We start from the raw sequence: 55,154 nt of genomic DNA, 5'->3' as shown, positions 1-55,154 counted from the left end.
GTAGCGTTCATGGTTGCCGCGTATGCAAAGTTGACGATTTCACAAGATGGGTCTTCGCCATTGTCACTGTTAGCTTCCGCCGGGTGAACTGCGCTAATAACGACCAACGTCGCTCCCGCCAATCCCATCAAAAGTTCAGAGATGCACTTCATGAATCGCCCCTATCTTGACGGCCTCATCATGTACTCAGATGGCTCTGATGCAAAGCTAGAAGGAAGTGCAACGAAGCGGTGTGCCACTCGCACGTTGTCGGGTAGACTTTCGATTTGATGGCAGGCAACTCTGCGCCAGAAGCCGTCGTTAGATTTCAGCCAAGCGGTTTGGGATGAGTTCCGCCTTCATCCAATGGGTCTCTGTCTGGCGACGCCAGGTGGAACACCACCGCCCCACGGTCGGTCATCACGAGCCAGCGCCCAGAAGTATCCTGTTTTGGTTTTGCGGGAGCCGGGATCAAGAACTGGCGCACGGGTCTCGTCCATGAAGAGCTTGGTCGAGCGCTTCAGGTCGGCAATCAGCGCATCGAAGACGGGGCGCAGTTCGAATGCTGCACCACCGACCCAGTCGGCGAGTGTTGAGCGGTCGAGATCGATACCTTGGCGGCTCATGATTTGGGCCTGCCGGTAAAGCGGCAGATGATCGGCGTATTTGGACACCAGCACACGGTTCGATGGAAAGATCATGCCGGAACCGCACAGGCACGGGCGACAGCGGCGATCCGGGCGCATCCGCGACGGCAAGGAAATCGAGCAGATCAAGAAAGACTTTCCGGAAGAAGACAGTTTTATATTCGATATTGTTCAATTTTCGAAAACGCGCCGAGAACGGCTCGCGAAATGGCAAGACAAATCACAGCATTGATTAGCTGGAGCCATGTGTCTCGCCCGTCCTTCTAACTCGGCTTGCGCGCAAACGGGCATCGCGCGATCTCTCGACTCCCTCTTCTCTCCTCAGGGAGAAGAGGATATGCCGCACCCTCCCCGGTTCCCGCTCGTCGCCGCGAATCGGACAGCCGTGGGACAAACCGCCCCGTCTACAGCGCCACACCAGTACCGCGGTCGAAGACGTGCACCTGATCACTCGTAATACTTGCCTCGAAGACGGCGCCGTAGCGGGCGGGGTATTCGCCATCGACGATGGCGGTCACCTGCTGTCCGGCAAGGTCGAAGACGACATGGGTCTGGGCGCCTGTCGGTTCCACCAGCATCGTCCGGCCGGCAAGCGGCGTGCCGGCGGCGACGCCTGGAATGAGATGTTCGGGGCGCAGGCCGATGGTGACGGCCTGGCCGGCCTTGACCTTGCGGTCGGGAGCGATGCGGATCGCCGTGCCGTCGCCGAGGCGAGCGGCGGGCTCACCGTTTTCGCCGTCGACCGTGCCTTCGAGCATGTTCATCGCCGGCGATCCGATGAAGGCGGCGACGAAGAGATTGGCGGGCTTCCTGTAGAGTTCGAGCGGCGTGCCCTCTTGCTCCACCCTGCCCTGATTGAGCACGACGATACGATCGGCAAGCGTCATCGCTTCGATCTGGTCGTGGGTGACATAGATCGAGGTCGTCCTGACCTTCTGGTGCAGCGTCTTGATTTCCGAGCGCATCTGCACGCGCAGCTTGGCATCGAGGTTGGAGAGCGGCTCGTCGAACAGGAAGACGGCGGGATTGCGCACGACGGCGCGGCCCATGGCGACGCGCTGGCGCTGGCCGCCGGAAAGCTGGGCCGGCTTACGGTCGAGGAGCTCGGCGAGATCCAGCATGCGGGCGGCCTCGGCCACCCGGGCCTCGATCTGGGGTTTGGCAACGCCGGCGAGCTTCAGATTGAAGCCCATGTTTTCAGCGACAGTCATGTGCGGATAGAGCGCGTAGGATTGGAAGACCATGGCGATGTTGCGTTCGCGCGGCGTCATGGCGTTGACGACCTTGCCGCCGATGGCGATCTCGCCATCGGTAATCTCTTCGAGGCCGGCGATCATCCGCAGCAGCGTTGATTTTCCGCAACCGGACGGGCCGACGAGCGCGACAAATTCCCCATCCTCAATATGAAGCGAAATGCCGTGGATGACGTCGACGGCGCCATAGGTCTTGCTGATATCGGTGAGTTCAACGGATGCCATGATTGCACTCCAACGGTTCGGGCTCAGGACTTCACGGCGCCGGCGGTCAGACCGGCGATGATGTGTCTCTGGGCGACGAAAAAGACGATGATGGTGGGAAGGATGGTCAGCGTGATGAAGGCCAGCACCAGCTGCCACTCCGTGCCGTACTCACCGCGATAGACCATGATGCCGAGCGGCCAGGGATATTTCGATTCCGAGTTCAACATGATCAGCGGCAGGATGTAGCTGTTCCAGCTGCCGACGAAGGAAATGATGCTGACAGTGGCGACGATCGGGCGGGAAAGCGGCAACGAGATATGCCAGAAGAAGCGGAGATAACCGCAGCCGTCGACGAAGGCCGCCTGAAACAATTCTTCCGGAAGGTTGCGGAAATAGTTTCGAAACAGCAGGATGCTCATGCCAAGGCCGAAAGCCACCTGGGGCAGCACCACACCCCAATAGGTATCGAGCAGGCCGAGATCGCGGATGCGGATGAAGAGCGGCAGGATCGCGGTCGCCGCCGGAAACATCAGGCCGAGCAGGAAATAATTGAGCAGGAACGACGATCCGAAAAACCGGACATGGGCAAAGGCGAAAGCCGCCATCGACGAGACGATCAGCGTCAGGAGGACGGTGAGCGAGGCGATCACCAGCGAATTGCCGATCTGCAACCAGTAGCGTTCACCGAAGAGAATATCGGTATAGTTCGCCCATTGCCACTCCGTCGGCAGGCCGAAGGGATTGGTGCGCAGGTCACCCAGCGTCTTGAAGCCGCCGAGCGCCGTCGTCAGCAGCGGCACGAGCACGATCGCGGCAATCAGGCTCAGCGACACGTAGAGATAGACGCGTGTGGACGTGCTCATGCGGATGGAAGAGCTCATATCAGTCATGGCGCATGAATATCCTTTTGTAACCGAAGGCGAGCGTCACGCAGATGATGAAGAGCACGACGCCGACGGCGCTGCCGAGGCCGACCTGCATGCGCATGACGCCGTAGGTGTAGAGGAAGGTGACCATCGTCTGGGTGGAGTTGGACGGCCCGCCGCCGGTCAGCGGCATGATCATGTCGAAGAGCTGCAGTGAGCCGACGACGGCAAAGAAGATGGAAAGACGCAAGGTCGAGCCGAGCAGCGGCAGCGTGACGTAACGGAACTTCTGCCAGCCGGTGGCGCCGTCGATTTCGGCTGCCTCCAGCACGCTCTTGTCGACGGATTGCAGGCCGGCGATGAACAGCATCATGTGGAAGCCGAAATATTTCCAGACGATGACGCCAAGCACGGCATAGATCGCCACATCCTTGTCGGCAAGCACGTAAGGATTGGCAAAGCCGAAGAAGTTGGAAACGGCGGCAAACAGGCCATAGTCGCCATCATAGACGAAGCGCCAGATAAGGCCTGCGGCAACGTCCGCCAACACATAGGGCAGGAAGAAGATCAGGCGGTAGCCGACGACACCCGGAATGCGGTGCGCCAGCATGGTCGCCAGCCAGATGGCGAGCGGCACCTGTATGCAGATCGAGATGACGATGATCAGGCCGTTATTGACCAGCGCCTGGGTGAAAGCCGCGTTGCGGAACAGAACCTGGAAATTGCGCAGCGCGATGAACTCGGTCGGCGTGCCGTAGCCGTTCCATTTGTAGAGGCTGTACCAGGCCGCCTCGCCCATCGGCATGATGACGAAGAGCGTGAAAAGCAGCAGCGCCGGCGGCAGGAAGATCAACAGCACCGCCAGCCGGTCATGGGCGACCGAGCTCTTGCTGTTTGCGGCTCTTTTTGCCGGCCTCGCGGCCGTGGTTATCGATGGGACTGAAATATTGGCCATGGGTCCTGCTTTCGCATCTCGTCGGCAGCAATGCTGGCGCTCCGCTCTGGAGCGCCAGGAGTGTCTGCAGGCGCTGGTTATTGTTCCAGTTCGAAAGCGTCCTGGATCATCTGGGCGCCGTCCTTGGAATTCATCTGACCGGAGACGATTTCCACCGACACGTCGTTGACGACACGGCCGACGGCCGCACCGAGATCCTGGTCGAAATAGTTCTGATGCCAGGTCGAACCGGCCAGCTGTTTTGCCGACTCGGCAAGCAGCGGGTTGGTGACGCCGTCACCGGCGCCGACGGCAACGGGCAGAAGCATGCCTGATTTGGCCATCGCCCGCTCATTGTCCGCATTCGTCAGGAAGGCGAGGAAATCGAGCGCTTCCTTCGATGCCTTCTTGGTAACGGCCCAGCCGTTCAGACCGCCAAGCGTATCGGTCGGCTTGCCGGCGCCGCCATCGACCGCCGGGAAGGCGAAACGGCCGATATTTTCGGGTGCGAGCCCCTTGCCGTCGCCGGCGTTCTTGCGCTGGTTGGCCTCGGTATTTTCAAAGCCGAGGATGATCGCGGCCTTGCCGTCGCCGAAAACGCCGAGCGCCTGCGGCCAGGTCGAGCCGAGATAGCCGGGCTGGAACGGTTCGAGCTTTCCGAGTTCGGCAAGATCGTCGCCGGCCTTGATGATTGCGGGATCGAGGAAACCTTCGCCCTGGCCGGTCTTTGCCGCTTCGAAGACCTTCTGTCCGCCTTCGCGCATGACGAGATAGCTCCAGTAGAAATGGATCGGCCATTTCTCACCGCCGCCGCCAGCGATCGGCACGATGCCGGCCGCCTTGATCTTCTTCACGGTGCCGAGAAAATCAGCCCAGTTCTTGATGTCTTCGGCCTTCACGCCGGCCTTGGCAAACAGCTCCTTGTTGTAGAAAAAGCTGACCAGGCCGACCTTATAGGGAATAGCCCAGGTCTTGCCCTCGAATGTCAGGCCGCTGACCGAAGCCGGGCTATAGGCGCCGCGCAATTTGCCGCCATCGGCATCCAGCGCCGGCGTCACATCCTGGAGCGCGCCGGTTTCGGACTGCTGCTTCAAGACGCCGCCGCCCCAGCTGAAAAAGAAATCCGGCACGTCGTCGGATTGCAGCAATGTCGGAAGCTTGGCCTTGAAGGCCTCGTTTTCGAGGAACTGCATCTGGATATCGACGTCGGGATGCTGGGCTTCGTATTTCTTGACGATGTCTTCCCAGGCCGCGACATATTTCGGGTCGAGCTCGAGATGCAGCCACTTGACCACCGTCGCCGCCGAGGCAGCACCTGCTCCAGCCAGCAACATGCCGGCAGCTGCGGCCATGGATGCGATACGCCTGCCGCCAAAAGCGGCGCTCTTGAACCTAAAAGTCATGATTTTTCCTCCCAGGGGTCCTGTCCTCACAATTTTTCCCCTATGCGGATTAATTCAACGGAGCTTTGGCATATTGTCAACCCAATGCCTCTATTTTTATCAAATGCGCTTGACAGGACCACTGAATTCCCTGCTATTTATTTCGTAACCCGTTAAAAATATTTGGGTTCCGCCCCAACGAAACGCTCGCCTGGCTAGCTCCCATGAAGACTGCAGATCCCGAATTAATGCGCGCGATCAATCGCTTGAACGTGCTCGATACCGTCAGGCGCCATGGCCCCATCTCGCGGATAGAGATCAGCGAGCGTACCGAACTCTCGACCACGACCGTTTCGGCCATCACCGCCTCATTGCTCGACGACGGGCTGATCCTGCCGCGTCACGAAGGCGATATCCGCAACGAGGCGGTGCGCGGACGGCCACGGGTGATGCTGGAGCTCAATCCGGATGCGGCCCGCGTGGTCGGCGCCAAGATCGCCGCCAACAGGATGGTCTTCGTCGTCACCAATTTCCGCGGCGACGTGCTGTCGAAGCTCGCCTTGCCGATCCGCATCGACCGGCAGCCGATCGGCGTCATCGCCGATCTGGTCGAGGATGGGGTCCGGCGCTGCGTCGTCGATGCCGGGCTTTCGCTGGAGGATGTCGACAGCGTCTGCCTCGGCTTTCCCGGCGTCATCGAGCACCGCACCGGCTACATCAGAAGCAGCCCGATCTTTCGCGACACCAATGTCGATTTCGCCGCCGAGATGTCGACGCGGCTGGCAACACCGACCATTGTCGAAAGCGACGCCCACGCCATTACGCTTGGCCATCACTGGTTCGGAAAGGCGCGCGATCTCGAGGATATGGTGCTGATTTCGCTGGAGCAGACGCTGGGGCTCGGCGTCCTGCACGGCAACAGCCTGTTTCGCGGCGCCGGCGGCCTCAGCCACAATCTCGGCGATCTCGTGCTCGGCATGGGACCGAACGGCGTCGTCCGGCTTTTCAGCCAGGCCGGCGAAAGCGCGATCCTCGGCGAACAGCAGGCCGACGGGCGTTTTGCCGAAGCGATCCGTCTCGGGCGCGGCATGAACCATGCCCAGGCGCTGATCAAGGCCGATGACGACCGGCTGATCAGTGCCGCCATCCGCGCCGGCGAAGCGGTGGGTTTGACCATTGCCAACATCGTCACGCTATTTGCGCCGCCGCGGGTCATTCTTGTGGGGTCGAGCCTGGCGCTCGGCGAACCCTTTCTCAACAGCCTGCGCGATGCTTATGCGCTCGCCATTCCGCCGTCACTGCGCGGCGTGAGCGAACTCGTCTTCGACGATTCGACCGACGATTTCTGGGCGCAGGGTGCCGCTGCCGTCGCGCTCTACGAGCTTTACGAATCGCCCTGGAGCACGACAGGGCCGGCGCTCTGACGGGCGGCACAATCAAAATCAATGGCACGATCAATGGAGGAATTCATGGACAAGGTCGGTATCGGCATCATCGGATGCGGCAATATTTCGGGCGCCTATCTCACGGCGATGGCATCCTTTCCCATCCTCGATATCCGCGGCGTCGCCGATCTCAACCGGGAGCTGGCGGAAGCAAAGGCTGCTGAATTCAACATTCCGGCCAAGACGGTCGAGGAGCTTTTTGCCGACCCCAAGGTTGAAATCATCGTCAATCTCACGATCCCGAAGGCCCATGTTGCCGTGGCGCTGCAGGCCCTCGATGCCGGCAAGCATACCTATTCGGAAAAGCCGCTCGGGATTAATTTCGCGGAAGGGAAAAAATTGGCGGAAGCCGCCAAGGCGAGGAATCTTCGCATCGGCGCTGCCCCCGACACCTTCCTCGGCGGCGGCCACCAGACGGCGCGTGCCTTGATCGACCAGGGCGTCATCGGTCAGCCGGTCGGCGGCACGGCAACCTTCATGTGCCCGGGCCATGAGCGCTGGCATCCGAACCCGGCCTTCTATTACGAAGTCGGCGGCGGGCCGATGCTCGATATGGGTCCTTACTACATCACCGATCTCGTCAATCTTCTCGGGCCGGTTTCTCAAGTTGCGGGTTTTGCAACGACGCCGCGCGCGGAACGGCTGATCACCAGCGAACCGCGAAACGGCGAACGCATTCCCGTGCATGTACCGACCCATGTCACCGGCGTGATGGCCTTTGCCAACGGCGCCGTCGTCCAGATCGCCATGAGCTTCGACGTTGCCGGCCACAAACATGTGCCGCTCGAAGTCTACGGGACCGAGGGCACGCTGATCGTTCCGGATCCGAACAAGTTCGGCGGCCCGGTGGAATATCTGAAGAAGGGCGGTCCGTTCGAGGACCAGCCGGTCACCGCGCCTTATGCCGACGGCAATTATCGCTCGCTCGGCGTTGCCGACATGGCGCATGCGATCCGCTCCAACCGGCCGCACCGCGCCAACGGCGATCTGGCACTGCATGTGCTCGAAGTCATGGAGGCATTCCACACTGCTGCTGCGACCGGCCGGACGGTCGCGATCACCACGGCAACGGAGCGTCCTGCCCCGCTGTCCGATTCCATCGTCGACGGACGGTTGGCGAAATAAGTTTCAGGAGGAAAGACTATGCGTGAAGCACTGATCGTCTGGGGCGGCTGGAGCGGGCATGAGCCGCAGGAGTGCGCCGAAATCATCAAGACCATGCTCGAGGAAGACGGCTTCAAGGTCTATCTCGAACACGGCACCGAGGCGCTTGCCGACCCTTCCGTCCATGATCTCAGCCTCGTCGTGCCGATCATGACGATGTCGAAGATCGAGAAGGAAGAGGTCAAGAACCTCGCCACGGCGATCGAGAGCGGCGTCGGTATCGCCGGCTATCATGGCGGCGCGGGCGATGCCTTCCGCGACTCCGTCGATTACCAGTTCATCATCGGCGGCCAGTGGGTGGCTCACCCCGGCAACATTATCGACTATACCGTCAACATCACCCGGCCTGACGATCCGCTCATGGAAGGGATCGCCGATTTCCCCTATACCTCAGAGCAATATTACATGCATGTCGACCCCTCGAACGAGGTTCTGGCGACGACCAAGTTCACCGGCGAACATGCCTACTGGATCGACGGCGTCGTCATGCCCGTCGTCTGGAAGCGGAAATACGGCAAGGGCCGGGTCTTCTATTCCTCGCTCGGCCATCAGGCCAAGGAATTCGACGTTCCCCAGATGAAAACCATCTTCCGCCGCGGCGCCAACTGGGCGGCGCGGTAAGGCTAGGCTGTCTGGTCGTACGGATGCTGCCCCTCACCCTAACCCTCTCCCCGTAAAAACGGGGAGAGGGGACGTGCCCCGCAAGGGGTTCGTGGGGAACGAATAGGTCGCTGCATATCCCCTTCGCCCCGCCTGCGGGGAGAAGGTGCCGGCAGGCGGATGAGGGGCAGCCCGCAGATCTCACCCAATGATCAACGCCGTCCCATAAAGCCCCAGCGCGAAAACCGTGTGGGCGAGAAGGTTGAAGCACCGGACCTTGTTCGGGGTCGGGTGTTTGGAGGCGGCCCAGCCGATGCCGAGACCCGGCTGCAGCAGGAACCACCCTGCCCCGACGGTGACGATGCCGAAGATCCAGGCGGGAAGAAATGTCGGTGCCGCCAGCCAGGCCGAGCCCATGATGATGGCGAAGATCACCCCATAGAGGATGCCGACGGCGTAGTGGCTGATCCAGCCGAGCGCCAGTTCATGGGCGTAGGGCTCGGCGTCGGCAATGCTCTCGTGAAAGACCTTGCCGCGGCGAAGGTGCCAGAACCAGCGTCCCACAGGTGCCCAGTTGGGGGCAGACTGGCCGAACTGGGTGAGCAGGATCGCCCAGAGGTCCATGAGGATGGTTGCGCCGGCGCCTATCACCAGGCCGCGCCACAGAATATCGAACATTGGGAATCACCGGAAAACGTTGCGATTGCAGGACGCTACAAAACCATTGCAGACGCGCCGGCGCAATGGCTGCGGTGAATTCACCTGCCACATTCCGGAGTGATTCAGGGGCTAATCTGCTTGCGGTCCGCCCTCGCCCTCAGTTTCTTCGGCGCCATTGCCGATATCGCCGCTGATATCCTCGGCAAACTTCCGCATGAGGCGCACGAGTTCATTGAAGTCATGTTCGTCCCAGCTCTCGAAAATGGCGCGGCCCATCCGCTCGCGGGCGACGTCGATGCGATCGGTCATTGCCTTGCCCTTCGGGCTGATGACCGCCTCGCGCACGCGGCGGTCAGTAGCATTGCCGCGGCGCTCCACCAGATCGAGACTTTCGAGCTTGGCGACCTGACGGCTGACGGTGGTGTAGTCGCGCCCGGCGCGGTCGGCGAGTTCGACCACCCCGATGGGACCGAGCCGTTCGATCGTGACCAGCAGTGGAAACAGGGCTCGATCAAGCGAAATGCCCGCCTCGCGGACCACCTGCTCGTCACGCTGAGGGCGGTTCATGACGCTGACGATCTCGATCAAAGCCCCATGCAGCTCGCGCAGCTTTCCGCTTATATGTGTATTTTGCACATTCTTTGTTGACGCCATGTCGATTCTCCTATTATGTGCATAATACACATATGGAGAAGTCAATGACAGAGAATTCCGCAGTCGACGTACTGATATCAGGCGCCGGGGCTGCCGGCCTGACGCTGGCAATCGAGCTGGCGCGGCGGGGTGTATCCTTCCGCCTGATCGAAAAATTGAACGACCCGTTCCGCGGTTCCCGCGGCAAGGGCATTCAGCCGCGGAGCCAGGAAGTGTTCGAGGATCTCGGCATTCTCGACCGGATCGTCGCGCTCGGCGGCGCCTATCCCAGGCAGCGGGAATATCGTGATGACGGCAGCGTCAGCGAATCCGACGCTGTGGTGGGTGGCGAGCCGACGCCGGCCGAGCCCTATCATCTTCCGCTGATGGTGCCGCAGTTCCTGAGCGAAGGCGTGATGCGCGAGCGCCTGCTCGAACTTGGGCATCGCCCCGAATTCGGATGCGAACTCATCGGCTTCGAACAGGATGGGGTGGGCGTGACTGCTCGGCTTAAGGGCACATCCGGTGAAGAGACCATCCGCGTGCGCTGGCTCGTCGGCGCCGATGGCGGCCGCAGCTTCGTCCGCCATGCGCTGGATATCGGCTTTCCCGGCAAGACGCTCGGCGTGCGCGCCATGGTCGCCGATGTCATTCTGACAGGGTTGGACCGAGGCGTATGGCATCGCTTCGGCGATGGCGACATGCAGCGGCAGATCGCCATTTGCCCGCTCGCGGGGACGGATCTGTTCCAGATCCAGGGACCCATCCCAATCGAAGGCGAGGTCGACCTCTCCGCGGCAGGCTTGACCGCACTGGTGGAGGAGCGCACCGGCCGCGACGACATCGAGGTCCAATCGGTCTCCTGGGCGTCAGCCTTCCATATGAACGCCCGGCTTGCCGATCGCTACCGGCTCGGCCGCGTGTTCCTGGTCGGCGATGCCGCCCATACGCATCCGCCGACCGGTGGACAGGGTCTGAATACCAGCGTTCAGGACGCCTATAATCTCGGATGGAAACTGGCTGCGGTCACTGCCGGCGCTCCCGACGCGCTGCTCGACAGCTATGAGGAAGAACGCCGCCCGGTCGCCGCCGCGGTGCTCGGTCTGGCGACCAATCTTCTCGACGCCATGAAGCGAGGCGATATGCGGCGCGGCCGCGATGTGCATCAACTCGATATCGGCTATCCCTCCTCCTCCTTCGCGCTGGAAAAGCCGGAGCGGAACGCCGGTCTGCTTGCGGGCGATCGTGCGCCCGATGCGCCGCTCAAAGGTGTCGCCGGTCAGCCGACGCGCCTGTTCGAACTGTTCAGGGGGCCGCACTGGACGCTGCTCGGCTACGAGGCCGAGCAACCCGCCGTACCGCCGCGCCCGGGCCTGCATATCCACAGGATCGGCGAGCGCGGAGATGTCATCGACGAAGGCGGGCATTTCCATGATGCCTACGGTCTGACACCGGGCGACTGGGTGCTCGTACGTCCGGACGGCTATGTCGGCGCTATCATTGCGTCTGCTCACGCCTGGGCGCTGGAAGCCTATCTCGCAAATGTCGGCCTTGCTGCATAAGCGGCAACTCAAAGCGTCACGGCCTCGGCGCGTCTGAAGACAGGTGTGCCGTAGCCAATCGCCGCGCCGAGTAGCGCGCTTTCGTTTGCTAGCCGCCGCACAAGGCCCAAGAGAGCCTCATCCTGAGGAGCGTTGGAGGATGCCGCACCATAGACCAAGCGGCATCGAATCTTTCAGAGAGCATCCCGCTCGTATCGCGGCGCCCATCCGCGGGCCATCCCGCGGCTCATCACGCTTTCCGCCAGCGCCAGTTGCTGGCGGAGATGTTTGCAGTCATCGAGCAGCGAGCGTATCGCCGCCTTGGCATTGTCGTCATGCCAGGCAAGCACGGCTTCGACTTCCCAGGCTTGATCGGGCCAGGTTTGATCCGGCCAGGCTTGACCAGGTCCAGTTTGTTCGGGGCGTGCCCGATGGGGTTCCAAGGCTTTTGCCGGCTGCATCAGTTCAGCGCCAACGGCAATTGAACCGGGCGCGGCAAGGGCGGCAGCGGCCGGCTGAGTTCGACCTTTCTCTGCCAGGCGGCACGCCGCTGTTGATCGCGCTCACGGGCTGCGCGGGACGCTTCGACCAGCGCGAGGGCGTTGGCGATCACCTGTTCCGTATGCGTCATGATCATCTCCAATGTTCCTGTTTTGTTCTAAGTTAGAACTTCGGCAGGAAAAGTCAAGCGTCGGAACGATATGGCTTTGAGGATAGGCGTCGAAGCGCGGAGAGTATTCAGTCCGCCGCTTCTATGACGGCAATGCCGGCCTCCTGCGCAGCCCTGATGAAGGCCGCCCGCACGTGTTCCGGCGGGAGATCGCCGATAATCGCATCCAGGCATGACTTGACTGCCTCGAAGTATTCCTCGCCGTCGTCTACCGGCCAGTCACGCAGGAGCGTGCGTGCGGCGTCCCACACAGAGTTAATAACGGCGTAATGGCCGAGCCCCATTGAGGCCAAGCCGACCGGTCGAAAATGTGCCGTCTGTCTCACTTTGCTACAGCTTTTCCCAATTTCGGTGGAGCTTATGGGTACGATGCAATTTGCGTGCCGTTGGTCTGCCGCGTCAACGGCAGAAGCGCGGCCTTTGATCCTGGCCAATGATGCCGCGACAGAGGTATTTCTCCCCTCCCTCCGGGTCCCTGCAGGCGACGCGTTTGAGAACATGGGACGCTTGAAGCTTCCTGAGCGACCCCGACAGCCCCACGATCAGTCATTAAGCAACTGATTATGGTAAATATCGGGCTTCTCATCCCAAGCCCGCCAATTAAAACCCAGTCTTTCCTTTTATACTCTACAAGGATTACAGCAACTCATATGCTTTTCTGGAAGCAAAAGTCTCTATAATCATCCATTGATTGTCCCGGAGGTGGACGGAGTTTCATCGGGGTCGTACAATGGGATCTATCCTACACACGGCGGATCTGGGAGGCGCGCGATGCCTATCTTCATGGACCGGCACTTTCTTGAAGGAACGTCAGCCGCCGACGTTGCCAGGGCGCATCGCATGGATCTCGATATCCAGGACAAGTACGGCGTCAAGTTCCTGACCTATTGGTTCGATCAGCGGCGTGGGACCGCCTTTTGCCTCGTGGATGCGCCGGATGCGGAAACTGCGCAATGCGTGCATCGCGAGGCGCACGGCTTCGTCGCCGGCGAGATCGTCGAGGTCGCCTTGTCGGCGGTCGAGGCTTTTCTTGGCCGAATTCACGATCCCGAGCCGGCGCCTGGCCAGTCGTCCAGCGACGTCGATCCCGGCCACCGGGCAATCCTCTTTACCGACATCGTCGGATCGACAGCGATGACATCGCGCCTCGGCGACCGCATTGCGACCGAAATGGTCCGAGCCCATGACGCTATCGTTCGCAGATGCCTCAGCCAGAATTCAGGCCGCGAAGTGAAACACACCGGCGACGGCATCATGGCGGCCTTCGCCGCGGCAACAGCGGCCGTCGAATGCGCCATGACGATCCAGCAGGAATTTAAGCGCTACAACGGCGGAAACACCGAGCCGATTCATATCCGCATCGGTCTGGATTGCGGCGAACCGGTCGAGGACAGCAACGACCTCTTCGGCTCGACGGTGCAGCTTGCCGCGCGTCTCTGTGCTGCAGCCGCCAGCGATCAGATCCTCGTCTCGGAGAATATTTTTCGGGAATACGGCGCCGCCGAGCTTTTCGCTCACGCAACGCGCCGACGGTTCAAGGGGTTCTCGAAGCCCATGCTGGTCTTCCGATGCGACTGGACCAATGCCGAGGTAAACTAAGATCTGCTGGATCCGACACCCGAATAGCCGGCTGCCTCTTGGCTGGGCTTGCCGCGGCACTTTGTGGCCAAGAAATAGGCGGTCATCCGATCAGCAGTATCGAAACCAGAACGCGCCGCAACTGATGTGACGGCGCGCCCTCCCCGCATCCGGACGGCGCCCAACAGGCTTATATCTGACTAAGCATTACCAATTTGATGGTTCATCAGTCCGTCAAATTTGGGGCCACCCTCGACCTTCGCAAGGACGCCAGCCATCTTCAGGAACCGCCGGAAATTCTCGCGCGCAGCGCTCAGCGGGAAACGCCCGTTGGCCGTATCTCTGCACGCCTTCAACAGCGTGTCATATGCCAAACCCCGTTTGTCCTCCGGCCACCCGTCCAGAACATCGAAGATTTCATCGAGGCACGTGACCTCATCGATGAAATGTTGACGATGAAGCAGAATCGGATCAAACCGAGTTGACGACATAGTATCCTCCCATTTATATTACTTTTTTATGGTGTAATTTTACTCAAAAACCGCAATCTATTCAAGTCGAAATCGCGTCCGCTTGACTAACAACGTCGCGAAACTACTTCCACAACGACAGAATAGCCCGACCAGGTTAGACTTACGTGAATTTAATGATCGGCTGAGGCGCGACGCATCACGATTATAGATTGATTGATCAATCGTGCGAATGTTTCGGCTCAGGTGAGCGTGATCTAGCGGGCCAGAAGTTTTCGTATAGGCTCGTGTTGGCATGGTAGATTGCGACCATGACAAGCTTGTGAGGAGACGTTCAGATGAACCGATTTTTTCCATTGGTAGCGGGAGTGCTGATCGGTGTGTCCGCGTTCACGTCTTCCTGCACGTCGCCTGCAAGGCAGGATCACCAGGACTTTCAATATCAGCGGAATACATCGGTAAACCCGGCATGCGCGGATGGGTTCAGACCCAGCAATGCGCGCTCGTGCAGTTATTGAAAGGTTTAGAGCCGGAAATTGGGCGGCACGCTGCAGCAATTGGACCGGTTGGGAACTCCAAGCCCTGCCTCACCGTTAAGTGATCGGGTCACAATGGCCCGACCCTCAACAGGAGAACGGTTTCCCATGAACAATTTGATCTGGCTTGTCGGCGCTGTCGTTATCGTGCTCGCGATTTTGAGTTTCTTCGGCTTCCGTTGATTGCAGACGTGCTGATGGCATGTGGCGGCTCAACCGCGTGTTCCCTACCCGGCGATCGGACGGACGATGAATTCTTCCGCGCCGATGATCGATAGGGATTGGGAGCGCCTCAAACTGCGGAAGCCTTGAGCGGCGTTAAAGCCGTCGATCACCTCTCGCAAAGCTTCGCGAGGTTCTTCTCGAGGCTTCGCCGCAGCGCGTCGGAAATCTCGGTCTCGAGTCCTTTGACAACATCGCCGAAGCGACCGCCAGTCTTCACGATCTCAATCGAACTCTCGGCGGTCTTGCATGTCGCAAGGTCAACCTTCAGATGGACTTCAGCGGTCGCCGAGAACCCGCCTTTGACAAGAGCTTCGTCCGATGTCTTGCAGGCCAGCGTGCCTCGGGCACTGGCCTCCGCGGCGTCGCCATTCACCGATACCTGGAGGTTTTCGATCTTCACGGAATCGAGCTTGTCGACGCCTACCTGCACGGTAATCCCAAAACTCGAGACCTTCGCCTTGAGCGACCTGCAAGGTTGCGCGTCTCCGATGGCCCGCTCCAGCGCATTCGCTGCTTGCGCCTGTGAGACGGTGAGCGGTTGCAGGACAAGTGCGCCTATCGCAAGCAGGTCCAGCCAATAGCGCATCTCCTTCTCCTTCCCGTATAGTCCGATGACCAGCCCGCGGACGCCCCGCATCATAAGCGTGGAACAGGCCATCGGCAAAGCGATGCCGATCGACGCCACACACTCGACACCTGAGCGACTCCTTTGCTATCGCGTTTGCCATTTTCCGAGCAGCGTCGGGTCGATTCGAGATCGACCGCCATGTCCTCGACTATCCGCAGAATGACGGGTGATCAGCGCGAAAAGTAGATGATCACCCCCTCGGTCTTCCTTTACAATCAGTCGTTTCGGCCGCTCAAGGCAGACCGTAAAGGAAAATCGATGGATCGCCTTGTTGGCGTAGATGAAGCAGCTCAATCAGAGAAGCAACGGGTAAAAGCGGATCGGCCGGAGGGCTTGGCGCGGGATGTTACAGCCATCAAGATCGGCGACTGTCTGCTCGGTTACAAGGCCGTCCAGCGCCGCATGCGGGCCAGCCGATGGAACCATTTCCGCGGCCGGATGCGCGAGATCGAGAAATTGATCCGGCATCGCCATGGAGACATCGTGCCGGGGGCCGATGATGCATTGATTTACGTCGAGGTGATCGCCGGCCTCGCCCTTGTCGAATTCAAGGAAGAGTTTGTCGAGGTGGTGCTCGGCTGGGCGGCGCGATGGCTTCCCTGGGCTCGGAAAGCCGACATAGAGGACGTGATCTACGAGCGGACAAAGGTGCGCTTTTCTGACTTGTCCGCCGACGCGCTCGGCCATGCTCTGCATCTCAGCTACGCAGAACGGAGCGCCCTCGATATCCGCACCATCGGTGCATTCGATGTGCCGAAGCGGAAGAGAGCAAAACTTCAAAAGGAAAAGCGGCGGCAGCGGGATAGAAGCCGAAAAGAGGAGCAGCGCCGTGCCGCCGGCGCGCTTTCCAGAGCCGATTATCTCGCCAATTCTTTCAGCCAAGTGCGCCCCTGGGAGGCTTTCGGCATCAGCCGCCGGACATGGGAACGCCGCGGCAAACCGATGCCGGATGCCGCGACGATATCGGATTGCGATCCGATCTCGCTGGCCGCTTAGGCAAGCGCTTTTGTCGGCCTTAGCTGGGTGGTCCGAACCAGCTATTCATAGCCTCCTGCAGACCCTCCTGCGTCCCGTCGCCCACCCATGCCACATATCCATCGGGCCGGATCAACACTGCCGCCGGCGCGGAGACCAAGCCCAGCGCCGGCAGCTCCCACGCGCCGTCATATCCGGCGTCGACCAACTTGATGCGGTCCGACCACGGCGCGATGTCGAACCTGCCGGGCGCGTCGAGGTTCAGGAACACGGGCCGCGCATCCTGGAGCAACGTAAAGAGACGCAGAGGACCATCCGGCGTGGTGAGATCGAGGTCAGGAATGCGGCGGCCGAGCAGCGGATGTCCCTCGCCGACCTCGTAATGGATTGCCAATCCGGACATCTCGGCCGCGATCCGTTTGCGCGGCTCCTCCATGCCAAGCAGCTCCGTTACGACGTTACGCAAGGCTTCGGTGCGATCGTCGGTCCGCTGCAATGCCACCTGCGCCATCGTCATGCGCAACACGCGGGCGGCAACCGGATGCCGCTCGGCGTGATAGGTGTCGAGCAAGGCTTCAGGCGACGTGCCTTTCACCACCTGGGCCAGCTTCCAACCGAGATTAACGGCATCCTGCACACCGGTATTCAGGCCTTGCCCGCCGACCGGAGAATGCACATGGGCGGCATCTCCGGCGAGGAGTACCCGGCCCTTGCGATAAGCCGTCGCCTGCCTGGACATGTCGGTGACGTTCCGAAGGCTGCGACGAGCGCTTCCCTGAGATCACTGAGCGTCGGTTCGGTCGTGGCGCCGGCATTCTTCTCCGGCACCATCACGCCGATCGGACCTTCCTTGGCAAAGACGATCTTGCCGTCGTGGATTTCATACTCCTCCCTGCCGAAGGCATAGATGCCAAGGGGCGTGCGATGGATGCCCAATGGCGGCTCCTTTTCCATCTCCACCTCGGCGAGAATGTTGCCGGTCGTCGGATCCCATCCCGGAAACTCAATGCCGGCAGCCTTGCGAACCAGACTGCGGCCGCCATCGCAGCCGACGAGATAGCCTGCCCTGAGCAACGCGGCATCAGAGAGTTCAATGGTGACGCCGGTATCGTCCTGCGTGAACCTCGTTACCTCGAGGCCGCGATAGATCGGCACCGCCAGCTCGCTGACCCAGCCGGCCAGAATGCGCTAGATATGCTTCTGCCGCAGCGCCAGCCCGTAATTGTGCCGGGTCGGAAAATCGCTGATGTCCAGACGTGTGACCGCAAACCCCGTGACCTGGGCTACCTGCCCTTCCGCGAGGAACCGGTCGACAATGCCGCGCTGATCGAGAACCTCGAGCGTGCGTGCGCTCAGTCCGCCGGCACGCGTACCGGCAAGCCCCTGGTCAGGGCGGCGCTCGACAATGGCAACGTCGACGCCCGCCAGGGCCAGCTCGCCTGCCAGCATCAGGCCCGTCGGCCCTGCGCCTGATATCACGACCGCATGTTCCCTCATCCGCAAACTCCCTTATTTCAACTGTTCCAATGCAATATCTCAGGGTTCCAGATAGAGCTGGCCCTACTGCTTCTCTCAAATCTCATCGCTCCTGCGCAGATGCCGATTTTCTCTGTCGCAGGTTGTTCTCCCTATAATGAGAGTTCCATACTGGTTGGAAGGACTTGCGACAGGATCTCGGGCTTGCTCTCCAAAGCCCTATTCGCTGCCACTTGCGTGTCTCTTGCTGTGGAGCCCAAGCTTCTCAATACGACCTGACCGGGTGGGCGCCGGAGTGTGGCAGGCGCCTTCCCTCGTCATCGCTCTTCTCGAAGGGCGATCATCAAAAACTTGGAAGGACGTATCTCACTGCGGAGCTGGAGCTGTTTGCGGAATCGTCTCGGCCGCCGGTCGCTCGGACGGATCGGCGGGATGACCATAGATCGTGTACGCGGCCCCCGCCAGCACCCCCAGGACGAGAAGAGCGAGCACGTACAACATCATGCCGCGGATTGCCGTCTTCGGTGTCTTGTCCATCACGATCTCCAGGATTGCTCAGCGTTCAAATTCAATGCGAGCGCTTTTGGTTCCGACCTGGGAGGTTGTTCAAGTGTGTAGCCATTCACGGAACGATCAGCTCCGGATCTGGTTTACCCCACATCCTTGTCGCTAGCGGAGGCCATCATGTGGGCAATCCTGATCGGAGCCGCTCTCATCATCGGCGGACTTCTTTTTCTCTTTACGTCGGCGCTTGGTCGAAGACCGAGTGATCCGCATCAAATGCCGCAAGGCGGCACCACGCTGGAACCACGGCGCCAAGGCCTCAGATTTCTCGGTATATCTAAAAACTGGCCAGCCCTGGCGGTTATCGCAATCGGCGCGCTTCTATTGGCTTTTGGTGGATATTCATGACATCCGAGGGCAGTTGGCCGCTCCAAAAGCACTCAGAGGGCGATACACGATGCAATTCCGGCATTCTGGAGCAAATGCCACACAAGGAACGTCGAACGTCGATTGAAGGCAATATCAGAGGCGCCGGTCATTGCTTGAGGCATTTGCGGCCCATTGCCATTGCTTTGTAAGTACCGTTCAAATCGACGACAAAGGTCCCCTTGGTTTCCGGAAACACGATCATTTCATATTTCTTCGCCAGGTCGCGCTTGAACTCCGGGCTGTCCGTCAAGATGTAGCCGCCAGAATATCCGCCCTTGAGTTCACCGCGGGTGCTGGTGGCAACACCACTGTAGAGATGACCGCCGATGGAGACGAAGACTTCCGACTTGGTCCCATTCTGAAGGCCGATATCAGCCTTCGAGAATACGCCAAGATATCCCACCTGCTGATCTGCGGTCACGCCCATTTGCACAGAACCTGAACCATAGTCGCGCACGATCAAGCAATCTCCGCGGGTTTGATTTGTGTAGACGGTCCAGTTCTCAACCTCCCCATATTTGACAAGCACATCACTGGCTTTGGGAACGGGATTTTGTCCATAGGCCGCCATCGCCGACAGCGCTAGTGACGTCGCCGCGATCAATGTCAAGAAACTTCTCATTGATATCCCCTTTTCGCGCGCAGGCTGAAATGCTCTGTGGCCGTGGCGGTGATCTGCGCGACCCACGTGATGACCAGGAAAAATTGAGCGTCAGAACAAATTGGAACTGCAAGGCGGTCGAGAAATGCTTGGGCACTGTTCTGGCGGATCGGCATCCCACCGATGCCGGATCTGGATGTGTGGAACTTGCGTTCCAATTACCGCGATCGAGACCGCCCGTGACCATATATATGAATATTCTAAATTAGGAAACGAGATTGATTTCGATTTCAACAATAAAGCACTTGAAATCTTGTAGCAGTAAGCGGATCGAGAACTGTTGGCGGCAGGCACAGACAGCAAAAACCCGGCTTTCACCGGGTTTCTGTTCAGGCACTACCAAGTCTGGCGACCGGTCCAGTCGTCGATGTCGCGTTTAACACGATCCTTTTCGATACCATACCGCTCCTGGATCTTGCCTTCCAGCTGCTCGCGCTTGCCGGCGATCTGGTCGAGATCATCGTCGGTGAGTTTGCCCCACTGCTCCTTGATCTTGCCCTTCGCCTGCTTCCAATTTCCTTCGACACGATTCCAATCCATGGTGGATTTCTCCTGTTGTTGATGAGGAGAAAACGGACCGTAGCGGAATTTGGTTCCTGTCTCTGAGCGGATTTCCGCGAAGCTCAATTCCAGCGGCAAAGCCGCAAGGCGCCGCCCATGTCAAACATCCACACCCTAATGAAGAAAACCATAAATAATTCGTGAATAACGAATATATGTATAAAATATTTATATATGCATAAAGCAAATTTCCTTTCATCTTGTGTTATACTGTCTTGTGGGGAGAACAACAATGGCACTCGATGTATTCGTGAAGCTCTACAATTTAGGTGGCCTGGACGCACTTAATGTTTCTCTGCGAAGCCTTTCAGATGACGATAGGCTTGGTGCTTTACTTTCGCTTGAGAAGATGGGGTACGAAGTGATCTGGAATGCCCAGAGAAAGCCGGCTTCTGCATATGTGTGGAGCGGGCCGAACGAGAACTAGTTGTCAGTTGGGACAAAGACGTATCTCGAGAATAGGCGCGAGACCTCACGACCTTGTGTCTCCCTTCATTCGCTTAAAAAGCAGTTTTTCCACCCTCCTATCGATCCGAAGGAAGCGAGGGCGATCATGATCCGATCCCAGATAGCCGACGCACAAACCGTGTTGGGCGACGAAGAAGTTGCCCTCTGCCAGAGAGTGTTCGAACACATCAGCTCGGTGCGACGAATCACAACAGACACCGAGCGTGAAGATCTGGCTCAGCGGGTTATCCATTCGTACCAGCATGGCGTGAAGGACGAGGGCGCGTTAATGCGACTGTTGATCTAAGATCGCTTCTTTCCGTGAAATTTATACCGGCGCTTGCACTCGTTCATGATTACGAAAAGCGATGCTTCGTGAGGCTCGGGCTTGCGGCAGGTGCGGATAGAATCCGGTGACACACGATGTCCAAAGAGATGATGACTTCGTCGTGAAGGCCAAAAATCAAGTTAAATCAGATGGTGTGGCGTTTGATGTGCTAAAATACCCTGTAGGCGGAGATGAAACAAATCAGGGAGAAAAAACGATGGCCGACTTAGGAGACCGCAAAAAGGCGATGGAGGATCAATACTTCCAAGACGCCGAGAGGTCCATCAAGCTCAAATCTCGCATGGACAGGCTTTTGGCGCAATGGATTGCAGGCCTCATTGGTCGGGATGATGTTGCGGGCTACGGCGCTGAAATCACTGATGCCCGCTTTAAAGGGGGTGGAGACGCTGGAGTTCTCTCGAAAGCTATATCGGATCTTCAAGCGGCTGGTCAGAACGTCAGCGAGCAGGACGTGTCAGCAAAGATGAGTGAATTTCTGGTCGAGGCCGCTGGACAGCCTTGAGCATGAAGCGCTCCTGCACTGCGGGCGCGTTCCATACGGTGTGTAGCCGTCGGTCTCACCAGCCGGCGGTTGTTTTACACGCCCATGTGTCAATCGTGTGCCGTAAAGCCGCGTCATGGGCCGTAAAGTGCGTAAAAGGGCCTCAATCACTGACGCCCTTTACACATACTACAGTATTGATATTGCTTGCAAAATTATGGTGAGAGCGTCGGGGTTCGAACCCGAGACCTACTGATTAAAAGTCAGTTGCTCTACCAGCTGAGCTACGCTCTCCCTCTCCGCGGGTGTGACCACCCCGGCTGGAAGTGGGCGGAACATAGGCAGGCGACCCATGCCGGTCAACCGAAAATTTTGCCTTTTGCAAACGTTCGGCACATTTCTTGCGGGCGCCAAGACAAATGTCTTGCGTGCAGAGACAGATTTCTTGGGTGCGCAAAAAGGTGATTGGCAATCGCTTGCCTGCAAAGCTAGGAACATCACGCAGATTGCAGCCGGAGAGAATGCGTGTCGATTGCCGATATTTCCCTGTGGAGCGCGCTGATTGCCGGGGCGCTTTCCTTCCTGTCGCCCTGCGTGCTTCCCCTCGTTCCGCCCTATCTCTGCTATATGGCCGGCATTTCCGTCGAGCAGTTCCGCGGCGGCGGTGCGGTTGCGGTGGCGCCCGACATCAGGCGCGGCGTCTTCTTCTCGGCACTCCTCTTCACGCTTGGCTTTGCCACCGTCTTCGTGGCGCTCGGCGCCGGTGCTTCCAGCATCGGCATGGCGCTTCGCCAGCATCTCGACCTCCTGTCGAAGATCGGCGGGCTGATCATCATTGTCATGGGATTGAACTTCCTTGGCCTCTTTCGAATCGGGGTGCTGGCGCGTGAGGCGCGCTTCCAGGGCAGCGGCAAGCCGGCGACGCTGACGGGCGCCTATATCATGGGCCTTGCCTTCGCCTTCGGCTGGACGCCCTGCATCGGCCCGGTGCTCGGCGCCATCCTCGGCGTTGCCGCCTCGCGCGAGACGGTCGGCTCCGGCGCCGGGCTGCTCGCCATCTATTCGCTCGGCCTTGCCATCCCCTTCTGGATCGCCGCCGGCTTTTCCGGCGCCTTCATGCGTTTCCTGTCGCGCTTCCGCCGCCATCTCGGCACGGTGGAAAAGGTGATGGGTCTCTTCCTCGTGCTGACCGGCCTCGCCTTCCTGTTCGGATGGGTCAGCAATGTGGCGATCTGGTTCCAGCAGACCTTTCCGATCCTGATGCAGATCGGCTAGGCCACCGGCTGGGTCAGCACTCGCGGAACATCTGGCATCCGCACGCCGACGCTGCCATAAATGGAGCTTCATCGAGGGAGGCATCATGATGCAGAAGAATGCGCCGAACTTCAGCCTTGAGGGCAAGGTGACTTTGGTGACGGGAGCCAGCCGTGGCATCGGTCGGGCTTGCGCACTTGCCTGTGCCGCAGCAGGTTCCGATATCGTATTGGGGGTCCGCGATGTAGCAGCGTCGGCGAGCCTGGCTGCCGAACTCGAGGGCGCGGGGCGAAAAGTTCTCCCCGTTGAACTGGACATTCCCAATAAGGCCCATATCGCACAAGCCGTCGACGCGGCGCTTGCGACGTTCGGCCGGATCGACATCCTCGTCAACAATGTCGGCGTGGCTCCGGGCAATCTCGCGGAACTCGTCGAGGAGAAGGATCTTGACGAGATACTCGATGTCAACATCAAGGGCACCTTTCTGATGACGCAGGCTGTGGGCCGGCACATGATCAAGCGCAATGGGGGCAGGATCATCAACATCAGCTCACAGGCCGGTACCGTGGCACTGCGCGGCGAGGCAATCTATTGCATGAGCAAAGCGGCCATCAATCACCTCACGCGTTGCCTCGCAGCCGAATGGGCACGCTATGATGTCACCGTAAATACCGTATCGCCGACGTTCATTCACACCGATGGCACAGCACCTTTTCTATCCGATGCCGACAATCGCGAAGCGACGCTCGGTCACATTCCACTCGGCCGGATCGGCGAAACCGATGATGTGGTGGGTGCCGTGGTCTTCCTTGCGTCACCGGCCGCGAGCCTGATCACCGGCGCGAATCTGCTGGTGGACGGTGGATGGTCCGTCGCCTGAGATCGAGGCACAACCTGCAGGGCAAGTCCTGTCCAGACGAGAACAACGATTTGCCGGACAAGGATCTCTTCGGCGACTTGCGGACGCCGATGAGGGATCTACATTCCCTGGATGAAGACTTTCGAATCCGACGACGGCTCTCTGCAGAATTCGCTTCGTCAGGTGCTGCGAAGGCTCGATAGGGCCGACGGCAGGCAGGCGGTCGCCTTTCGGCTGGTATTTGCTGCCATTGACGTCGCCATTCTCGCCTTCTTCCTGCTCGGCCCGTACCTGCGATCCGGTCCGTCCTATCTGATCATCGACTATGCGATAGCAGTGTGGATCGCCGCCGAGATGGTCGGCCGGGCGGTCGCCGCATACTCTGTGCGCGAGTGGCTTCGGCGGCCGATGACCTGGATCGACTTCGTGGTGTTGGCCACGCTGTTGCTGCCGGACCTGCTCTTCAATTTCGCTTTCCTGCGGATCATGCGGCTCTGGGCGATCGGCACCAGTCCGCTGCTCAAGGACTTGCTGCGCAAGGCCGGCTATTTATACCTTCTCGACGTCGTCCGGGCGGTGATCAATCTCCTTGTGTTCCTCTTCATGGCAACCGGGTTCGTCTATACGTCCTTCTTCTACAACAGGGAGGGAAGCGAAGGATTCGTCGATGCGCTATACTTCACGGTCGCGACGGTGACGACGACGGGATTCGGAGACATCACGCTTCCGGGAACGCTGGGCAAGCTCACTTCCGTTGTGACGATGATCGTCGGCATTTCCCTATTCGTCAGGCTTGCTCAGGCTGTGGTCCGCCCTCACAAAGTGACCTATTCCTGCCACCGATGCGGCCTTCAGCGCCATGACGCGGACGCCGTTCATTGCAAGGCGTGCGGAGAGGTCTTGAACATACCGGACGAGGGATCATGACCGTCGGTCCTGGCGATTTTTGCAACGCTCCCGGACGAGGCTTCATATCATTGCTACGTCTTCGGGTTGGAGCGCAGCAGCCCCGCAGATGTTGTTGTGCCAGCTCATTGATTTGCGCGCCTCGGCGCACCGTTTCAAATCGGCTCAGTCGGATTGCAGCCCGCCCATGCCGGGGAGCACGCCGCCGCCGACTTAACGGTCGAGGATCCGACTGACTGAACGGGTACCCAGACGCGGGCTGGCACGACGGGTTGTCTGACCGATACCAAGGCACCGGCCAAGGCCGCCATCGCAAGAAGGATTGCGACGCAGGGAAAAAGCCTCCCCGACGTCTCGTTGTCTCGGTAGCTCATCATCCTCTCCTAAAGCTCGTCGGCGGAACGCCCGCGGCCTGGAGAACAGTATGGCTAACGGCAGAAGAGGCGGCTGTTGCACCTAGGTATCGACGACACCTTGGTATGCCCAATACCTTCGTCCACTAGCGGACCCCGGTCATCAGTCTCAAACTCCCGATGCCAACGCTCTCTGAGCATGATCTCGAGGCGGCCATTCATCGTCCATTATCGGAGAAGCAATCATGAGCAATCTTAGAAATGGGAGCCTCACACGTCGGTCCTTCGGCGGGATCGCACTCGGATTGACCGCGGCGGGGATCCTCGCGGGACATACCGCGGGTGCTGGCCAGGGCAAGAAGGTTGCCCGAAAGAATGGCCATGGGCTGGTCGCGGACGGACAAATCGACGCGGGAGACCTCAGTGTCGGATACGCCGAACTCGGACCCAGCGACGGATCGCCCGTCCTTCTGTTCCACGGCTGGCCCTATGACATCAATGCGTTCGCCGAGGTCGCCCCGTTGCTCGCAGACCAGGGCCATCGTGTAATCGTCCCCCATCTGCGAGGATACGGCAGCACGAAGTTCCTCGCCGACGACACGATGCGCAACGGCCAACAATCGGCGCTGGCAGTCGATGCCATCAAGCTGATGGACGTTCTGAGGATCGAGCGAGCCACCGTCGCAGGTTTCGACTGGGGCGCGCGGACCGCCGGCATTGTCGCCGCGCTCTGGCCGGAACGATGCAAGGGCTTGGTCTCCGTCAGCGGCTATCTCATCGGGAACCAGACCGCCGGAAAGGTGCCGTTGCCGCCGCGCGCCGAACTGCAGTGGTGGTATCAGTTCTATTTCGCGACAGAACGCGGTCGCGACGGCTATGAAAAATACACGAACGACTTCGCCAGGCTCATCTGGCAACTCGCCTCTCCTCAGTGGAAATTCGATGACAAGACGTTTGAACGAAGCGCCGCGGCATTCGCCAATCCGGACCATGTCGCGATCGTCGTCCACAACTACCGTTGGCGGCTCGGACTGACGGAGGGAGAGGCGCGGTTCGACGAGTTCGAAACCAAGCTCGCATCCGCTCCCGAAATCCACGTGCCTGCGATCACGATGGAAGGCGATGCCAACGGAGCACCGCATCCTGATCCGAAGGCCTATGCCGGAAAATTCAAGGCAAAATACGAACACCGGCTGATCAAGGGCGGTATAGGCCATAATCTCCCGCAGGAGTCACCAGAGGCTTTCGCTCAGGCCGTTATCGACGTGGACGCATGGGCATGACCACCGGCATTGGTGGACGGCTCTTCCGAGGATTGCCAGCCTGCAAGTCCAGTACGTGCGGAAGGCCGGACCAGCGCCTGCATTGTGCCAGTGTAAGCCGGCGGTCCCTGTCGCATGTTCTTCCTACCGAATCCGAGAAAGGACCAAGAGCCATGACAATCGGCACAAACAAACTCACCTATCGAATATTCGGATGGTATCCATCGGAAAATGACGGGTAGTGGGACGCCTGTCAGTTGTGTGATGAAGCGGGAGGCGCTTTTTGTCAGATAGACACCGTCGTGTCCGCTCCACCCCAGCGCCAAGACGAGTCATTTAGAAGCTGGAGTGCCGAAACTCCGCGACCACCGCTGTTGGGTGGCAACAGTGCCTCGAAAGGATCCTTCGATGGAAATCGGTATCGATAGTTTTGCGATGCTGCTGAACGACCCGGCTACGGGACGACTGCAGTCGGCCATCGATCGCATGGAGAGCGTACTTGCAGAGGTCGAACTGGCCGATCAAGTCGGCCTCGACGTCTTTGGCATGGGAGAACATCATCGAGAGAACGCGCTTGATTCAGCGCCAGCCGTGATCCTTGCGGCCGCCGCCGCGCGCACGAAGTCGATCAGGCTGACAAGCGCTGTCGCCGTCCTCAGCGCCGCCGACCCCGTGCGGCTCTTTCAGGAATTCGCCACACTGGATCTGATATCGCGCGGACGAGCGGAAATCGTAGTCGGCCGCGGATCGTCCGTGGAGGCCTATCCCCTATTCGGATTCGACCTGCGAGACTACGATGCCCTCTTCGCGGAGAAGCTGGATCTATTGCTGAAGATCAGGGAAAAACCCAGGATCGAGTGGCAGGGCCGCTTTCGACCGTCCCTCAGTGGCGAGGGTGTCTTTCCCCGTCCGCACCAGCCAACCTTGCCAATCTGGCTGGGTGTTGGCGGGACGCCCGAATCCTTCATCCGCGCCGGAACACTTGGCTTGCCGCTGATGGTCGCCATCATCGGCGGTAGTTTCGAGCGGTTTCTGCCGTTGGTCGAACTCTATCGACGTGCATGGTTGGCCGCGGACCACCCCAGCGAGGAACAGAGAGTCGGCGTGCACGCTCTCGGCTTTGTCGGGGAGACCGACAAGGCAGCCAGGGAAGCGTTCTTCCCCGGCTGGTTCCAGATGTTCACGGACGCTGGACGGGAAAGGGGCTGGCCACCACCGACGCAGGCGCAATTCGACTTCATGTGCGGTCCGAACGGCGCGTTTCTGGTTGGCAGCCCGCAGACGGTTGCGGCAAAGATCGAGCATATTAACAGGACATTGGGAGGGGTTTCTCGCCTCACCTTCCAGATGAGTACCGCCGCCTTGGAGACCGAAGCAATGCGCCGTTCGATCGAACTCCTTGGCACCCACGTCGCACCGATCGTTCGCGCACACCGTCTCGGCCGGAGCCGTTGAGCGCGCCTACATTGATCGGCGCCGCTCTTACTCAGAGATCAGTCTCTGGTAACCGGCCAGCATCTTCGAATGCTCGACCGACCCGTGATCGTGAAGCTGTCGCCAGGACCCGTTCCTGCGCACCAATCACTGCGTGTGATGTCCTACACATTGTTATACCAGGGTGCCGCGGCAGATCTCCGGAAGGAGACGCGGCGGCCTTCATCAAACTGGTCGTTGTGAACTGCCGGGTGAAGGTTTGCGTTGCGGCAGACTGTTCCCCGCGGGTAGGTAGAATTGACAAAAGTTCCCATCAGAAGGGCGTGCGCCGATCGAGAACGTCAAGCGCCGTTAAATAGAGCTCACGAGTCAGCGTTTCTGCGCCTGTCCTCAAGGCGAGTTTTGCGGCCTGTCCCGACCACAGATTCGTGAAATCGTCGCGCGAGTCCGCCTCCGCCTTCGCTCTGATAGGGGCAAGCGCGGCGGCCGCCGTTGGAAATGCAGGAACGCCCTCCGAGATTGGGCCAAGCTCGCGCACGAGCCGATTGACCACGCTCCTCGCCGGACGACCGGTAAAGACGTTCGCGATCGCAGTGCCGTCGTCTCTCGAGGCGGCCAGCGCCTCAGCGTGGACGTCGGGAATGCGTGCCTCCGGACAGAACAGGTATGCCGTTCCGATCTGGACGGCGGAGGCGCCCAGCATCAATGCGGCAGCCACTCCCCGTCCGTCGGCAATGCCGCCCGCCGCAATGACTGGAACACGAACTGCGTCGACGACCTGTGGTACGAGCGCCATCGTGCCAACCTGCGTCGCCATGTTATCTGTCAGAAAGTTGCCTCGGTGGCCTCCCGCCTCGAAACCCATCGCAATGACGGCATCGACTCCGTTTGCTTCCAACCATACTGCCTCGGCGACGGTGGTCGCGGAGGAAACGACTTTGGCGCCGGTGGCCTTCACCCGCTGTACGAGCTCCCTTGCCGGAAGCCCGAAATGAAAGCTCACCACCTCAGGCCTCAAATCCTCCACGACATCGCAGAAGGCGGGGTCGAAAGGCGCACGCACGCCTCCCGCGACTATCGTAGCCGGATCGAGATCGGCTTCGGCATAGTATGGTGCAAGCAGTGCTCTCCAGCGCGCCTGCGCTGACGGATCGTCTGCCGGCGAAAGGTGCGCGAAAAAGTTCACGTTGACGGGCGCCTTGGTCGCCGCGCGGATCTCCCCCAAGGCCTTGCGAAGCCCCTCGACGTTCAACAAGGCGCTCGGCAGCGAACCCAGCCCTCCGGCCTTGGCGGTGGCTACCACCATGTCTACGGTCGTCGCCCCCGCCATGGGCGCCTGTATGATGGGAAGCTCGATCCCGAACAGATCGAGGATGCGGCGATCCGGCCAGCGAGTCATGTGAACTCCAATCATTCGTGGTGCTGCTGGGGTGATACCTCCGGCCATTCCTCACGTCTATTGTACCTTGGTGTGCCCAAGGCGGCACCCCGATCCGAAGGTATCGGAGACACCTTCGTACAATATCGTGGCACGGTTTTCGGCGCGATTGTCCCGGCAGAGCGGAGGACGATGCAGACCGTCCGGCTGCTTCCGGCACGCAGCCGGTCAACGCATCAATCGAGGGAGCACGCGCCGCAAACGAACGAAGGCTACCCGCGTCGCCGAGCCGGAGGCAGGCATGAGCGTGCATAAAACCGGGGTTATCACCGGGGCTTCGCAGGGAATCGGAGCGGGACTGGTCTACGGCCGTCAGCATCCGGCGGTCGCAATGCGCGCGCCGACTTTGGCACGATTTGAAAAGTAATACTTTTAATGAGCGAAGGGTTGGCATACCTGCCGTCGATGCCTATGTGAGATAGACAGCCATACGCCGACGGTTTACGCAAAGCCTCCATTCAGCATGCGAGGGCCATGGCTTCTCATTTTGAAAGGATCCACGATGACACTCTCCGGCGACCTTATTATCGGCGGCGCGAACGTACGCGGCGCGGCCGCAGCATTCTCCGCAATCAATCCCGCCAACGGCAACCCGATGGAACCGAGCTTCGCGGGCGCGACGAAGGAGCAGGTGGAAGAGGCCACAAGTTTGGCGTGGGACGCCTTCCCGGTCTACAAGGAGACGTCGCTCGATGATCGGGCTCGGTTCCTGGAAGCAATCGCCGAAGGCATCGTCGCACTCGGCGATGATCTCGTCATGCGAGCGATTGACGAGACTGGTCTGCCACGCGGCCGCATCGAAGGAGAGCGCGCCAGGACAGTCGGCCAGCTTCGCCTGTTCGCCAAGGAGGTTCGCGACGGCAGGTTTCAGGAACTTCGCTTCGATCCGGCTGATACGGAGCGCAGGCCAGTTGCAAAGCCGGACCTTCGGCTGCGAAACGTTGCTCTCGGCCCTGTCGCGGTGTTCGGAGCATCGAATTTTCCCCTCGCTTTCTCTGTAGCTGGCGGTGACACCGCCTCCGCCCTCGCCGCCGGCTGCCCGGTTGTCGTCAAGGCGCACTCCGCTCATCCCGGCACGTCCGAGCTGGTCGGCCGAGCCGTCGCGGACGCGGTCGCAGCATGCGGCCTTCCGCGGGGGACGTTTGGGCTTTTGTTCGACGCAGGATTCGAGGTCGGTCAGACCCTGGTCGCCGACCACCGCATACGCGCCGTCGGCTTCACGGGCTCGCGCCGTGGCGGCACCGCGCTGATGAAGATCGCATCGGAGCGGAAGCAGCCGATACCTGTCTACGCCGAAATGAGCAGCATCAACCCTGTCATCCTCTATCCCAACGCACTTCGCAGCAGAGGGGCGGAGATCGGAAAATCGTTCGCATCCTCTCTGATCCTCGGCGCCGGTCAGTTCTGCACCAATCCTGGCCTGATCATCGCCGTCGAGGGTGCGGGCCTCGATGCCTTCATCGGGAGTGCCGCCGCAGCGCTTTCGGAATCACAGGCTCAAACCATGCTGACTGGTGGCATCTTTGACGCATACTGCAATGGCGTCGCAAGGCTGTCGTCATCGCCTTCCGTCTCGCAGGTGGCCGCGGGAAAAGACGGAACGCCCAATCAGGCCGCGGCGGCGCTCTTCGAGACGACCGCTGCTGCATTCCTCGCGAATCCGGAACTTCAGGAAGAGGTTTTCGGCGCGTCGGGACTGATCGTCCGCTGCCGTGACGATGAGGAGTTGCGAACGGTCGTGGGATCCCTGGAGGGTCAGTTGACCATCGCCCTGCACGTGGATGCCGGGGACATCGGGGCCGCCTCGCCGATGATCTCGCAGTTGGAGCTTCTGGCCGGCCGACTTCTGGTCAACGGCTTCGGAACGGGGGTCGAGGTATCCCCGGCCATGGTCCATGGCGGACCCTATCCAGCCACATCGGACGGGAGATCGACGTCCGTCGGCACGTTGGCCATCTATCGCTTCCTGCGCCCGGTCTCCTATCAGGACTTTCCGATAGATCTGCTTCCCGAGCCGCTCAAACTATTCTAAGCGCCTCGAGCCTCAAGCAACGGAACGTCGTGGAGGCGATCAACGCATCCACGACGCAGATCAGACTACCCCGCACTGGCGGCCATCGTAGCTTTTCCCGCCACCCGCGATGATCTGCGCGGTGCTGGCGTTCTCGTCGTGAAGCGTCAAGAAAGCCCGCCGTGGTGAAGACGGTGATCCGATCGTTGTCTTCCAGGCGGCCGCATCGGCGACTTCGACTAGACCTGGCGAGAGCTACTCCGGTTCTAGGCTCAGCGGCGCGCAGTCGAAGGGGAAGCATTATCCGCATCGTGGGCTGTTGCGAGACCGGTCTTCAGTTCATACGTTCTGTCATCCAACCCACAGGAGCAGAAGATGCAGATCGACCTCACAGGCAAGACCGCTCTAGTTACCGGATCCACCGAAGGCATTGGCTACGCAATCGTCCGCCAGTTCGCGAGGGCGGGTGCGGACGTGGTGGTCAACGGCCGGTCCGAGGAAAAGACCGCGAAGGCCGCCGACCGCCTGAAAGGCGAAGGCGCCAAGGGAAGCGTGACCGCGGTGGCAGCAGATCTCGCAACTGCTGGCGGATGTGACGCTCTTGTCGCCCAAGTTCCACATGTGGACATCCTCATCAACAATGCGGGCATCTTCCAGCCACTAGACTTCTTCGATGCGGACGACGAGGTATGGGACCGCCACTGGCAGGTGAACGTCATGTCCGCCGTCAGGCTTTCGCGCGCATATCTTCCGGGCATGCAGAAGCTCGATTGGGGCCGCGTTATCTTCATCGCGTCGGAATCCGGCTTTAACATTCCGGTCGAGATGATCCACTACGGTGTCAGCAAGACCGCAGACATCGCGGTTGCCCGCGGCCTTGCCAAACGCATGGTCGGCACGGGCGTCACCGTGAACTCCGTCCTTCCCGGCCCCACGCTGTCGGAAGGCGTCGAGGCGATGCTCGCCGAGGAACGTGCGAAGACGGGGAAACCGATCGAGGAGGTGGCGGCGGACTTCGTCAAGAAGCACCGCGCCGGTTCGATCATCCAACGCGCTGCGAGCGTCGAGGAAATTGCCAATCTCGTCACCTATCTGGCCTCCCCTTTGGCGTCCGCAACGACTGGAGCTTCAATGCGCGTGGACGGAGGCCTGATCGACACGCTCTGACGGACTTTACCGACCGGCCACTGCACCGTCTTCGGAATTTCTCATCGAGAAATGGCGGTAGCAGGCTTGCCGCGTTCGCCGATCTGATCGACGCCGCCCCCATCAGCACCACGCCGGCAGCAAAAAGCGAGGCCTGCACCTATGCCGTGGTATGGCTTGCCCTGTCCCTCGGCCCCACTCGTCCTTGTCCCTCGACCAATCGATCGCAAACACGCCTCCATGTAGCCTCGTCGATGCCGTGTTTAAGGCGGCGGTCAGAAGGAGACGAACATGAACCTTGAGACAAAGATGAGCCTGGAAAACACCGCACACACCGGCAGACCTCGGCTGGACGAATTGGTTCCGTCGCGCTACGCAGTGCGGATCGGCGAGATTGAGGTGCTGGTGGTCAGCGATGGAGTGCTACCGCTCCCTACCGCGATGCTGGGACACAACATCGATCCCGCCGTCCGAGCGACCTGGCTGAAAGACATGTTCCTGCCAGCGGATGCTTTCGACTGGGCGCTGAACGTGGTCGTGGTGCGCAGCGGCGACCAGACCATACTGCTCGACGCCGGGCTGGGGATCGACCCGGACTTGCACCTGCCGCGGGCCGGGCAGCTGATCAAGCGACTGGAGGCGGCCGGCATCGATCTTGCGTCGGTGACCGACGTGGTGCTGACCCATATGCACATGGACCATATTGGCGGGCTGCTCGTCGACGGGGTGAAGGACCAGCTGCGTCCGGACCTGCGGATCCACGTGGCCGCCGCCGAGGTCAAGTTCTGGGAGGCGCCCGATTTCTCCCGGGTCTCCATGCCGCCGGGGTTCCCGGACGCGCTTCGGGCGACCGCCAAGCGGTTCGCCGAAGAGTATCGCAGCCATTTCAGGCTGTTCGATGACGAGTACGAGGTGGCGCCGGGCGTGGTCGTCCATCGCACCGGCGGCCACACGCCCGGGCACAGCGTGATCCGCCTGGCGTCCGGCGGCGACAGGCTGATGTTTGCCGGCGACGCCGTGTTCGCGGTCGGGTTCGAACACCCCGACTGGTACAATGGCTTCGAACACGACCCCGAGGAGGCGGCGCGCGTTCGCCTCCGTCTTCTGCGGGAACTGGCGGATACCGGCGAGCAGCTGGTGGCCACTCACCTGCCGTTCCCGTCTGTCGGTCGGGTGGCGACCGACGGCGACGCCTTTCGCTGGGTAGCGGCCTTCTGGGACTACTGATCGCTTGCTGGATTGGGATCTTAGAGCGTGTACTCATCGCGTGAATGAGTCCACGCTCTACTGGTTTGTTTTTGAGCAATTCCGAACGCTAAACCACTACACAGTTTTGCTGGAATTGCTCTTGTTTCTGCGCAATTCCGGACGAAAAACCGCTACACACTTTTGCTGGAATTGCTTAAGTCAGATCCTGACCCGCCGATCATCCCCGCGCTCTGGAAGACCTCTTGGCCGATATCGTCAGCCTGCTATTGCCGTTCTTCGGCCTGATCCTGATCGGTTACATCGCCGCCAAGGCGACGAAGCAGCCAGCCGAAGCACTCGGCTGGCTGAACACCTTCATCATTTACGCCGCCCTGCCCGCTCTGTTCTTCAAGCTCGTCTCGCGCACGCCGATCGAAGAGCTGACGCGCGTCGACTTCATCGTCACCGATATTGCGGCGACCTATGCGGTCTTCATCCTGCTTTTCGTCATCGGCCGTCTCTTGCGCGGCAATTCGCTGGCCGATTGCACTATCCAGTCCTTTGCCGGCGCCTATGGCAATATCGGCTATATGGGGCCAGGCCTGGCACTCTTGGCGCTCGGCGAAGGCGCAGCCGTGCCGGTGGCGCTGATCATCTGCTTCGAAAACGCGCTGCATTTCATCATGGCGCCAGCGCTGATGGCGGCAGCCGGCGACGACAAGCGTTCAGCCCGCCGGCTCATCGCCGATATCGTGCGAAAGGTCGCGCTGCATCCCTTCATCCTGTCGATGACGCTTGGCTTTGCCGTGGCTGCCTTGCACATCGACCCGCCGCTGGCGTTTCAGCGCCTCGTCGACTATCTCGCCCAGGCGGCGGCTCCCTGTGCGCTCTTTGCCATGGGCGTGACGCTGGCGCTGCGGCCGCTGAAGCGGATCCCGGCTGAGATCTCCTATATCGTGCCGGCGAAGCTCATCCTGCATCCGATCGCGGTTTTCGTTGCGCTGACGGCGGTCGGCGGCTTCGAGCCGGTCTGGATCCAGGCCGCCGTGCTGCTCGCCTCACTGCCGACGGCGACCAACGTCTTCGTCATCGGCCAGCAATATGGTGTCTGGCAGGAGCGCGCCTCGGCGACGATCCTGATCACGACGGTGTTTTCGGTGGTCACTGTTTCGCTCTGGCTGATCGTGATCCGATCAGGCCTTCTTCCGCTTCAGCTTTTCCCGTAGCGCCTCCGGAATATCGCGGAAGCCGCGGCCGGGCTCGATGCCCTCGCGCATGACGATATTGCGCAGCGGCGGTATGGCCGAGAGGATATGCAGGCCGGCAGCGCGCAGCATCTGGACGGGCAGGAAATCCGAAAGCAGCGAGCGGTTAAGAAGATCGACACTGGCCGTGCGCGTCATGATGTCGGCGCGGCGCCTGCGGTCGAAGCTTTCGCCGGCATCGGCCGGCACCGGCAATTCCGCCCGGTCGCAGAGGATATCGGCAAGCGCCATGATATCGCGCAGGCTGAGGTTCAGCCCCTGCGCCCCGATCGGCGGGAAGACATGGGCGGCCTCACCGATCAGCGCGATGCGCCCCTTGCCGAAGCGATGCGCCATCATGCCGGAGAGCGGCCAGACCTGGACGCCCTCCTCGACGTCAACCTTGCCGAGCATGGATTGCATGCGCGCCTCGACGAGAGCGCCGAGCTCGGCAAGCGGCAATTCCATGCGGCTCGCCGCGTCGGCCGGATCCTGCACCCAGACCAGGCTGGAGCGGCTTCCCGGCAGCGGAACCTGGGTGAAGGGGCCATGTTTGGTGTGGAATTCGGTCGAGATGTTCTGGTGCGGCAGCGAATGGGCGAAATTCAGCACCATGGCCGCTTGCGGATAGGACCAGTTGCGCACGGCAATGCCTGATGTCTCGCGCAGCTTCGAGCCGCGGCCATCGGCGCCGACGGCAAAATCGGCCGACAGCGTCTCGCCGCCGGCCAGCGTGATCGAGACGGCCTCGGCCGATATTTCGATCGATTCGGCCATATCGGTGGAGCGGGTAATATTGCCCTCGCCGGCCGCGGCCTCTTCGAGAATGCCGGTCAGCGCCTTGTTGGGGAAATTGTAGCCGAAGGCATCGAGGCCGACCTCGGCCGCGCGAAAGGTGGTGGTCGGCGCGCGCAGCAGCCGATCGGTGCCGTCGACGATGCGCATGCTGGTGAGAGGGGCGGCTGCGGGGCGGAGTTTTTCCCAGAGCGCCAGGCGATCGAGGAAGCGGATCGACTGATCCATCAGCGCCGTGGTGCGCCGATCCTCTTTCGGAGCGAGGGGTGCCACCAGCGCCACGCTGCGGCCGCCGCGCGCCAGCGCGATTGCGGCAATCATGCCGGCCAGACCGCCACCGATTACCGCCACTTCGAATGTCTTCATGCTACCGTTCCGTCATCAAACGAGGACGAACCGGTCGCTCATGCGGCCGGCTTCGCCTGACGGCGCCAACTATAGCCCTTGCCCGCTTCGGCGTCACGCACCGCCGGCTGATAATGATGGGGAATGGCGGGAAGACGGTTTTCGGAAAGACGCTTCAGCGCAGTGGCGTTGGTGACCGAAAAGCTGTCGATGCCGACGCGCAGCATCAGCGGCACCTGATCGATCAGCACGTCACCAACGGCGCGCAGTTCGTTGGTGTAGCCGAGGCGCTGGCGCAGCAGCGAGGCATGGCTGAAGGCGCGGCCGTCGTTGAAAGCCGGAAAGGCGACCGCAACGATTTCGAGGCGATAGAGATAAGGCTCCAGCCGGCGCACGTCGTCGGCCGGCTTAATCAGCACGCCGAGGCCGACATCGTTGCTTTCGTCGGCCTTGGCGATCAGTTCGTCGAGACCGAGCAGCGGCTTTTGCTCCTCGGTCGCCTTCACCTCGTCGGTCTCGATCACCCAGGGATCGTTTTCGACAAAACCGGTTTCTCTCCAGATCTTCGTCATCATCCCCTCCTTATGCCGCTTCGGCGGCCGAGCCGTAGAGCGCAGTCTTGAACGGCTGCGGTCCGACGCGGCGATAGGCGGCGAGGAAGTTCTCGGAATGATCGAGGCGCAGGCCGAGATAGGTGTCGACAATCGTCTCGATCGCGTCCGTCACCCGGTCCGGCTCGAAGCCGCGGCCGATGATTTCGCCGATCGAGGTATGTTCGTCGCCGGAGCCGCCGAGCGTGATCTGGTAGAGTTCGGCGCCCTTCTTCTCCACACCGAGCAGGCCGATATGGCCGACATGGTGATGGCCGCAGGCATTGATGCAGCCGGAGATCTTGATCTTCAGCTCGCCGATCTCGGCCTGGCGCTCGGCATTGCCGAAGCGGCGGGAGATTTCCTGCGCCAACGGAATGGAGCGCGCATTGGCGAGCGCGCAGTAGTCCAGCCCGGGACAGGCAATAATATCGGTGATCAGGCCGGCATTGGCTTCGGCGAGATTGATGGCGACGAGGCCGCGATAGACGGCCTCGAGATCGGCGAGCGCCACATGCGGCAGGATCAGGTTCTGCTCATGGCTGACGCGAATTTCGTCGAAGGCATATTCCTCGGCAAGATCGGCAATCGCATCCATCTGCGCATCGGAAGCGTCGCCCGGAATGCCGCCGATCGGCTTCAGCGAGATCGTCACCATGCCGTAATCGGGGTTCTTGTGCGGCTGCACGTTTTGCTGGACCCAGCGGGAGAAACCGGAATCGGCCTTCTTCCAGCGGGCAAGGTTTTCCCAGCCTTCGGCGCGCTGGGGCAGATCAGGCGGCGCGAAATAGGCAGCAATCGACTGGACGTCCTTTTCCGGCAGCTTGAGCTCGGTATCCTTCAGCGCGGCGAATTCGGCTTCCACCTGGCGCGTCAGCTCCTCGGTGCCGGTTTCGTGCACGAGGATCTTGATGCGGGCCTTGTATTTGTTGTCGCGGCGGCCGTGCAGATTGTACACGCGCACGATTGCCGTGGTGTAGGAGAGCAGGTCTTCCTCGGGCAGGAAGTCGCGGATCAGCTTGGCGATCATCGGCGTACGGCCCTGGCCACCGCCGACATAGACGGCAAAGCCGATCTCGCCCTTGTCGTTCTTCTTCACGTGCAGGCCGATATCATGGACCTGGATTGCGGCGCGGTCGCGCTCGGCGCCGGTGACGGCGATCTTGAACTTGCGCGGCAGGAAGGAGAATTCCGGGTGGACCGACGACCACTGGCGCAGGATTTCAGCGTAAGGACGCGGATCGGCGATCTCATCGGCGGCGGCACCGGCGAAGTGATCGGCCGTGACGTTTCTGATGCAGTTGCCCGAGGTCTGCAGCGCATGCATCTCGACGCTGGCAAGGTCGGCCAGCGCATCGGGAATATCGCACAGTTTCGGCCAGTTGAACTGCAGGTTCTGGCGCGTGGTGAAGTGGCCATAGCCGCGGTCATAGGTGCGGGCGATATGGGCGAGCATGCGCAGCTGGCGCGAGCTCAGCGTGCCATAGGGAATGGCGATGCGCAGCATGTAGGCGTGGAGCTGCAGGTAGACGCCGTTCATCAGGCGCAGCGGCTTGAACGCGTCCTCGGCGAGCTCGCCGGAAAGGCGGCGCTCGACCTGATCGCGAAACTGCTCGACGCGCTCGGTAACAAAGGCATGGTCAAATTCGTCGTAACGGTACATCGTCTTCCTCAGACTGCAATGAATTCGGGATCGGCAGGAGCGTAGCCCGGGGCATATTCCATGGTCGGGCCTTGTGCACGGATGCGCTCGCGAAGGCGAAGCGGCCAGAGAATGCCGTTGGTTTCCTGAACGTCGACGACGGCGACGTCAACGACCTCGTTGTCGGCATAGGATTTCTTGCCGATCGCCTCCAGCGCAGCGACGGCCTCGGCATGACGGGCAACAAGCGCCTCCTGCAGCGAGGTGGACCACTTGCCGTTCGCATCCAGCCAGACGGCAATGCCGTCCGTCAGCCGGTTGGCGGTCAGAACCTTGTCACCCATATTCAGCTCCTTGCAAGTTCCTCGAGCCGGGCGTTTGCGCGCACCAAGGGCTCGGACAGTTCGAAATTAGCGCCGGCGACCGCATCGCCGATGATGACCATGACAGGCCCGGTCAACTCGTCGCGGCGCTGCAGATCGGGCAGATCGGCGAGCGTGCCATGCAGCAGGCGGCGATCGGCGCGGCTGGCATTTTCGATGACAGCGACGGTGGTCTCAGACGGAATGCCCGCCTGCATCAGCCGCTCGGCGACGGAGGCAGCAACCGTGCGGCCCATATAGACGGCGATCGTCGCGCCGGAAACGGCAAGGCTTGCCCAATCGGGCAGCACGTCGCCGGTTAGATCATGGCCTGTGGTGAAGACCAGCGAGGAGGCGACGCCGCGCAGTGTCAGCGGCAGCTCGAAATCGGCTGCGGCGGCGAAAGCCGAGGTGATACCAGGCACGACCTCATAGGTGACGTCGGCAGCGCGCAGTGCCGCCATTTCTTCCCCTGCCCGGCCATAGACCAGCGGATCGCCGGATTTCAGACGGACGACACGCTTGCCCTGGCGGCCGAGATCGACCAGCAGGTCGTTGATTTCTTCCTGCGACTTCGAGTGGCAGCCCTTGCGCTTGCCGACGGAAAGCCGCTCGGCATCGCGGCGGCCCATGTCAACGATCGCCTGCGGCACCAGCGCGTCATAGACGATGACATCGGCTTCCATCATCACGCGCTGGGCACGCAGCGTCAGCAGATCTTCGGCACCCGGACCGGCGCCGACCAGCCAGACGTGGCCGGCGACCTTGTCCATCGCGTGCAGCAGCCGGTCGGCGGCATGGCGGGCCTGCGGCAGGTTGCCGTTGGCGACCGCATCGGCCACGGCGCCGGAGAAGAAGCGGCGCCAGAAGACCCGGCGGGAGACGCCTCTGGGAATCAGTTGTTCGACGGCCTTGCGGTAGCTCGTCGCCAGACCGGCAAGACGGCCGAGCGAGGGCGAAAGAAGCTGGTCGATCTGCGCGCGGATCATCTGCGCCAGAACCGGCCCTGCCCCTTCGGTGCCGATCGCAACGGCGACGGGGGCGCGATTGACCAGCGCCGGCGTGAAGAAATCGCAGTAATCAGGCTGATCGACGGCATTGGCCGGAATTCTGGTAGCGCGGGCGGCATCGACGATGCTGCGGTCATCGGTTTCATTGCCGGTTGCGGCGAAGACGAGCGCTGAACCCTCGACCTGTTCGGCGGAGAAGGCAGCGCGCACGGTCTCGATCCGGTTGGCGATCAGGAAGGCGTGGTAATCGGCTTCCGGCCGGTCGGCATAGGCAATGATCCGCGCCTTTGTGTTCAGCAGCAGCCGCACCTTGGCGAAAGCTTCGTCGCCATTGCCGAAGACAGCCGTCTTCAAGCCTTCCACGCGAAAGAAGGCGGGAAATACCGAAAGCTGTTCAGTCCTGGGAGGCATCATCAATCCACTTCGAGGTTGCCGGAATATGCCCTTGATGGACAAGGGATTGAAGGAACAGAAATTCGAAAGCCCAAGCAAGCGGGTATTCTTTTGCTCGTGCAGTCAGTGATTTGAGAAAAGTCACCCGTGCTGCCAAAAAGCCGCATATTCCCAGCCCGCTTGCTGCAATGCAGTATAAGGACTGTGACAAAAGACGTCCACCGGTGCTTGACGCATTTCACTCGCGCCGCCAAGGCGATAGACTGAGGAAAACTGGAGGGCCTTCATGCCTGATAAGACCATTGCCTCCCGCCTGCTTTCGGTCCTGGAAGAGGATATCCTGCCGCTGACAGAGCGTGGTGTTTCGCTTGGCAACAAGGTGTTCGGTGCGGCGATCTTAAGGAAATCCGATCTTTCGCTTGTCGTCGCCGAGACCAATAACGAGCTGGAGAATCCGCTCTGGCACGGCGAGGTCCATACGCTGAAGCGCTTTTACGAGCTCGGCGACAAGCCGCCGACCAAGGATCTGATCTTCCTGTCGACGCACGAACCCTGCACCATGTGCATGTCGGCGATCACCTGGGCCGGCTTCGACAATTTCTACTATTTTTTCAGCCACGAGGATTCACGTGACGCCTTCGCCATTCCGCACGACCTGAAGATCCTGAAGGAGGTCTTCGGGCTTGAACCCGGCGGCTACCGCAGGCAAAACGCCTTCTGGAACAGTTTTGCCATCGCCGATCTGGTCGAGACCGAAGAGGCTCTGCTGAAGACCGCGCTGAAGACACAGACTGCCCGCATCAAGGCGCGCTACGACGCGCTGTCGACCAGCTATCAGTCGTCGAAGAGCGCCAACGACATCCCCCTGAACTGAGGGCCCCTGAACTGAGCCCACCGACCTTAAGCCTGCTGAACCGAGGCAACATGCAACCTTCCAAAGACATTTCGCGGCTGATCGAGATCATGGCGGCGCTGCGCCATCCCGAAACCGGCTGCCCCTGGGACATCGTGCAGAATTTCGAGACGATCAAGCCCTATACGATCGAGGAGGCCTATGAGGTCTCCGACGCGATCGAGCGCGGCGATATGGACGACCTCTGCGATGAGTTGGGCGACCTGCTGCTGCAGGTGGTCTTTCATGCCCGCATGGCCGAGGAGGCCGGGGAATTTTCCTTCGGCGACGTGGTCAACGCCATCACCGCCAAGATGATCCGCCGCCACCCGCACGTCTTTGCCCGCTCGGCGGCGGATACGCCGGACGCGGTGAAGATACAATGGGACGAGATCAAGCAGGCGGAGAAACGCGAGCGCGCCGAGCGGCGGTCACGGCGTGGCCTGACCGAGGACTTCAACAGCGGCTTCCTCGGCTCCGTACAGCGCAGCTTCCCGGCTTTGACGGAAGCGCTGAAGCTGCAGGAACGCGCCGCCAAAGTCGGCTTCGACTGGTCAGCGCCGGAGCCTATCCTCGACAAGATCGAGGAGGAGATCGGCGAATTGCGGGCAGCCCTTCGCGAAGGCGATCAGGCAAAGGTCAGCGACGAGCTCGGCGACCTGATCTTCGCGGTCGTCAATATCGGACGACATGTGAAGGCCGATCCGGAGCAGGCAGTGCGCGGAACGAATACGAAATTCCGGCGCCGGTTCAGCCATATAGAACGGGTTCTTGAAGCAGAAGGCGAGACGCTGGAGGCAGCCAGTCTCGAACGCATGGAGGAAATCTGGCAGGCGGCGAAAGCGATTGAAAGGGCGATCGTGGCGGAGTGAGTTATCGCCGGCGATTTCTGTTGATCGCCGAAGCCAGCCCCTCATCCGGCTGCCGCCACCTTCTCCCCGCCTGCGGGGAGAAGGGGATATGCCGCAGCCTCTCCGTTCCCCAACAACCTTTCGCAGGGCACGTCCCCTCGCCCCGTTTTTACGGGGAGAGGGTTAGGGTGAGGGGCAGCCATTAGCGCGAACCCGACAGCAGTGGCACTGCGCCAGGCGCGCGCCTTACCGCTCCCAATCTTCCTTTGAAGACTTCGGCCCGTTGCCGATGCGGCGCTCGAGTTCGGTCGCTTCGGTTTCGGACAGGCGCAGATCGAGCGTGATCGTGCCGTCCTCATTATCCTCGCGGCCATCGACGATCGCATGGTCGTAAAGCCAGGGCAGCAGCGCCAGCTTGTCGACCGGAAGGCGGATTGTCGCCACGGTCATCACGCCGGACAGTCTGCGGCTGATCTCTTCCATCAGCGTGTCGACGCCCTCGCCGCTGACGGCCGAAACCGCCACCACATTGCTGGCGCCGGCCGATTTCTGCACCATGGCATCGTGCACCTCCGGCTCCAGCCGGTCGATCTTGTTCCAGACCTCGATCAGACGCTTTTCGGCTTCGGCTTCGTCGATGCCGAGGTCGTTCAGGATACGCATCACGTCGGAGCTCTGCGCCTGGTTGTCGGCATCGGACATGTCGCGGACATGCAGGATGAGATCGGCTTCCAGCACCTCTTCCAGCGTCGCCCGGAAGGCGGCGACGAGATGGGTCGGCAGGTCGGAGATAAAGCCGACGGTGTCCGACAGGATGACGGTGCGGCCGTGCGGCAGCTTCATGCGCCGAAGCGTCGGGTCGAGCGTGGCAAAGAGCATGTCTTCGGCCAGCACGCCGGCGCCGGTGATGCGGTTGAACAACGTCGACTTGCCGGCATTGGTGTAGCCGACCAGCGCCACGATCGGATGCGGCACCTTGCGGCGCTTGGCGCGGTGGAGCTGGCGGGTGCGCACGACCTGCTCCAGCTCGCGTTCGAGCTTGATGATGCGATCCTGCAGCATCCGCCGGTCGGCTTCGATCTGGGTTTCGCCGGGGCCGCCCATGAAGCCGCCGCCGCCGCGCTGGCGTTCAAGGTGGGTCCAGCTCCGAACCAGGCGGCCCTTCTGATAATTCAGATGGGCGAGATCGACCTGCAGCGTGCCTTCCTTGGTGGAGGCGCGGCGGCCGAAGATTTCGAGGATGAGGCCCGTCCGGTCGATGACCTTGGCGTTCCATTCCTTTTCGAGGTTGCGCTGCTGCACCGGCGTCAGCGGGTGATCGACGATGACGAGACCGGAATCGCGCTCGTCGAGCAGCGCCTTGATCTCCTCGATCTTGCCGGTGCCGAGCAGTGTGGCCGGTCTCGGATCGTTGACCGGGACGATAGAGCCGTTGACGACATCGAGATCGATCGCCTGGGCAAGGCCAGTCGCCTCTTCGAGCCGGCTTTCCGGCGTGCGGGTCGAGGCCGATTCGCTCTGGCCGCCGCGACTGCGCGATTTCAGAACCGGCACGACGACAGTCGCGCGCATGTCGTCCCTGTGCTTGGCGGCCTCAGGGATGATCGAATCGTTCTTGGTATCGCGTGTCGAAATGACGGCTGATCCTGTTAGGACGCTGCTTCTTCGCTCTCGAACATCTGCATGGGCTGGCCCGGCATGATCGTCGAGATCGCATGCTTATACACGAGCTGCGAATGGCCGTCACGGCGAAGAAGAACACAGAAATTGTCAAAAGACGTAACAACGCCCGTGAGTTTCACGCCGTTGATCAGAAAGATTGTCAGGGAAATCTTTTGCTTGCGAACAGTATTGAGAAATAAGTCCTGAAGATTCTGAGAACGTTCCGCCATCGCGCCGCTTCTTTCTTTATTGCCGACCTGATCTGGCCGGTAGAATATCAATCAACCTCACCATGCGAAGACCGGTGGCATCCTCATTCCACCTGCCCAGCAAATCTTGGTATCAAATCGCAATCTTTTCCGCAACGTCGAAAAAGGCCTCGCGGACTTTCTGCGAAACGCTGCCCGGATGACCGTTGGCAATGGGCTGGCCATCGACGGAAACGACCGGAAAACAAATGCTTGTGGCTGCAGTGAGGAAGACCTCGCGGGCTGCGAGCATCTCCGAAACGGAGAAATTCCGCTCCGCGATCGTCAACCCCAGCTTGGCTCCGACATCCATCAGAGTGGTGCGGGTAATGCCGCGCAGAATGCCGTGTTCGGCCGGTCGCGTCACTAGCGTTCCGTCCGGATCGACGATCCAGACATTGGTCGCCGCCCCTTCCTTCACCATGCCGTCGCCGTCGACATAGATCGCTTCCTGGGCGCCGGCCTCCTTGGCCTGCTGGCGGGCCATGGCATTCGGCAGCAGGCCGACGGACTTGATGTCGACGCGGTCCCAGCGATTGTCGACAAGGGTGATCGCCCGGATGCCGTTGGCGTTCTTGGCGGCGATGATCCTGGCATCGGTGCTCTTGGCGGTGATGACCAGCGAGGGCGGCGTTCCCTCGGCCGGAAAGACATGGTCGCGGCGGGCGACGCCGCGCGTCACCTGCATGTAGAAAAGCCCATTGCGGACATGGTTGCGGCGCAGCGTCTCGCGAATGACCTGGGTCAGCGCCGCCCGGCCCATCGGCCAGGCGATGCGCAACTCACCAAGCGAACGGTCGAGACGGTTCAGATGGCGCGTGAGGTCGACGATATAGCCATGGCGCACTTCGCAGACCTCATAGACGCCATCGGCAAACTGGTAGCCGCGATCCTCGATATGCACGCTGGCATCGGAATGCTTGACGTAACGGCCATTTACATAGGCAATTCTCGGCATGGGAAACCTGGCTTTTCCGGGAAGCAATATGGGACGCGGCGCAGCGTCGGCCGCGCCGGTTACACTCAGACGCCGAGCGACTTCAGCTTGCGGTGGAGCGCCGAACGCTCCATGCCGACGAATTCCGCGGTGCGCGAGATATTGCCGCCGAAGCGGTTGATCTGGGCGATCAGATAATCCTTCTCGAACATCTCGCGGGCTTCGCGCAGCGGCAGCGTCATGATGTGATAGTCGTTCTTGGCGGACACCTTCGGCAGCATGTCGCCGAGATCGGTCGGCAGCATGTCGGCGGTGATCGGCGCATCCGGGCCGTCGGTGCGGGCAAGGATCATCAGCCGCTCGATATTGTTGCGCAACTGGCGGATGTTGCCGGGCCAATCATGCGCCTGCAGCACCGCCATGGCGTCGTCGCCGATGCGGCGCGGACGGATGCCGGCCTGCTCGGAAATCTGGCGCATCAACTGGTCGACGAGGAAGGGAATGTCCTCGCGCCGTTCGGCAAGTGCGGGCACACGCACCGGCACGACGGCAAGGCGATGGTAGAGATCCTCGCGGAACCAGCCCTCGGCGATGCGGCTCTCGAGATTGTATGCGGTCGAGGAGATGATGCGGACATCGACCTTGACGCGCTTGGAGCCGCCGACCCGCTCGAACTGCTGATCGACAAGCACGCGGAGGATCTTGTTCTGCGTCTCGCGCGGCATCTCGCCGACTTCGTCGAGATAGAGGATGCCGCGATGGGCTTCCTCGAGCGCGCCGATCTTGCGTGCCTGGCCTGGCGTGCCCTCGGTGCCGAACAGCGCCACTTCCATGCGCTCGGGCGTGATGTTGGCGGCGTTGATCGCAACGAAGGGGCCGTTGGCGCGGGCCGACTTCTTGTGGATCATCCGCGCCACCAGCTCCTTGCCGGAGCCCGACGCGCCGAGGATCATGATGCGGCTGTTGGTCGGTGCAACCTTCTCGATCGTCTGGCGCAGCTGCGAAACGGCAACCGATGTGCCGATCAGCTCCAGCGCGTCGCCGGTGCGGCGCTTCAGATCCGAGACCTCGCGCTTCAGCTTGGAATTCTCCAGCGCGCGTTCGGCGATCAGGATCAGCCGGTCGGCCTTGAAGGGCTTTTCGATGAAATCGAAGGCGCCGCGCTTGATCGCCGAGACCGCGGTCTCGATGTTGCCGTGGCCGGAGATCATCACGACGGGCAGTTCCGGATGGCGGGTCTTGATCTCGTCGAGCAGCGACAGGCCATCGAGCTTGCTGCCCTGCATCCAGATATCGAGGAAGATCAGCCGCGGCACGCGATCGGAAATCGCCGCCAGCGCACTGTCGCTGTCATGGGCCGTGCGCGTCTCGTGCCCTTCGTCCGAGAGAATGCCGGAAACGATCTCGCGAATATCGTGCTCATCGTCGACGACGAGAATATCAGAGGCCATAAACGCTTTCCTTGTCATTGGCTGCGGGGGCGGCAGGCGTCGGATCCAGGCGTGGCAGATGCACGCGGATCATGGCCCCTCGTCCCCGGTCAAAATCGGCGGGCGCATCATGCAGCTCGAGCTGCCCGCCATGTTCCTCGATGATCTTCTTGACGATGGCGAGGCCAAGGCCGGTGCCCTTCTCGCGCATCGTCATATAAGGTTCCAGAATGCTGTGGCGGTTCTCCACCGGCAGGCCGCGGCCATTGTCGATCACGTCGACGGTGAAGCGGTCGCGGCCGGTATCGAGGGCGGCGCGGACGAGAATCTTGCGTTCGTCCCGCTCGTCGCTCGGAACGGCCTCGATCGATTCGACGGCATTCTTGATGAGATTTCCGAAGGCCTGGCCGAGCATGCGGCTGTCGAACAGGCCCTCCAGCGGCTGGTCGCCAAAATCCTGTTCGAAGGTGACGTGATGGTTGCCCATCTCACGCAGGAAGATCGCGTCGCGCAGGATAGTGCGCAGATCGCTCGGCTCCTTGGTCGGCTTCGGCATGCGGGCAAAGGCGGAGAATTCGTCGACCATGCGGCCGATATCGCCGACCTGGCGGATGATCGTATCCGTGCACTGGTCGAAGACGGTCCGATCACCGGGGTCGATCTGCTTGCCGTAGCGGCGCTGGATGCGCTCGGCGGAAAGCTGGATCGGCGTCAGCGGGTTCTTGATCTCGTGGGCGATGCGCCTTGCCACGTCGCCCCAGGCGGTGGAGCGCTGGGCGATGACGAGATCGGTGATGTCGTCGAGTGTGATCACGTAGGATTCGCTCATGTCGCGCACTTCCTCGCGGGTGACCTGCACGCTCAGCGTCCTCACGGTGCCGCCGCGCACCAGCGCGATCTGCTTGCGGAAATCGCCGCGATAACGCACTGCCGCCTCGGTCAGTACGTGATCGACCTCCGGCGCGATGTCGACCAGCTGCTTTCCGAGCATCTCGTCTGCCGACAGCGACATCAGCGTCTCGGCCGAGCTGTTGACGATGGCGATGCGGCGGTCCTGCTCGACGCCGATGACGGCGGCGGTGACGCCCGAGAGAACCGCCTCGATGAAGCGGCGGCGGTCGTCGACCTCGTCCTTGGCCTCGAGGATCTCATCGCGCTGCGTGCGGATTTCCGAGATCATCTTGTTGAAGGTGCGCGAGAGATTGGCGACGTCGCCGTCTACAGCATGCACCGGCACGACGATATCCATATTGCCCGAGGCAACACTGTCGGCCGCGGTGATCAGCAGGCGGATCGGCCGGACGATGCGGTCGGCGACGGCGATCGCGGTCCAGATCGCCGCCAACAACACGATCAGCGCGAAACCGATGTAAAGCACGGCGAAGGCGACCTGCAGCGAGAAGCGGTTCGCCTCCATCGAGCTGTATTCGGTGGCATTTTCCTCCATCATGCGCATGGCGCCCATGACCTTGGGATCGACGGCGCGTACCGTATAGAGAAAGGTGCTCTGGATGGCATCGAGCTTGATGATGGCACCGACGAGATTGGTGACGCCGGGCGGAATCAGCGTCGGCTGGCCGGCGGCGGCCTTTTCCAGCGCGTCCTGCGGAATGGCCGGTAACGGCTTTTCGGTGGCGATGTCGGCCTGGACGACCACCGAGCCGTCGCGCTCGACTAGGAAGGCGCCGAGCAGGCCGCGGCCCCTCGCCTGGCGGGTCATCAGGTCGGCAAAACCCGTCCTGTCGAGGCTGTAGAGCGCGCGGTTGCGCTCCAGGTCGTTGGCCATGGAGACCGTCTGCCCCTGCAGATAGCTGGCGTTCTCCATCATGTAGGCCTGGCCGATATTGCGCGACGAACTGACGATCGACTGGGTGCGCAGGGCAAACCAGCGGTCAAGACCGGCATTCAGCGTGATACTGGCGAAGATGGCGACGAGGATCGCCGGCGTGATCGCGACGATCGAAAATAGCACGACGATGCGGATATGCAGGCGGGCTGCCGCACGGCCGCGGGTGCGCGCCTTGAGCAGTCTTGCCACCTCGCGGCCGATCAAGGCGAGCAGCGTCAGGACAAAGAAGGAATTGACGATCACCGAGGTGATGACGACATGCGATGTCGGCGCGATCGGCGTCAGGCCGAGCAGCACGAACAACGTCGCCGTGGCGCAGAGAAGCGCCCCGCCGGCGAGCACGAGGCCGGGCACGGCAAAAAGGGCGCGGCGGTCGGTCACTGTCGTCACCGTCTCGCCCGCCGCCGCCGGCGATACCCCATCCTGCGTCATTCGGCCTCTCTTCAGACGGCACCTGCCGCCCTCGCCACCCGATCGAAAACCAAGCAACGCCGGCTTAAAAAGCCAGCGCTGCAACGACTCGATCGGGAGCGAATGTCCAAAACCCTTGCGTGACCTTTAAGCAACGCATTGTGGCGAAAATGCAACGCGTGTCGTCACATTGTCAAGCCGCGCTTCCCTCGACGAGCCTTAATCTGACCTGTCGAGGGAGGTTTGTTTTCTTCAGAAGCGACGTGGTCCTTCGGGTTTGTTTCCGACGATTGTGTCGATCCGGTCCAGCACGTCAGACGTCATCTTCTCTCGGTGTGAGAGGGCTGCGAGATTGTCCTGCAGCTGGCTGGCGCGCGAGGCTCCAAGAATGACCGTCGAGACGTTCCGGTTGGCGAGGCACCACAAAAGGGCGAGATGCGTGATCGACATGCCGATCTCGTCCGCGAGCTTTGCGAGCTCGCCAACATGTTTGAGCTGGGCAAGGCCGGCCTCACTGGACCACTTTTCCTTCAGCCATTCGTAGCCCGGCAGGTTCATACGGCTGTCGGCGGGCACACCATTATTGTATTTACCGGTCAGGACGCCCGAGGCGAGCGGCGACCAGATCGTGGTGCCAAGGCCGATCAGGTCATAGAGCGGCAGATAGTCAGACTCGACCTTCTGGCGTTCGAAGATGTTGTACTGCGGCTGTTCCATGGTCGGCGGCGTGATGCGCAAATCCCGGGCGACGGCATAGGCTTCCGTCAATTGCTGCGCGGACCATTCCGACGTGCCCCAATAGAGCACCTTGCCCTGGGCGACGAGATCGTGCATCGCCCGGACCGTTTCCTCGATCGGTGTGTCGATATCCGGGCGGTGGCAGAAATAAAGGTCGAGGTAGTCGACCTGAAGCCGCTTGAGCGCTGCGTGGCAGGCATCGGTCACATGCTTGCGCGACAGGCCGCGCTGCGTCGGCTTCTGGCCTCCCCAGAAGACCTTGCTGGAGACGACGAAGCTGTCGCGGCTCCAGCCAAGCTTGCTGAGCGCCTCGCCCATCACGATCTCGGACTTGCCGCTCTCGTATCCTTCGGCATTGTCGAAGAAGTTCACCCCGTTGTCGTAGGCAAGCTTCATGAGGTCAACGGCGTCGCCTCCATCGACCTGCTTGCCGAATGTGACCCAGGAACCGAAGGAGAACTCGCTCACTTTCAGGCCCGACTTTCCCAAACGTCGATATTCCATCATCAAACTCCCGTTATGAACATGTGCCGGCCTGTCACCGGCGTGGGCGTCGCCCGATTGATCGACGACCGATTCGCGTAAACTATGGCATGCGCAACGATATGCGAGGCTCAGCCCGCCAAGTTGACCAAAACACGATGTCGCAGTTTCCGTCACCCAGACGGTAAAGAAAAGGGCGCTCCACGACATCAGTCGGAGCGCCCCGTGGCGTGCGATCGACGACGTTTGCGGCGGAGGTCGACAGCAGCAACGGCAGAATGATGAGATTCGGAACGGATAGGCAACATGCGATTGGAGCCTGCGACGTTATCGCGCGCTGATTGATCCCGTCATCCACCGGATATCCACAGCCTATCCACAGGCACCGCGACAATGATCGCAGCAACTTCAATGACATTCGCCTGTCGGCAAAACACTCCTCACAAATGCTTATGTGACTGTCGAATGACACCGCATCTTTGTTTGTCTGCTTGGATACAAACCGTGGCCTGGCTCAGATAGGCTCACCTCTCCTCCCGACCGTGGCGGCGGACGCCGGGAGGGGTGGGCGGTGGGCAAACATGAGGGCCCGCCGCCTTCTTTCAATCGCGCCCGCAAAATTCGGGGTTGGCAGTGGCGCGCGGCTCCACAATACAGATTACAGCATGCCATGGCCAAGCGCCCGTTGGTGACGGAGCGTCCCGGTGGGATGATCGCTCAAGATCGACCTGAAAGCTCACGCGACCGTGCTTGCCGTCGCGCATGCGGCGACGAACCACCACCCTGATCCGTCCCAGATCCGCGGCCAGATCATTTTGAATCGGCCACTTTCCCTGTCCCTGACACCGGGTATTTGCTCCATCGAAAGATCCAGGGCACGACGACCCATTGCTGACTTCGAGCACAAATTTCACGACAAGCAGATGTAAGCTGATATCGGCTTCAAACGCGGAACTCCAACGGAAACAGTTGCGCTGCTGCGATTGCTGAAAACCGTTTAGCCGAGACGATGAGCGGCCTTCGAGGCAGATTATCCCAGTGATATTCGAGACAAGGCCGGAGTTCCTGTCAATGGTTGGCGACAGGCAGCTTGATATCAACCTGAACACCTTCGTTTTTTACGGGTCGCGGAGAGACAATCTGTACATCGGCTCCAATGCGATCGGCGATGGCCGTTACGATAGCGAGCCCGAGGCCCGTTCCACCAATCTTGCCGGCCCCGCGCTCGAACCGCCGCATCAGACGGTCCAAGGCATCGGCCGGCAGGTTCGGGCCGTCATTGGCAACAGTCAACAAGCCGCCGGGTTCCAGTGAAACCTCGACGAAGCCATGCTGCGCACCATGCTTCAAGGCGTTCTCAATCAGGTTACGGCAAAGAATACCGACCGTATCGGGGTCCAGCGTGGAAAGCACCGGTACCTGCGGCAATCTCAGCGCGATGCGCCCCTCTCCTGCCCGGGCAAAATCCTGAAGGACCATCTGCAGGACGGTTCTGAGATCGGAAGGCTCGTCACTTTGTAGACGCCCACCCTCGGCGCGAGCCAGTTGCATCAGTTTTTCCGATATGCGCATCAACCGCTTCAGCGTCGTTTCGATCTCCGTCGCCCGCTGGCTCGTCAGCTTTTCCTTGGTCTCGGAGCGAATGCGTTGCGCCTGCGCGATTGCGCCGGCCACCGGCGTACGAAGCTCGTGCGCGGCATTGGCTGCAAAGGCGCGCTCGGCGTGGAACGCTGCCGTCAGGCGATCCAGAAGCTGGTTGACACCTGCCGAAATCGGGAGAAGCTCGGTCGGCAGGCCACTGTCGGTGACGGGCGACAAATCCTGCGCGCCGCGATTGGCCAGCTCCTGCCTAAGCGCGCGCACCGGCCGTAAGGAGCGGCGCACCGCGAGGTATATCGCGAGCAGGCTGAGAGGGATCACCACGATCAGCGGCAGCACGAGGCCCAACAGCATCTTGCGTGACAATTCCGTGCGATGGTCAAGCGGTTCGGCGACGGCAATCGTCAGGTTCCCATCGAAGCTCGTATCGTAATAGAGCTGGTGCGTTGCGGTTCGTAGAAAGCCGCGCTTCGTGAAGGGTGGGAAGCTCGAAGCATCCGCTCCCTTCGAACCGAGCAGAACCTGCCCGTTTTGGTCACGCACGATGAAGCTTACGTCTTCGCCGTAGCGAGCCTCTCGGTCGATGCGTCCATCACCGTCGTCGTCCTCACCATTGTCGTCGTAATCAGTCGCATCGCGGCCTTGATGGCCTTCGCGCAGGTCGTGCCGGGCAATCGGCAAAATGCGTTGCGCTGTTGCCTTCAGGCCATCATCGAACACCTCTTCCATCTGCCCGCCAAGGCGGTGCGCGGTTACTGCTGCCGCCGCAAGCCATAGCAGCGTCACTGAAAGCCCAAGGGCGAGCGCCAAGCGCGTCTGGATCGAAGCGCCGATCCTCATGGCCGTCCCAGACGATAGCCGAGCCCGCGCTCGGTCTCGATCACATGAGTACCGAGCTTCTTGCGCAACCGGCTCACATGGACCTCGATGGCGTTGCTGTCGATTTCCCTATCGAAGGAATAGAGCCGCTCTTCGAGCTGCGCCTTCGAAAGAAGCTGGCCGGGACGTTGCAGGAAGGCCTCAAACAGGACCCATTCCCGCGCCGTTAGAACAATGGCCTTGCCATTCAGAGTGATGCTTCTGGCGGCGAGATCGATGGCGAGCGGGCCAAGCGTGATGTTGGGATTGGGATTGCCGGCATAACGGCGCGCCACCGACCCGATCCGCGCCGAAAGCTCCGCAAGATCGAAGGGCTTCACCATGTAATCGTCAGCGCCGGCATTCAATCCGGCAATACGGTCAGTGACCTGGTCGAGCGCTGTCAGGATCATGACCGGCGTCACGTCGCCGCGCCCACGCAACCCCTTCAGAAAGGGAATGCCAAGCCCATCGGGCAGCATCAGATCGAGCAGCACCAGATCATAAGCAGCCGCAACGATTGCATCGCCCGCTTGGTCGAGACGGTTCACCCAATCGACGGAATGGCCGTCGGCTGCGATCTGGTCGCGAATGGCCGCGCCCAGCGCCGTATCGTCCTCGATTAGTAGAACCCGCATCGCGTCCCTCCCTCCCTCTCTCTCTTTCGTCTCCTAGTCCACCTGCCAACTTACGGGAAGCTGAAGCAATGTCGCGCGGTTTGTCAGGCGCCGGTCAGCTTGGAACGCAATTGATCAGACCGAAATGAGAGGAAACAAGAATGAAAACCGGCACCTTGCCCATCTTGGCGCTCGCCGTCATGGCCGTGACATCCGCTCAGGCAAGAGACGACTGCGACGTTCCGATCAGCAATTGGAAGACGCATGCGGCGGTTCGCGCCATGGCCGGGCAACGAGGTTGGACGCTGAAGCGCATCAAGATCGATGACGGTTGTTACGAACTCCAGGGCACCGACAAGGACGGCCGTCGCTTCGAAGCGAAAATCGATCCGGTGACGCTTGAAGTCATCCAACTCGATGAACGCCCCGAAGATCGCCGAGCCCCCCCCCACAAAGGTAGCCAACTGAGGTCACTTATGACGTACCGCAAATTTCTTCTGGCCGCTTGCGCCGGCATCGGCTTTCTCGCACCCCTCGGCAGTCTGGCCATGCCGTTCCCCGCACCGGAGAGTGCCGCCGCCGGCGCCGTACCAGCCGGCTATCAAGAGAGCGAGGACGATAATCGCAAGGAGGAGCATCGCCTCCGTCACGACGACGGCCGTTACGCCGCCGATGACTGCGAAGGCGAGGATGACGATGCCTGCAGTCGAGGCGGCGGCGGGCAGCAACAAAACGCCACCCCGCCCAGCAACGGCCTTTTCACGCCTGGTTCCAGGCCGCGGGTCCAGACGAACTGAACCGTCAAGTCAAAGGAGAATATCGATGAGAATGAAATCCCTTATCGCCATGCTTGCAGTCACCACGGCCCTTACCGTTCCCGGCCTTGCCATGGCGCGCGAAGTGACCTTCACCACCAACATGCGCAACTACGGCGGGGATGGTGCCTACCTTGCCTATTACGTCACCGATGCGCAGGGCAAATATGTCGGCAGCCTTTGGATGGCGGGCGGCAAGACCAGGTATTACGAGCATCTCACTGGCTGGTACCGCGCCACCGGTGGCAATGCCGCCGAGATCAACGGCATCACGGGTGCCAGCGTTGGTGCCGGCCGTTCACTCAAGGTCACGGTCGATCTTGCCGATACGCTGTTCGATGCCGGCTATCAGCTTCACATCGACTCCGCCGTGGAAGACATGCGCGACAGCCCAAACGAGATCGTGGTGCCGCTGACATCGACCGGCTCGGGGCAGAAGTTGAAGGGCACGCGCTACATCGCCGCCTTCAGCTATGCGCGTTGAGCGGGAAGGACGCTCGCCATGACGCGCTCGCTTCACCGCTGGTTTGGGCTAATCGGCTCGGTGCTTCTCAGCGTCGTCGCGCTGAGCGGAGCCGCACTGTCGATCTTCCCCGCCGCAGAGGCGCTCACCATGCCTGCCGCGCAGCACATCAGCGTTGCCGAACTCGCCGCGCGAGTCCAGGCGGCAGAACCTACGGTGGAACAGATCAGACGCGCGCCGTCCGGGCGGTTCACCGCCTACTACTACGAAGGCGACCAACCCGCCTCCGCTGTCATCGACCCTGCCACTGGCACGCCGGCCGGCAGCGCCGACACCTCGGATCTGGAGCGCTGGTTGACCAATCTCCATCGCTCGCTTTTCCTCGATGATACTGGACGCTTCATAACTGCGGGCGGTGCAGCGGTTATGCTTGCCCTCGCAATTTCCGGGCTGTTCGTGATGGCACGGCGCGCCGGCGGCTGGCGTTTCGTTCTGAATTCCGTTCGCGGCACCGGCGACGGACGTTTACACGCCGTCGTCTCGCGCCTAGCTCTGCCGGGTCTCTTCCTCTCCTCGCTCACTGCGCTCTGGATGACAGCTGTTGTTTTCGGCCTGCTGCCGGACGGCGCGGTTGCACCTGCCTTCCCGGCCGACGTCAGCGGCAAGACCGGGGTGGCGCTCACGTCCGTCACTCTGCTTCAAGAGACGCCGGTCAATGACCTGCTCTCGCTGAATTTCCCTGCCCCGGGCGACGCAACGGACGTTTTCACACTCAAGATGGCAGCAGGCGAAGCTTACATCGACCAGGGCAACGGTTCGCTGCTGGCCTGGTCGGACGCCGGCTTGGTCGACAGGGTCACGCGCCTCATCACCATGCTGCACACCGGGTACGGCTTGGCCTGGCTCGGGCTCCTCCTCGGGTTCTCTGCGCTTACGGTTCCTGTTCTCGGCTGGACAGGCCTGATTGTCTGGCTCGAAAGGCGCCGCGCCCCAAGAGCAACCTCGGCGGATGCTGGCGAGGCCGATACGATCCTGCTCGTCGGCAGTGAGAGCGGCACGACCCGAGGCTTTGCCAATACGCTGCAGGCCGCTCTTTCCGCGGAGGGTCTTCGCGTCCATGTCGGCCCGATGTCCAATTTCGAACCGGCCCGCTGGCCGAAGGCGCGGCGTGTCATTCTGCTCGCCGCCACCTATGGCGATGGCGCAGCGCCCGCCTCCGCCGTGGGCTTCATCCAACGTTTCGAGCGTACGCCCGCAAAGCCCGGCCTGCCGCTCGCCGTGCTCGGTTTCGGCGATCGCAGCTTCCCGGCCTTCTGCGGTTTCGCCGGCGAGATCGCGGCGATAGCCAAGGACAAGGGCTGGGCCTCCCTCATCCCCTTCGACACGGTAAACCGCCAATCGCCACAGGATTTCGCCCGCTGGGGACGTCTCCTGGCTGAGGCGCTTGGGCTCGATTTCGAGCTGAAGCACCAACAGATCGCCCCAAAGACCTGGAGATTGCCGCTGATATCCCGCCGCGACTATGGCGCAAGCGTACAGGCGACCACGGCCATCCTGCGCTTTGCCCTGCCGAAGGTTTCGCTCTGGCAACGCCTGACGGGCAAGGGCTTCCCGCGGTTCGAGGCCGGAGACCTGATCGGCATCGTGCCACAGGGCTCGGATCTGCCGCGCTTCTACTCCCTTGCTTCCGGTACCAAGGATGGCTTTCTCGAAATCTGCGTGCGCCAGCAAGTGGGAGGACTTTGCTCAAGCCAACTCACCGCATTGA

General features: G+C 61.1%; 56 protein-coding genes, 1 tRNA gene and 2 pseudogenes (2 of these 59 only partly in view). 26 read left to right on the top strand and 33 right to left on the bottom strand.

Translation table 11 applies throughout. The features are described 5' to 3' along the window. Positions 1–152, bottom strand: the start of a protein-coding gene (locus RL_RS37505; protein WP_082229815.1) for a hypothetical protein. 400 nt of this gene lie to the left of the window's left edge; 152 of the gene's 552 nt are visible here — the first part of the coding sequence; its start codon is at positions 150–152; its stop codon lies off the left edge, out of view. Positions 153–359: 207 nt separating this feature from the next. Continuing rightward, a pseudogene (locus RL_RS12030) lies at positions 360–659 on the bottom strand (transposase); the annotation flags it as partial. A gap of 19 nt (positions 660–678) precedes the next feature. On the opposite strand from RL_RS12030, the gene RL_RS12025 reads away from it, so the two are divergent. Then, on the top strand, positions 679–858 hold the full coding sequence (locus RL_RS12025) for a hypothetical protein (protein WP_041936321.1): 180 nt from the start codon (positions 679–681) through the stop codon (positions 856–858). 172 nt (positions 859–1,030) lie between these two features. Here RL_RS12025 and RL_RS12020 read toward each other — a convergent pair whose 3' ends face one another. The 4 genes from RL_RS12020 to RL_RS12005 form a co-directional block, all read right to left on the bottom strand. Further along, positions 1,031–2,104 (bottom strand): ABC transporter ATP-binding protein, encoded by a 1,074-nt coding sequence (locus RL_RS12020; protein WP_011651904.1) that lies wholly within the window; start codon positions 2,102–2,104, stop codon positions 1,031–1,033. A 23-nt stretch (positions 2,105–2,127) separates the two neighbouring features. Next, positions 2,128–2,976 (bottom strand): carbohydrate ABC transporter permease, encoded by an 849-nt coding sequence (locus RL_RS12015; RefSeq protein WP_003539503.1) that lies wholly within the window; start codon positions 2,974–2,976, stop codon positions 2,128–2,130. Next, entirely contained in the window at positions 2,969–3,907 is a 939-nt protein-coding gene (locus RL_RS12010; protein ID WP_003559249.1) for a carbohydrate ABC transporter permease, read from the bottom strand. Before RL_RS12010 ends, RL_RS12015 begins: the two co-directional genes overlap by 8 nt. A 77-nt stretch (positions 3,908–3,984) precedes the next feature. Continuing rightward, a complete protein-coding gene (locus tag RL_RS12005) occupies positions 3,985–5,289 on the bottom strand; it encodes an ABC transporter substrate-binding protein (protein ID WP_011651902.1) in 1,305 nt (434 codons plus the stop codon). 203 nt (positions 5,290–5,492) lie between these two features. On the opposite strand from RL_RS12005, the gene RL_RS12000 reads away from it, so the two are divergent. Genes RL_RS12000 through RL_RS11990 form a run of 3 tightly spaced genes read left to right on the top strand, consistent with a single transcriptional unit; the run spans position 5,493 to position 8,498 of the window. Further along, complete coding sequence (locus tag RL_RS12000; RefSeq protein ID WP_003559245.1) at positions 5,493–6,692, top strand: ROK family transcriptional regulator; 1,200 nt, start codon at positions 5,493–5,495, stop codon at positions 6,690–6,692. A gap of 45 nt (positions 6,693–6,737) precedes the next feature. Further along, a complete protein-coding gene (locus RL_RS11995) occupies positions 6,738–7,838 on the top strand; it encodes a Gfo/Idh/MocA family protein (protein ID WP_011651901.1) in 1,101 nt (366 codons plus the stop codon). 18 nt (positions 7,839–7,856) lie between these two features. Beyond that, entirely contained in the window at positions 7,857–8,498 is a 642-nt protein-coding gene (locus tag RL_RS11990; protein ID WP_003539493.1) for a ThuA domain-containing protein, read from the top strand. Positions 8,499–8,678: 180 nt separating this feature from the next. Here the strand turns inward: RL_RS11990 and RL_RS11985 are convergent, their stop codons facing one another. Together RL_RS11985 and RL_RS11980 are read right to left on the bottom strand one after the other, a co-directional pair. Beyond that, the gene (locus RL_RS11985; protein WP_011651900.1) at positions 8,679–9,155 is read right to left on the bottom strand and encodes a DUF2938 domain-containing protein; all 477 of its coding nucleotides are present in this window, start codon (positions 9,153–9,155) and stop codon (positions 8,679–8,681) included. Between the two features lie 111 nt (positions 9,156–9,266). Then, entirely contained in the window at positions 9,267–9,791 is a 525-nt protein-coding gene (locus RL_RS11980; protein WP_011651899.1) for a MarR family winged helix-turn-helix transcriptional regulator, read from the bottom strand. A 44-nt stretch (positions 9,792–9,835) separates the two neighbouring features. Here RL_RS11980 and RL_RS11975 point away from each other — a divergent pair, with 44 nt between their 5' ends. Beyond that, entirely contained in the window at positions 9,836–11,332 is a 1,497-nt protein-coding gene (locus RL_RS11975) for an FAD-dependent oxidoreductase (RefSeq protein WP_011651898.1), read from the top strand. 173 nt (positions 11,333–11,505) lie between these two features. Here the strand turns inward: RL_RS11975 and RL_RS11970 are convergent, their stop codons facing one another. The 3 genes from RL_RS11970 to RL_RS11965 form a co-directional block, all read right to left on the bottom strand. Further along, on the bottom strand, positions 11,506–11,772 hold the full coding sequence (locus RL_RS11970) for a hypothetical protein (protein WP_011651897.1): 267 nt from the start codon (positions 11,770–11,772) through the stop codon (positions 11,506–11,508). Further along, positions 11,772–11,942, bottom strand: coding sequence for a hypothetical protein (locus RL_RS37500; protein WP_162039352.1), 171 nt, complete (start codon positions 11,940–11,942; stop codon positions 11,772–11,774). The genes RL_RS11970 and RL_RS37500 overlap by 1 nt, the downstream gene beginning before the upstream one ends. A gap of 107 nt (positions 11,943–12,049) precedes the next feature. Next, positions 12,050–12,307 carry a DUF982 domain-containing protein gene (locus tag RL_RS11965; protein ID WP_011651896.1) on the bottom strand — a complete coding sequence of 86 codons (258 nt, stop codon included), beginning with the start codon at positions 12,305–12,307 and terminating at the stop codon, positions 12,050–12,052. A gap of 445 nt (positions 12,308–12,752) precedes the next feature. On the opposite strand from RL_RS11965, the gene RL_RS11960 reads away from it, so the two are divergent. Then, positions 12,753–13,580, top strand: a complete 828-nt coding sequence (locus RL_RS11960; RefSeq protein WP_028742006.1) for a nickel-binding protein — start codon at positions 12,753–12,755, stop codon at positions 13,578–13,580. 179 nt (positions 13,581–13,759) lie between these two features. On the opposite strand, the gene RL_RS11955 is transcribed toward RL_RS11960, so the two are convergent. Next, complete coding sequence (locus RL_RS11955) at positions 13,760–14,050, bottom strand: DUF982 domain-containing protein (protein ID WP_011651894.1); 291 nt, start codon at positions 14,048–14,050, stop codon at positions 13,760–13,762. A gap of 846 nt (positions 14,051–14,896) precedes the next feature. Continuing rightward, positions 14,897–15,376, bottom strand: coding sequence for a hypothetical protein (locus RL_RS11950; RefSeq protein ID WP_028742007.1), 480 nt, complete (start codon positions 15,374–15,376; stop codon positions 14,897–14,899). A 300-nt stretch (positions 15,377–15,676) separates the two neighbouring features. Here RL_RS11950 and RL_RS11945 point away from each other — a divergent pair, with 300 nt between their 5' ends. Continuing rightward, positions 15,677–16,414 (top strand): hypothetical protein, encoded by a 738-nt coding sequence (locus RL_RS11945; protein ID WP_041936571.1) that lies wholly within the window; start codon positions 15,677–15,679, stop codon positions 16,412–16,414. A 19-nt stretch (positions 16,415–16,433) separates the two neighbouring features. Here the strand turns inward: RL_RS11945 and RL_RS11940 are convergent. Both RL_RS11940 and RL_RS40140 read right to left on the bottom strand, forming a co-directional pair. Further along, a pseudogene (locus tag RL_RS11940) lies at positions 16,434–17,890 on the bottom strand (FAD-dependent monooxygenase). A 345-nt stretch (positions 17,891–18,235) separates the two neighbouring features. Continuing rightward, positions 18,236–18,406 (bottom strand): hypothetical protein, encoded by a 171-nt coding sequence (locus RL_RS40140; protein WP_011651891.1) that lies wholly within the window; start codon positions 18,404–18,406, stop codon positions 18,236–18,238. A gap of 147 nt (positions 18,407–18,553) precedes the next feature. On the opposite strand from RL_RS40140, the gene RL_RS37490 reads away from it, so the two are divergent. Then, positions 18,554–18,781, top strand: coding sequence for a hypothetical protein (locus RL_RS37490; RefSeq protein WP_003539464.1), 228 nt, complete (start codon positions 18,554–18,556; stop codon positions 18,779–18,781). A gap of 127 nt (positions 18,782–18,908) precedes the next feature. Here the strand turns inward: RL_RS37490 and RL_RS11935 are convergent, their stop codons facing one another. The 3 genes from RL_RS11935 to RL_RS11930 all read right to left on the bottom strand — a co-directional run bounded on the left by RL_RS11935 (position 18,909) and on the right by RL_RS11930 (position 20,003). Further along, the gene (locus RL_RS11935; RefSeq protein WP_011651890.1) at positions 18,909–19,424 is read right to left on the bottom strand and encodes a hypothetical protein; all 516 of its coding nucleotides are present in this window, start codon (positions 19,422–19,424) and stop codon (positions 18,909–18,911) included. Next, a complete protein-coding gene (locus RL_RS39690) occupies positions 19,421–19,621 on the bottom strand; it encodes a hypothetical protein (protein ID WP_129557792.1) in 201 nt (66 codons plus the stop codon). The genes RL_RS11935 and RL_RS39690 overlap by 4 nt, the downstream gene beginning before the upstream one ends. A 178-nt stretch (positions 19,622–19,799) precedes the next feature. Then, complete coding sequence (locus tag RL_RS11930; RefSeq protein WP_011651889.1) at positions 19,800–20,003, bottom strand: CsbD family protein; 204 nt, start codon at positions 20,001–20,003, stop codon at positions 19,800–19,802. 253 nt (positions 20,004–20,256) lie between these two features. Here RL_RS11930 and RL_RS11925 point away from each other — a divergent pair, with 253 nt between their 5' ends. The 3 genes from RL_RS11925 (at position 20,257) to RL_RS11915 (ending at position 21,322) form a co-directional block, all read left to right on the top strand. After that, positions 20,257–20,451 carry a hypothetical protein gene (locus tag RL_RS11925; RefSeq protein WP_028742010.1) on the top strand — a complete coding sequence of 65 codons (195 nt, stop codon included), beginning with the start codon at positions 20,257–20,259 and terminating at the stop codon, positions 20,449–20,451. Between the two features lie 126 nt (positions 20,452–20,577). After that, positions 20,578–20,778, top strand: coding sequence for a hypothetical protein (locus RL_RS11920; protein WP_041936570.1), 201 nt, complete (start codon positions 20,578–20,580; stop codon positions 20,776–20,778). Between the two features lie 106 nt (positions 20,779–20,884). Then, positions 20,885–21,322, top strand: coding sequence for an ATPase inhibitor subunit zeta (locus RL_RS11915; protein ID WP_244432373.1), 438 nt, complete (start codon positions 20,885–20,887; stop codon positions 21,320–21,322). A 197-nt stretch (positions 21,323–21,519) separates the two neighbouring features. Here RL_RS11915 and RL_RS11910 read toward each other — a convergent pair. Continuing rightward, positions 21,520–21,595: transfer RNA gene (locus RL_RS11910), tRNA-Lys, on the bottom strand. A gap of 231 nt (positions 21,596–21,826) precedes the next feature. On the opposite strand from RL_RS11910, the gene RL_RS11905 reads away from it, so the two are divergent. From RL_RS11905 to RL_RS11885, 5 genes are all read left to right on the top strand, one after another. Next, positions 21,827–22,576, top strand: coding sequence for a cytochrome c biogenesis CcdA family protein (locus RL_RS11905; RefSeq protein ID WP_011651885.1), 750 nt, complete (start codon positions 21,827–21,829; stop codon positions 22,574–22,576). An 88-nt stretch (positions 22,577–22,664) separates the two neighbouring features. Then, positions 22,665–23,435, top strand: coding sequence for an SDR family NAD(P)-dependent oxidoreductase (locus RL_RS11900; RefSeq protein ID WP_028742013.1), 771 nt, complete (start codon positions 22,665–22,667; stop codon positions 23,433–23,435). Positions 23,436–23,546: 111 nt separating this feature from the next. Further along, positions 23,547–24,341 carry a potassium channel family protein gene (locus RL_RS11895; RefSeq protein ID WP_011651883.1) on the top strand — a complete coding sequence of 265 codons (795 nt, stop codon included), beginning with the start codon at positions 23,547–23,549 and terminating at the stop codon, positions 24,339–24,341. Between the two features lie 577 nt (positions 24,342–24,918). After that, the gene (locus RL_RS11890; RefSeq protein ID WP_011651882.1) at positions 24,919–25,956 is read left to right on the top strand and encodes an alpha/beta fold hydrolase; all 1,038 of its coding nucleotides are present in this window, start codon (positions 24,919–24,921) and stop codon (positions 25,954–25,956) included. A 387-nt stretch (positions 25,957–26,343) separates the two neighbouring features. Further along, entirely contained in the window at positions 26,344–27,390 is a 1,047-nt protein-coding gene (locus tag RL_RS11885; RefSeq protein ID WP_011651881.1) for an LLM class flavin-dependent oxidoreductase, read from the top strand. Positions 27,391–27,682: 292 nt separating this feature from the next. On the opposite strand, the gene RL_RS11880 is transcribed toward RL_RS11885, so the two are convergent. Next, the gene (locus RL_RS11880; protein ID WP_028742016.1) at positions 27,683–28,768 is read right to left on the bottom strand and encodes an NAD(P)H-dependent flavin oxidoreductase; all 1,086 of its coding nucleotides are present in this window, start codon (positions 28,766–28,768) and stop codon (positions 27,683–27,685) included. 280 nt (positions 28,769–29,048) lie between these two features. Here RL_RS11880 and RL_RS41000 point away from each other — a divergent pair, with 280 nt between their 5' ends. The 5 genes from RL_RS41000 to RL_RS11860 all read left to right on the top strand — a co-directional run bounded on the left by RL_RS41000 (position 29,049) and on the right by RL_RS11860 (position 34,378). After that, positions 29,049–29,174 (top strand): hypothetical protein, encoded by a 126-nt coding sequence (locus RL_RS41000; RefSeq protein ID WP_280115871.1) that lies wholly within the window; start codon positions 29,049–29,051, stop codon positions 29,172–29,174. A gap of 135 nt (positions 29,175–29,309) precedes the next feature. Further along, positions 29,310–30,839, top strand: coding sequence for an aldehyde dehydrogenase (NADP(+)) (locus RL_RS11875; RefSeq protein WP_011651878.1), 1,530 nt, complete (start codon positions 29,310–29,312; stop codon positions 30,837–30,839). A 354-nt stretch (positions 30,840–31,193) separates the two neighbouring features. Further along, positions 31,194–31,985: an SDR family NAD(P)-dependent oxidoreductase gene (locus tag RL_RS11870; RefSeq protein WP_011651877.1), complete on the top strand. Its 792-nt coding sequence runs from the start codon at positions 31,194–31,196 to the stop codon at positions 31,983–31,985. 270 nt (positions 31,986–32,255) lie between these two features. Continuing rightward, a complete protein-coding gene (locus RL_RS11865; RefSeq protein ID WP_011651876.1) occupies positions 32,256–33,191 on the top strand; it encodes an MBL fold metallo-hydrolase in 936 nt (311 codons plus the stop codon). Positions 33,192–33,415: 224 nt separating this feature from the next. Continuing rightward, on the top strand, positions 33,416–34,378 hold the full coding sequence (locus RL_RS11860) for an AEC family transporter (protein WP_011651875.1): 963 nt from the start codon (positions 33,416–33,418) through the stop codon (positions 34,376–34,378). Here the strand turns inward: RL_RS11860 and RL_RS11855 are convergent. The 5 genes from RL_RS11855 to cysG are packed head-to-tail and all read right to left on the bottom strand — an operon-like array spanning position 34,346 to position 39,551. Next, positions 34,346–35,557, bottom strand: a complete 1,212-nt coding sequence (locus RL_RS11855; RefSeq protein ID WP_011651874.1) for a UbiH/UbiF family hydroxylase — start codon at positions 35,555–35,557, stop codon at positions 34,346–34,348. The two genes, RL_RS11860 and RL_RS11855, sit on opposite strands and share 33 nt — an antisense overlap. 38 nt (positions 35,558–35,595) lie before the next feature. Continuing rightward, on the bottom strand, positions 35,596–36,108 hold the full coding sequence (locus RL_RS11850; RefSeq protein ID WP_011651873.1) for a DUF934 domain-containing protein: 513 nt from the start codon (positions 36,106–36,108) through the stop codon (positions 35,596–35,598). Between the two features lie 10 nt (positions 36,109–36,118). Beyond that, positions 36,119–37,789, bottom strand: coding sequence for a nitrite/sulfite reductase (locus RL_RS11845; RefSeq protein WP_011651872.1), 1,671 nt, complete (start codon positions 37,787–37,789; stop codon positions 36,119–36,121). Between the two features lie 8 nt (positions 37,790–37,797). After that, positions 37,798–38,112, bottom strand: coding sequence for a DUF2849 domain-containing protein (locus RL_RS11840; protein ID WP_011651871.1), 315 nt, complete (start codon positions 38,110–38,112; stop codon positions 37,798–37,800). Positions 38,113–38,114: 2 nt separating this feature from the next. Further along, a complete protein-coding gene (gene cysG, locus RL_RS11835; protein WP_041936569.1) occupies positions 38,115–39,551 on the bottom strand; it encodes a siroheme synthase CysG in 1,437 nt (478 codons plus the stop codon). Between the two features lie 268 nt (positions 39,552–39,819). Here cysG and RL_RS11830 point away from each other — a divergent pair, with 268 nt between their 5' ends. Together RL_RS11830 and mazG are read left to right on the top strand one after the other, a co-directional pair. Further along, positions 39,820–40,407 (top strand): deaminase, encoded by a 588-nt coding sequence (locus RL_RS11830; RefSeq protein WP_011651869.1) that lies wholly within the window; start codon positions 39,820–39,822, stop codon positions 40,405–40,407. Between the two features lie 50 nt (positions 40,408–40,457). Beyond that, positions 40,458–41,297, top strand: coding sequence for a nucleoside triphosphate pyrophosphohydrolase (gene mazG / locus RL_RS11825; protein WP_011651868.1), 840 nt, complete (start codon positions 40,458–40,460; stop codon positions 41,295–41,297). Between the two features lie 225 nt (positions 41,298–41,522). Here the strand turns inward: mazG and hflX are convergent, their stop codons facing one another. The 8 genes from hflX to RL_RS11785 form a co-directional block, all read right to left on the bottom strand. Then, positions 41,523–42,848 (bottom strand): GTPase HflX, encoded by a 1,326-nt coding sequence (hflX, locus tag RL_RS11820; RefSeq protein ID WP_011651867.1) that lies wholly within the window; start codon positions 42,846–42,848, stop codon positions 41,523–41,525. Positions 42,849–42,925: 77 nt separating this feature from the next. Continuing rightward, positions 42,926–43,168, bottom strand: a complete 243-nt coding sequence (gene hfq, locus RL_RS11815) for an RNA chaperone Hfq (protein WP_003539403.1) — start codon at positions 43,166–43,168, stop codon at positions 42,926–42,928. Between the two features lie 112 nt (positions 43,169–43,280). Further along, a complete protein-coding gene (locus RL_RS11810) occupies positions 43,281–44,144 on the bottom strand; it encodes a D-amino-acid transaminase (RefSeq protein WP_011651866.1) in 864 nt (287 codons plus the stop codon). A 65-nt stretch (positions 44,145–44,209) separates the two neighbouring features. Then, positions 44,210–45,574, bottom strand: a complete 1,365-nt coding sequence (locus tag RL_RS11805) for a sigma-54-dependent transcriptional regulator (RefSeq protein ID WP_011651865.1) — start codon at positions 45,572–45,574, stop codon at positions 44,210–44,212. Next, positions 45,564–47,834: a sensor histidine kinase NtrY-like gene (locus tag RL_RS11800; protein WP_011651864.1), complete on the bottom strand. Its 2,271-nt coding sequence runs from the start codon at positions 47,832–47,834 to the stop codon at positions 45,564–45,566. Before RL_RS11800 ends, RL_RS11805 begins: the two co-directional genes overlap by 11 nt. Before the next feature lie 231 nt (positions 47,835–48,065). Continuing rightward, the gene (locus tag RL_RS11795) at positions 48,066–49,055 is read right to left on the bottom strand and encodes a potassium channel beta subunit family protein (RefSeq protein ID WP_028742026.1); all 990 of its coding nucleotides are present in this window, start codon (positions 49,053–49,055) and stop codon (positions 48,066–48,068) included. Between the two features lie 1,047 nt (positions 49,056–50,102). Beyond that, on the bottom strand, positions 50,103–51,473 hold the full coding sequence (locus RL_RS11790; protein ID WP_011651861.1) for an ATP-binding protein: 1,371 nt from the start codon (positions 51,471–51,473) through the stop codon (positions 50,103–50,105). Next, positions 51,470–52,129, bottom strand: coding sequence for a response regulator transcription factor (locus RL_RS11785; RefSeq protein ID WP_011651860.1), 660 nt, complete (start codon positions 52,127–52,129; stop codon positions 51,470–51,472). The genes RL_RS11790 and RL_RS11785 overlap by 4 nt, the downstream gene beginning before the upstream one ends. A gap of 140 nt (positions 52,130–52,269) precedes the next feature. Between RL_RS11785 and RL_RS40530 the strand changes: the two genes are divergently transcribed. The 3 genes in view from RL_RS40530 to RL_RS11765 are tightly spaced (at most 31 nt apart) and all read left to right on the top strand, a layout consistent with a single transcriptional unit that may run on beyond the window. After that, positions 52,270–52,905, top strand: a complete 636-nt coding sequence (locus RL_RS40530) for a PepSY domain-containing protein (protein ID WP_011651859.1) — start codon at positions 52,270–52,272, stop codon at positions 52,903–52,905. Positions 52,906–52,936: 31 nt separating this feature from the next. Continuing rightward, positions 52,937–53,407 (top strand): DUF2271 domain-containing protein, encoded by a 471-nt coding sequence (locus RL_RS11770; RefSeq protein WP_028742030.1) that lies wholly within the window; start codon positions 52,937–52,939, stop codon positions 53,405–53,407. Positions 53,408–53,425: 18 nt separating this feature from the next. Further along, positions 53,426–55,154 carry the 5' portion of a PepSY domain-containing protein gene (locus RL_RS11765; protein ID WP_011651857.1) on the top strand. The gene runs 470 nt beyond the window's last position, so only the first 1,729 of its 2,199 coding nucleotides appear in the window; the start codon lies at positions 53,426–53,428; its stop codon lies beyond the right edge, outside the window.

The sequence above is a fragment of the Rhizobium johnstonii 3841 genome (assembly GCF_000009265.1).
Taxonomy (GTDB): Bacteria; Pseudomonadota; Alphaproteobacteria; order Rhizobiales; family Rhizobiaceae; genus Rhizobium; species Rhizobium acaciae.
Note: the sequence above shows the minus strand (reverse complement) of the source record. Positions and strands in the feature narration are given on the sequence as shown.

Bases quoted from the DNA above. Each gene is read 5' to 3' on its own strand.
- RL_RS11785 (WP_011651860.1), bottom strand. From the start codon at position 52,129: ATGCGGGTTCTACTAATCGAGGACGATACGGCGCTGGGCGCGGCCATT.
- cysG (WP_041936569.1), bottom strand. From the start codon at position 39,551: ATGCCTCCCAGGACTGAACAGCTTTCGGTATTTCCCGCCTTCTTTCGC.
- RL_RS11795 (WP_028742026.1), bottom strand. From the start codon at position 49,055: ATGGAATATCGACGTTTGGGAAAGTCGGGCCTGAAAGTGAGCGAGTTC.
- hfq (WP_003539403.1), bottom strand. From the start codon at position 43,168: ATGGCGGAACGTTCTCAGAATCTTCAGGACTTATTTCTCAATACTGTT.
- RL_RS12005 (WP_011651902.1), bottom strand. From the start codon at position 5,289: ATGACTTTTAGGTTCAAGAGCGCCGCTTTTGGCGGCAGGCGTATCGCA.
- RL_RS11865 (WP_011651876.1), top strand. From the start codon at position 32,256: ATGAACCTTGAGACAAAGATGAGCCTGGAAAACACCGCACACACCGGC.
- RL_RS11960 (WP_028742006.1), top strand. From the start codon at position 12,753: ATGCCTATCTTCATGGACCGGCACTTTCTTGAAGGAACGTCAGCCGCC.
- RL_RS11930 (WP_011651889.1), bottom strand. From the start codon at position 20,003: ATGGATTGGAATCGTGTCGAAGGAAATTGGAAGCAGGCGAAGGGCAAG.
- RL_RS11935 (WP_011651890.1), bottom strand. From the start codon at position 19,424: ATGAGAAGTTTCTTGACATTGATCGCGGCGACGTCACTAGCGCTGTCG.
- RL_RS11970 (WP_011651897.1), bottom strand. From the start codon at position 11,772: ATGCAGCCGGCAAAAGCCTTGGAACCCCATCGGGCACGCCCCGAACAA.
- RL_RS12025 (WP_041936321.1), top strand. From the start codon at position 679: ATGCCGGAACCGCACAGGCACGGGCGACAGCGGCGATCCGGGCGCATC.
- RL_RS11805 (WP_011651865.1), bottom strand. From the start codon at position 45,574: ATGGCCTCTGATATTCTCGTCGTCGACGATGAGCACGATATTCGCGAG.
- RL_RS11885 (WP_011651881.1), top strand. From the start codon at position 26,344: ATGGAAATCGGTATCGATAGTTTTGCGATGCTGCTGAACGACCCGGCT.
- RL_RS12000 (WP_003559245.1), top strand. From the start codon at position 5,493: ATGAAGACTGCAGATCCCGAATTAATGCGCGCGATCAATCGCTTGAAC.
- RL_RS11800 (WP_011651864.1), bottom strand. From the start codon at position 47,834: ATGACGCAGGATGGGGTATCGCCGGCGGCGGCGGGCGAGACGGTGACG.
- RL_RS11985 (WP_011651900.1), bottom strand. From the start codon at position 9,155: ATGTTCGATATTCTGTGGCGCGGCCTGGTGATAGGCGCCGGCGCAACC.
- RL_RS11920 (WP_041936570.1), top strand. From the start codon at position 20,578: ATGATCCGATCCCAGATAGCCGACGCACAAACCGTGTTGGGCGACGAA.
- RL_RS11845 (WP_011651872.1), bottom strand. From the start codon at position 37,789: ATGTACCGTTACGACGAATTTGACCATGCCTTTGTTACCGAGCGCGTC.
- RL_RS12020 (WP_011651904.1), bottom strand. From the start codon at position 2,104: ATGGCATCCGTTGAACTCACCGATATCAGCAAGACCTATGGCGCCGTC.
- RL_RS11790 (WP_011651861.1), bottom strand. From the start codon at position 51,473: ATGAGGATCGGCGCTTCGATCCAGACGCGCTTGGCGCTCGCCCTTGGG.
- RL_RS11850 (WP_011651873.1), bottom strand. From the start codon at position 36,108: ATGACGAAGATCTGGAGAGAAACCGGTTTTGTCGAAAACGATCCCTGG.
- RL_RS11995 (WP_011651901.1), top strand. From the start codon at position 6,738: ATGGACAAGGTCGGTATCGGCATCATCGGATGCGGCAATATTTCGGGC.
- RL_RS37490 (WP_003539464.1), top strand. From the start codon at position 18,554: ATGTGGGCAATCCTGATCGGAGCCGCTCTCATCATCGGCGGACTTCTT.
- RL_RS11900 (WP_028742013.1), top strand. From the start codon at position 22,665: ATGCAGAAGAATGCGCCGAACTTCAGCCTTGAGGGCAAGGTGACTTTG.
- RL_RS11895 (WP_011651883.1), top strand. From the start codon at position 23,547: ATGAAGACTTTCGAATCCGACGACGGCTCTCTGCAGAATTCGCTTCGT.
- RL_RS11925 (WP_028742010.1), top strand. From the start codon at position 20,257: ATGGCACTCGATGTATTCGTGAAGCTCTACAATTTAGGTGGCCTGGAC.
- RL_RS11810 (WP_011651866.1), bottom strand. From the start codon at position 44,144: ATGCCGAGAATTGCCTATGTAAATGGCCGTTACGTCAAGCATTCCGAT.
- RL_RS12015 (WP_003539503.1), bottom strand. From the start codon at position 2,976: ATGACTGATATGAGCTCTTCCATCCGCATGAGCACGTCCACACGCGTC.
- RL_RS11955 (WP_011651894.1), bottom strand. From the start codon at position 14,050: ATGTCGTCAACTCGGTTTGATCCGATTCTGCTTCATCGTCAACATTTC.
- RL_RS11980 (WP_011651899.1), bottom strand. From the start codon at position 9,791: ATGGCGTCAACAAAGAATGTGCAAAATACACATATAAGCGGAAAGCTG.
- RL_RS11975 (WP_011651898.1), top strand. From the start codon at position 9,836: ATGACAGAGAATTCCGCAGTCGACGTACTGATATCAGGCGCCGGGGCT.
- RL_RS37500 (WP_162039352.1), bottom strand. From the start codon at position 11,942: ATGACGCATACGGAACAGGTGATCGCCAACGCCCTCGCGCTGGTCGAA.
- RL_RS40140 (WP_011651891.1), bottom strand. From the start codon at position 18,406: ATGGACAAGACACCGAAGACGGCAATCCGCGGCATGATGTTGTACGTG.
- RL_RS12010 (WP_003559249.1), bottom strand. From the start codon at position 3,907: ATGGCCAATATTTCAGTCCCATCGATAACCACGGCCGCGAGGCCGGCA.
- RL_RS11880 (WP_028742016.1), bottom strand. From the start codon at position 28,768: ATGACTCGCTGGCCGGATCGCCGCATCCTCGATCTGTTCGGGATCGAG.
- RL_RS11950 (WP_028742007.1), bottom strand. From the start codon at position 15,376: ATGCGCTATTGGCTGGACCTGCTTGCGATAGGCGCACTTGTCCTGCAA.
- hflX (WP_011651867.1), bottom strand. From the start codon at position 42,848: ATGCGCGCGACTGTCGTCGTGCCGGTTCTGAAATCGCGCAGTCGCGGC.
- RL_RS11890 (WP_011651882.1), top strand. From the start codon at position 24,919: ATGAGCAATCTTAGAAATGGGAGCCTCACACGTCGGTCCTTCGGCGGG.
- RL_RS11945 (WP_041936571.1), top strand. From the start codon at position 15,677: ATGGATCGCCTTGTTGGCGTAGATGAAGCAGCTCAATCAGAGAAGCAA.
- mazG (WP_011651868.1), top strand. From the start codon at position 40,458: ATGCAACCTTCCAAAGACATTTCGCGGCTGATCGAGATCATGGCGGCG.
- RL_RS41000 (WP_280115871.1), top strand. From the start codon at position 29,049: ATGAGCGTGCATAAAACCGGGGTTATCACCGGGGCTTCGCAGGGAATC.
- RL_RS11990 (WP_003539493.1), top strand. From the start codon at position 7,857: ATGCGTGAAGCACTGATCGTCTGGGGCGGCTGGAGCGGGCATGAGCCG.
- RL_RS11870 (WP_011651877.1), top strand. From the start codon at position 31,194: ATGCAGATCGACCTCACAGGCAAGACCGCTCTAGTTACCGGATCCACC.
- RL_RS11840 (WP_011651871.1), bottom strand. From the start codon at position 38,112: ATGGGTGACAAGGTTCTGACCGCCAACCGGCTGACGGACGGCATTGCC.
- RL_RS11875 (WP_011651878.1), top strand. From the start codon at position 29,310: ATGACACTCTCCGGCGACCTTATTATCGGCGGCGCGAACGTACGCGGC.
- RL_RS11855 (WP_011651874.1), bottom strand. From the start codon at position 35,557: ATGAAGACATTCGAAGTGGCGGTAATCGGTGGCGGTCTGGCCGGCATG.
- RL_RS11830 (WP_011651869.1), top strand. From the start codon at position 39,820: ATGCCTGATAAGACCATTGCCTCCCGCCTGCTTTCGGTCCTGGAAGAG.
- RL_RS11770 (WP_028742030.1), top strand. From the start codon at position 52,937: ATGAAATCCCTTATCGCCATGCTTGCAGTCACCACGGCCCTTACCGTT.
- RL_RS40530 (WP_011651859.1), top strand. From the start codon at position 52,270: ATGAAAACCGGCACCTTGCCCATCTTGGCGCTCGCCGTCATGGCCGTG.